The organism is Roseobacter sp. FCG-D35 (genome assembly GCF_033436665.1).
Lineage (GTDB): Bacteria > Pseudomonadota > Alphaproteobacteria > Rhodobacterales > Rhodobacteraceae > JAWQFO01.
The window spans coordinates 1-57,259 of sequence record NZ_JAWQFO010000005.1; the positions used below are offsets into that span (position 1 = coordinate 1).

The 57,259-nt window shown below is 65.8% G+C and carries 50 protein-coding genes (1 of these 50 cut by a window edge); 37 read left to right on the forward strand and 13 right to left on the reverse strand.

Annotated features, from left to right (window positions below):
• The first annotated feature begins 107 nt into the window (after window positions 1-107).
• Window positions 108-1,973, forward strand: a complete 1,866-nt coding sequence (locus tag R5H30_RS12775) for a DUF4422 domain-containing protein (RefSeq protein WP_318328794.1) — start codon at window positions 108-110, stop codon at window positions 1,971-1,973.
• A gap of 40 nt (window positions 1,974-2,013) precedes the next feature.
• Window positions 2,014-2,709 (forward strand): sulfotransferase, encoded by a 696-nt coding sequence (locus R5H30_RS12780; RefSeq protein WP_318328795.1) that lies wholly within the window; start codon window positions 2,014-2,016, stop codon window positions 2,707-2,709.
• On the opposite strand, the gene R5H30_RS12785 is transcribed toward R5H30_RS12780, so the two are convergent.
• Window positions 2,706-3,446 (reverse strand): phosphoadenylyl-sulfate reductase, encoded by a 741-nt coding sequence (locus tag R5H30_RS12785; RefSeq protein WP_318328796.1) that lies wholly within the window; start codon window positions 3,444-3,446, stop codon window positions 2,706-2,708. The two genes, R5H30_RS12780 and R5H30_RS12785, sit on opposite strands and share 4 nt — an antisense overlap.
• 339 nt (window positions 3,447-3,785) lie before the next feature.
• Between R5H30_RS12785 and R5H30_RS12790 the strand changes: the two genes are divergently transcribed.
• From R5H30_RS12790 to R5H30_RS12840, 11 genes are all read left to right on the forward strand, one after another.
• The gene (locus tag R5H30_RS12790; protein ID WP_318328797.1) at window positions 3,786-5,357 is read left to right on the forward strand and encodes an acyl CoA:acetate/3-ketoacid CoA transferase; all 1,572 of its coding nucleotides are present in this window, start codon (window positions 3,786-3,788) and stop codon (window positions 5,355-5,357) included.
• Window positions 5,354-6,121: an enoyl-CoA hydratase/isomerase family protein gene (locus R5H30_RS12795; RefSeq protein WP_318328798.1), complete on the forward strand. Its 768-nt coding sequence runs from the start codon at window positions 5,354-5,356 to the stop codon at window positions 6,119-6,121. The genes R5H30_RS12790 and R5H30_RS12795 overlap by 4 nt, the downstream gene beginning before the upstream one ends.
• Before the next feature lie 2 nt (window positions 6,122-6,123).
• Window positions 6,124-7,650 carry an aldehyde dehydrogenase family protein gene (locus R5H30_RS12800; RefSeq protein WP_318328799.1) on the forward strand — a complete coding sequence of 509 codons (1,527 nt, stop codon included), beginning with the start codon at window positions 6,124-6,126 and terminating at the stop codon, window positions 7,648-7,650.
• Between the two features lie 49 nt (window positions 7,651-7,699).
• Window positions 7,700-8,953, forward strand: coding sequence for an ABC transporter substrate-binding protein (locus tag R5H30_RS12805; RefSeq protein WP_318328800.1), 1,254 nt, complete (start codon window positions 7,700-7,702; stop codon window positions 8,951-8,953).
• Between the two features lie 60 nt (window positions 8,954-9,013).
• The gene (locus R5H30_RS12810; protein WP_318328801.1) at window positions 9,014-9,928 is read left to right on the forward strand and encodes a carbohydrate ABC transporter permease; all 915 of its coding nucleotides are present in this window, start codon (window positions 9,014-9,016) and stop codon (window positions 9,926-9,928) included.
• The gene (locus tag R5H30_RS12815; RefSeq protein ID WP_318328802.1) at window positions 9,928-10,812 is read left to right on the forward strand and encodes a carbohydrate ABC transporter permease; all 885 of its coding nucleotides are present in this window, start codon (window positions 9,928-9,930) and stop codon (window positions 10,810-10,812) included. Before R5H30_RS12810 ends, R5H30_RS12815 begins: the two co-directional genes overlap by 1 nt.
• A 5-nt stretch (window positions 10,813-10,817) precedes the next feature.
• Window positions 10,818-11,933: an ABC transporter ATP-binding protein gene (locus R5H30_RS12820; RefSeq protein ID WP_318328804.1), complete on the forward strand. Its 1,116-nt coding sequence runs from the start codon at window positions 10,818-10,820 to the stop codon at window positions 11,931-11,933.
• The gene (locus R5H30_RS12825; RefSeq protein ID WP_318328805.1) at window positions 11,930-13,423 is read left to right on the forward strand and encodes an FAD-dependent oxidoreductase; all 1,494 of its coding nucleotides are present in this window, start codon (window positions 11,930-11,932) and stop codon (window positions 13,421-13,423) included. The genes R5H30_RS12820 and R5H30_RS12825 overlap by 4 nt, the downstream gene beginning before the upstream one ends.
• Before the next feature lie 34 nt (window positions 13,424-13,457).
• Entirely contained in the window at window positions 13,458-15,047 is a 1,590-nt protein-coding gene (locus R5H30_RS12830; protein ID WP_318328806.1) for a GMC family oxidoreductase, read from the forward strand.
• A 107-nt stretch (window positions 15,048-15,154) separates the two neighbouring features.
• The gene (locus R5H30_RS12835) at window positions 15,155-16,159 is read left to right on the forward strand and encodes a LacI family DNA-binding transcriptional regulator (protein WP_318328808.1); all 1,005 of its coding nucleotides are present in this window, start codon (window positions 15,155-15,157) and stop codon (window positions 16,157-16,159) included.
• Between the two features lie 76 nt (window positions 16,160-16,235).
• Window positions 16,236-18,317: an FAD-binding protein gene (locus R5H30_RS12840; protein ID WP_318328809.1), complete on the forward strand. Its 2,082-nt coding sequence runs from the start codon at window positions 16,236-16,238 to the stop codon at window positions 18,315-18,317.
• A 51-nt stretch (window positions 18,318-18,368) separates the two neighbouring features.
• On the opposite strand, the gene R5H30_RS12845 is transcribed toward R5H30_RS12840, so the two are convergent.
• Together R5H30_RS12845 and R5H30_RS12850 are read right to left on the reverse strand one after the other, a co-directional pair.
• Window positions 18,369-19,634 (reverse strand): D-tagatose-bisphosphate aldolase, class II, non-catalytic subunit, encoded by a 1,266-nt coding sequence (locus tag R5H30_RS12845; RefSeq protein ID WP_318328810.1) that lies wholly within the window; start codon window positions 19,632-19,634, stop codon window positions 18,369-18,371.
• On the reverse strand, window positions 19,631-20,578 hold the full coding sequence (locus R5H30_RS12850; RefSeq protein WP_318328811.1) for a tagatose kinase: 948 nt from the start codon (window positions 20,576-20,578) through the stop codon (window positions 19,631-19,633). Before R5H30_RS12850 ends, R5H30_RS12845 begins: the two co-directional genes overlap by 4 nt.
• A gap of 202 nt (window positions 20,579-20,780) precedes the next feature.
• Here R5H30_RS12850 and R5H30_RS12855 point away from each other — a divergent pair, with 202 nt between their 5' ends.
• The 14 genes from R5H30_RS12855 to R5H30_RS12920 all read left to right on the forward strand — a co-directional run bounded on the left by R5H30_RS12855 (window position 20,781) and on the right by R5H30_RS12920 (window position 35,465).
• The gene (locus R5H30_RS12855) at window positions 20,781-21,806 is read left to right on the forward strand and encodes a LacI family DNA-binding transcriptional regulator (protein ID WP_318328812.1); all 1,026 of its coding nucleotides are present in this window, start codon (window positions 20,781-20,783) and stop codon (window positions 21,804-21,806) included.
• 112 nt (window positions 21,807-21,918) lie between these two features.
• Entirely contained in the window at window positions 21,919-23,238 is a 1,320-nt protein-coding gene (locus R5H30_RS12860; protein WP_318328813.1) for an ABC transporter substrate-binding protein, read from the forward strand.
• Window positions 23,239-23,382: 144 nt separating this feature from the next.
• Window positions 23,383-24,255, forward strand: a complete 873-nt coding sequence (locus R5H30_RS12865; protein WP_318328814.1) for a carbohydrate ABC transporter permease — start codon at window positions 23,383-23,385, stop codon at window positions 24,253-24,255.
• Window positions 24,256-24,267: 12 nt separating this feature from the next.
• The gene (locus tag R5H30_RS12870) at window positions 24,268-25,101 is read left to right on the forward strand and encodes a carbohydrate ABC transporter permease (RefSeq protein WP_318328815.1); all 834 of its coding nucleotides are present in this window, start codon (window positions 24,268-24,270) and stop codon (window positions 25,099-25,101) included.
• A gap of 12 nt (window positions 25,102-25,113) precedes the next feature.
• Window positions 25,114-26,115, forward strand: coding sequence for an ABC transporter ATP-binding protein (locus tag R5H30_RS12875; protein ID WP_318328816.1), 1,002 nt, complete (start codon window positions 25,114-25,116; stop codon window positions 26,113-26,115).
• Window positions 26,112-26,885 (forward strand): L-iditol 2-dehydrogenase, encoded by a 774-nt coding sequence (locus R5H30_RS12880; protein ID WP_318328817.1) that lies wholly within the window; start codon window positions 26,112-26,114, stop codon window positions 26,883-26,885. The genes R5H30_RS12875 and R5H30_RS12880 overlap by 4 nt, the downstream gene beginning before the upstream one ends.
• Before the next feature lie 56 nt (window positions 26,886-26,941).
• Window positions 26,942-28,411: a mannitol dehydrogenase family protein gene (locus tag R5H30_RS12885; RefSeq protein ID WP_318328818.1), complete on the forward strand. Its 1,470-nt coding sequence runs from the start codon at window positions 26,942-26,944 to the stop codon at window positions 28,409-28,411.
• Window positions 28,412-28,413: 2 nt separating this feature from the next.
• A complete protein-coding gene (locus R5H30_RS12890) occupies window positions 28,414-29,409 on the forward strand; it encodes an alcohol dehydrogenase catalytic domain-containing protein (protein ID WP_318328819.1) in 996 nt (331 codons plus the stop codon).
• A gap of 76 nt (window positions 29,410-29,485) precedes the next feature.
• A complete protein-coding gene (locus R5H30_RS12895; RefSeq protein WP_318328820.1) occupies window positions 29,486-29,917 on the forward strand; it encodes an acyl-CoA thioesterase in 432 nt (143 codons plus the stop codon).
• A gap of 85 nt (window positions 29,918-30,002) precedes the next feature.
• The gene (locus tag R5H30_RS12900; RefSeq protein WP_318328821.1) at window positions 30,003-32,300 is read left to right on the forward strand and encodes a bifunctional salicylyl-CoA 5-hydroxylase/oxidoreductase; all 2,298 of its coding nucleotides are present in this window, start codon (window positions 30,003-30,005) and stop codon (window positions 32,298-32,300) included.
• On the forward strand, window positions 32,300-33,046 hold the full coding sequence (locus R5H30_RS12905; protein WP_318328822.1) for an SDR family NAD(P)-dependent oxidoreductase: 747 nt from the start codon (window positions 32,300-32,302) through the stop codon (window positions 33,044-33,046). Before R5H30_RS12900 ends, R5H30_RS12905 begins: the two co-directional genes overlap by 1 nt.
• On the forward strand, window positions 33,046-33,513 hold the full coding sequence (locus tag R5H30_RS12910) for a MarR family winged helix-turn-helix transcriptional regulator (protein WP_318328823.1): 468 nt from the start codon (window positions 33,046-33,048) through the stop codon (window positions 33,511-33,513). Before R5H30_RS12905 ends, R5H30_RS12910 begins: the two co-directional genes overlap by 1 nt.
• On the forward strand, window positions 33,510-34,307 hold the full coding sequence (locus tag R5H30_RS12915; RefSeq protein ID WP_318328824.1) for an enoyl-CoA hydratase family protein: 798 nt from the start codon (window positions 33,510-33,512) through the stop codon (window positions 34,305-34,307). Before R5H30_RS12910 ends, R5H30_RS12915 begins: the two co-directional genes overlap by 4 nt.
• A 3-nt stretch (window positions 34,308-34,310) precedes the next feature.
• Window positions 34,311-35,465 (forward strand): acyl-CoA dehydrogenase family protein, encoded by a 1,155-nt coding sequence (locus R5H30_RS12920; protein WP_318328825.1) that lies wholly within the window; start codon window positions 34,311-34,313, stop codon window positions 35,463-35,465.
• Window positions 35,466-35,471: 6 nt separating this feature from the next.
• Here the strand turns inward: R5H30_RS12920 and R5H30_RS12925 are convergent, their stop codons facing one another.
• The gene (locus tag R5H30_RS12925; RefSeq protein WP_318328827.1) at window positions 35,472-36,671 is read right to left on the reverse strand and encodes a cytochrome-c peroxidase; all 1,200 of its coding nucleotides are present in this window, start codon (window positions 36,669-36,671) and stop codon (window positions 35,472-35,474) included.
• Between the two features lie 87 nt (window positions 36,672-36,758).
• Here R5H30_RS12925 and R5H30_RS12930 point away from each other — a divergent pair, with 87 nt between their 5' ends.
• The gene (locus R5H30_RS12930; protein ID WP_318328828.1) at window positions 36,759-37,232 is read left to right on the forward strand and encodes a tetratricopeptide repeat protein; all 474 of its coding nucleotides are present in this window, start codon (window positions 36,759-36,761) and stop codon (window positions 37,230-37,232) included.
• A gap of 65 nt (window positions 37,233-37,297) precedes the next feature.
• Here the strand turns inward: R5H30_RS12930 and R5H30_RS12935 are convergent, their stop codons facing one another.
• Genes R5H30_RS12935 through R5H30_RS12960 form a run of 6 tightly spaced genes read right to left on the reverse strand, consistent with a single transcriptional unit; the run spans window position 37,298 to window position 43,075 of the window.
• A complete protein-coding gene (locus tag R5H30_RS12935; protein WP_318328829.1) occupies window positions 37,298-38,362 on the reverse strand; it encodes a TRAP transporter substrate-binding protein in 1,065 nt (354 codons plus the stop codon).
• A 29-nt stretch (window positions 38,363-38,391) separates the two neighbouring features.
• Window positions 38,392-39,867: a TRAP transporter large permease gene (locus R5H30_RS12940; protein WP_318328830.1), complete on the reverse strand. Its 1,476-nt coding sequence runs from the start codon at window positions 39,865-39,867 to the stop codon at window positions 38,392-38,394.
• The gene (locus R5H30_RS12945) at window positions 39,868-40,461 is read right to left on the reverse strand and encodes a TRAP transporter small permease (RefSeq protein WP_318328831.1); all 594 of its coding nucleotides are present in this window, start codon (window positions 40,459-40,461) and stop codon (window positions 39,868-39,870) included.
• Window positions 40,462-40,515: 54 nt separating this feature from the next.
• Complete coding sequence (locus tag R5H30_RS12950; RefSeq protein WP_318328832.1) at window positions 40,516-41,031, reverse strand: flavin reductase family protein; 516 nt, start codon at window positions 41,029-41,031, stop codon at window positions 40,516-40,518.
• Window positions 41,031-41,921 carry an aldo/keto reductase gene (locus tag R5H30_RS12955; protein WP_318328833.1) on the reverse strand — a complete coding sequence of 297 codons (891 nt, stop codon included), beginning with the start codon at window positions 41,919-41,921 and terminating at the stop codon, window positions 41,031-41,033. Before R5H30_RS12955 ends, R5H30_RS12950 begins: the two co-directional genes overlap by 1 nt.
• A complete protein-coding gene (locus R5H30_RS12960; RefSeq protein ID WP_318328834.1) occupies window positions 41,921-43,075 on the reverse strand; it encodes an LLM class flavin-dependent oxidoreductase in 1,155 nt (384 codons plus the stop codon). Before R5H30_RS12960 ends, R5H30_RS12955 begins: the two co-directional genes overlap by 1 nt.
• A gap of 101 nt (window positions 43,076-43,176) precedes the next feature.
• On the opposite strand from R5H30_RS12960, the gene R5H30_RS12965 reads away from it, so the two are divergent.
• Both R5H30_RS12965 and R5H30_RS12970 read left to right on the forward strand, forming a co-directional pair.
• Window positions 43,177-43,887, forward strand: coding sequence for a GntR family transcriptional regulator (locus R5H30_RS12965; protein ID WP_318328835.1), 711 nt, complete (start codon window positions 43,177-43,179; stop codon window positions 43,885-43,887).
• 19 nt (window positions 43,888-43,906) lie between these two features.
• Window positions 43,907-45,007: a Gfo/Idh/MocA family protein gene (locus tag R5H30_RS12970; RefSeq protein ID WP_318328836.1), complete on the forward strand. Its 1,101-nt coding sequence runs from the start codon at window positions 43,907-43,909 to the stop codon at window positions 45,005-45,007.
• An 18-nt stretch (window positions 45,008-45,025) separates the two neighbouring features.
• Here R5H30_RS12970 and eda read toward each other — a convergent pair whose 3' ends face one another.
• Together eda and edd are read right to left on the reverse strand one after the other, a co-directional pair.
• Window positions 45,026-45,670, reverse strand: coding sequence for a bifunctional 4-hydroxy-2-oxoglutarate aldolase/2-dehydro-3-deoxy-phosphogluconate aldolase (eda, locus tag R5H30_RS12975; protein ID WP_318328837.1), 645 nt, complete (start codon window positions 45,668-45,670; stop codon window positions 45,026-45,028).
• Window positions 45,671-45,696: 26 nt separating this feature from the next.
• Complete coding sequence (gene edd / locus R5H30_RS12980) at window positions 45,697-47,496, reverse strand: phosphogluconate dehydratase (protein ID WP_318328839.1); 1,800 nt, start codon at window positions 47,494-47,496, stop codon at window positions 45,697-45,699.
• A 306-nt stretch (window positions 47,497-47,802) separates the two neighbouring features.
• Here edd and R5H30_RS12985 point away from each other — a divergent pair, with 306 nt between their 5' ends.
• Complete coding sequence (locus tag R5H30_RS12985; protein WP_318328840.1) at window positions 47,803-48,387, forward strand: ANTAR domain-containing response regulator; 585 nt, start codon at window positions 47,803-47,805, stop codon at window positions 48,385-48,387.
• Complete coding sequence (locus R5H30_RS12990; protein ID WP_318328842.1) at window positions 48,384-49,562, forward strand: CmpA/NrtA family ABC transporter substrate-binding protein; 1,179 nt, start codon at window positions 48,384-48,386, stop codon at window positions 49,560-49,562. Before R5H30_RS12985 ends, R5H30_RS12990 begins: the two co-directional genes overlap by 4 nt.
• 14 nt (window positions 49,563-49,576) lie before the next feature.
• Here the strand turns inward: R5H30_RS12990 and R5H30_RS12995 are convergent, their stop codons facing one another.
• Window positions 49,577-51,037, reverse strand: coding sequence for an exopolysaccharide biosynthesis polyprenyl glycosylphosphotransferase (locus R5H30_RS12995; RefSeq protein ID WP_318328844.1), 1,461 nt, complete (start codon window positions 51,035-51,037; stop codon window positions 49,577-49,579).
• A gap of 392 nt (window positions 51,038-51,429) precedes the next feature.
• Between R5H30_RS12995 and R5H30_RS13000 the strand changes: the two genes are divergently transcribed.
• From R5H30_RS13000 to nirB, 5 genes are all read left to right on the forward strand, one after another.
• Window positions 51,430-52,800, forward strand: a complete 1,371-nt coding sequence (locus R5H30_RS13000; protein WP_318328845.1) for a CmpA/NrtA family ABC transporter substrate-binding protein — start codon at window positions 51,430-51,432, stop codon at window positions 52,798-52,800.
• Window positions 52,801-52,869: 69 nt separating this feature from the next.
• Window positions 52,870-53,952 (forward strand): ABC transporter permease, encoded by a 1,083-nt coding sequence (locus R5H30_RS13005; RefSeq protein WP_318328846.1) that lies wholly within the window; start codon window positions 52,870-52,872, stop codon window positions 53,950-53,952.
• Between the two features lie 5 nt (window positions 53,953-53,957).
• A complete protein-coding gene (locus tag R5H30_RS13010; protein WP_318328847.1) occupies window positions 53,958-55,658 on the forward strand; it encodes an ABC transporter ATP-binding protein in 1,701 nt (566 codons plus the stop codon).
• The gene (locus R5H30_RS13015; RefSeq protein WP_318328848.1) at window positions 55,658-56,590 is read left to right on the forward strand and encodes a GAF domain-containing protein; all 933 of its coding nucleotides are present in this window, start codon (window positions 55,658-55,660) and stop codon (window positions 56,588-56,590) included. Before R5H30_RS13010 ends, R5H30_RS13015 begins: the two co-directional genes overlap by 1 nt.
• An 11-nt stretch (window positions 56,591-56,601) precedes the next feature.
• Window positions 56,602-57,259: the 5' end (the start) of a nitrite reductase large subunit NirB gene (gene nirB, locus R5H30_RS13020; protein WP_318328849.1), read on the forward strand. The gene runs 1,784 nt beyond the window's last position; the window shows 658 of its 2,442 coding nt (coding positions 1-658); it begins with the start codon at window positions 56,602-56,604; its stop codon lies beyond the right edge, outside the window.

Sequence of the window (57,259 nt, forward strand, 5' to 3'; positions counted from 1 at the left end):
GAAAACCTACAGCACCCGCTGCGACACCACCAAGATCCCCTGCGTCTCAACATGGCGGTAGTTCAGCCGGGTGCCGCGTTGACAACCTCCGGCACCCTGCCTAGGGCATGACAGCAGCAGACAACGGCGAAAAACGGCAACAGCCGGCGGACCAGACAGCCTTGACCCCGAGAATCTACACCGCCTACCACAAGTCGGCGCCGCTTCTGGAAAGCGATATCGTCACGCCGATCCACGTCGGGCGGGCGCTGCACGACAAGCGCCTTCCGGGCATGATCGGCGATGACACCGGCGACAACATCTCGGCGAAAAACCAGGGGTATTGCGAACTGACCGCGCTCTACTGGGCGTGGAAGAACGACCGCGACGCCACGCATATCGGTCTCATGCATTATCGCCGCGTGCTCGACTACGACAACGCGCACAGTGGTCAGGCGGAAACGTTCGTCGCGCGGTTCGACATTCCCGACTGGCTCGACCGCACCGAAACCTGGCTCGGCGCGAATGCCGATGTGGACCTGGTGCTTCCGCGCCCGCATGTCATGGGACGGACGCTGGCCGAGAACTTCCGGACCCGGCACCGGGCGCAGGACTGGGATCGCACGCGCGAGATCATCGCCGAGCGCTATCCGGAAGACCTGGCGGATTTCGACAAGGTGTCGGCCGCCTACGAGATCCGGCTTGGCAACATGTTCATCATGCGCCGCGCGTTGTTCGATGCCTATTGCGGCTGGCTCTTCGATATCCTGGAGCGGCTCGAGGCCACGCCGCTCGACCGCGAGACCTATTCGCCGGAGCAGTCGCGCTACATCGGGTTCGTGGCCGAGCGGCTGTTCACCGTCTGGGTCGAGAAGATCAAGCGCGACCAGCCGGAGTTGCGCCTGCACGAGACCGGCATTCTCAACATGAGCCGCGCGGTGATCCTGCCCTGGATGACCGGGCCGGCACTGAACGGACCCGAGCATGTCAACGTGGCCTTCGCCGCGGATCGCGATTACCTTCCGCACACGGCGGCGATGCTGGCCTCGCTGCTCGAGCATGCCGATCCGAAGCGGGTTCTGAACCTGTTTTTCCTGCACTCGGACGTTGGCGAGGCCGCGCGCGCGATGCTGCGCGAAGTCCTGATCGGATATCCGAATGCGCGCCTGCACGAGATGAACGCGGGCGCCACCTTCGATGAGGCCTACAGATCGAAGAGCCGGGCGCCGTCGAACACGACCTACAACCGCTTCCTGCTGTTCGACCTGCTGCCGGACATCGAGCGCCTGCTTTACGTCGATGTCGACATGATCTTCCGGGGCGACGTGGCGCAGATCTTCGACACCGAGATGGGCGACCACCCGCTGGGCGCCGTGACCGACCACATCATGACCCGGACCCTGACCGGGACAACCCCGACGATCGATCCGGCGGTGCCGGACCTCTACGACTACCATCGTCAGACCCTCGGGCTGAACGACGCGCAGATCGCGCGTTACTTCAACGCCGGCCTGCTGCTTTTCAACTTCAAGGCGATGGACGTGAAGGCCACCGGGGCGGCGCTGATGAAGATGGCGCTCGAGGGGCAGTACATGTTCCGCGACCAGGACGTCATGAACGCCTTCTTCAAGGACAGCGTCCTGACGCTGGACGCGCGCTACAACGTGCTCAACACGGTGATCGAGGGCTACAACCGCGTGCCGAAAGCAAACCACGCCGAGGCGATGGCGGCCCGGCGCGATCCGGTGGTGATCCACTACGCGGCGGGCGATTACAAGCCGTGGAACGAGGACGCGGTGCCGATGGCGGCGCACTATTGGCACGCGCTCATGCGCACGCCGTTTTTTGCCGAGGTGACATCGGGCATGCAGAGCCGGGCCTCACTCCGCACGCGAGGCACGATCGTGCGCGGCGGGATTGCGTTGGCCAACAGGTTCCCTGCGTTGCGGCCGTTCCTGATGCGCACCTACGCGCAGATCCGGCGCGTCAGGTGAGCGGCACAGCTCCACGTATCGGCGTCAGCGAGTCCGCGGGATGCGTGACGCGCTAGCTCAGGCGGGACGGCGTGTCGCCGCGCTCTTTGCGCCGCAACAGGAGTGGCGACCGGTCTACTTCGTGGCGTCTCCCTACAAGACCGCGACGACCACCGTCGGTCAGGCGCTGATCACGCTCGGTGCCGCGAAGTTTCAGATGCGCTACAAGCAAGGGCTTTTGACCGACCTCCGTCCGACCATCCGAGAGATGAACGCCTCGGTGCCGAAAAATGCAGATGCGCGGGACTATATCGCGGCGAACGCTGATGCGCTCCGCGATCCCTTCGCATCGGTTCTGCCGCTTCTGAGATCCTACGACGTCTTTCATGACGCGCCTCTCGGACACAGCCACATTCATCCGTTCATCCTCAAGGCGCTCGAGTCGCAGGCGCGGTTCATCTGGGTGAACCGCCCGCGCAAGGAATGGATCGCCTCGGTCCGTCGCTGGGAACAGTCACATCCGGACCTTTATCCCCGGCAATGGGAGTGGGACACCGAGCCGGGCGCGCGGCGCAAGGCGCTGCGCAAGTTCTGGGACAAGCGGTATCGCCGCTTTCAAAGGCTCGCGGCCGACTTCCCCGGGGACTGTCTTGAAATGGATGTCGCGGACCTCGCTTCTTGGGAGGTTCTGGCGAAGTTCTGCGACCGGCCGGCGCCACCGGGCAGGCCGGAGGCGCGCAACGTCAGCCGCAGCTAGCTGCCGGTCCGCACCATCTTGCCGTTCTCGAAATGGATGCCGCACTCGGTCTTTTCGCTGTCTGCCCAGCGTCCGGCGCGGGCATCCTCGCCCGGGGCCACGGCGCGCGTGCAGGGCGCGCAGCCGACAGACAGGAAGCCCTGGCCCTTCAGGGGATGTTCGGGCAGGTCGTGCGCCTGCATGTAGCCTGCCACGTCGTCGGCGCTCCAGTCGATGAGCGGGTTCACCTTGATCCAGCGGTCCTGGGTCTCAAAGAGCTGCATGTCCGAGCGCGTCGCCGCCTGGCCGCGCTTGCGTCCGGTGATCCAGCAGGCCAGCGGACGGAGGGCGGCAAGCATCGGCAGGGTCTTGCGGACGTGACAGCAAAGATCGGGGTTGCGCTGGTGCAGGGTGCCGTCGGGATCGTCGGCCTGGACCGACGCGGGACGCGGCGTGATGGTCTGGATGTTGCACAGGCCGAGACGCGCCACGAGGTCGTCGCGGTAGGCAAGCGTCTCGGGAAAGTGTTTGAGCGTGTCGAGAAAGATGACCGGCACGAAGGGGTCGATCCGGCTGATCATGTGCAACAGCACGGCCGAGTCCGTGCCGAAGGAAGAGACGAGACCGATGCGGCCCGCGAATTCGTTGCCGACGATGGAACCGAGAATGTCTTCGGCGTCGCGTCCCTTGTAGCGCTGGGTCAGACCCGTGGCGCGGTCGCGCAGTTCAAGTCGGCTGTTGGTTTCGAATGTCGTCATACCGGCCTCCGCCGGGGACCGGTCCCGGCCCGCTCGCTCGACGCGCCCGCAAGCCGGGGGCGGCGTCTCAGGAAAAGGTGCACCTCGTGTCTCGGCGCAGCCTCGGGTCAGGTCAACCCCCGTGTCGTTCAAGTACAGGCTTGGGCGGTAGAAATTCGCCCGATGGTGCAAAACTGTCCTGCGGCAGGCGTGATCCTCGCGCAATTTTGCACACAGGCCAAACTACATCGTTACGCAACCAACCTTGGACTGTTCATGGAAAAGAGTGCTATTGACAAAATATGGAACGTTCCATCAAAAGGGGTCTGTGGAACGTTCCACACGAGTGGGGGAAATCCGATGAGCAAGCTTGTCACCGCGGCGGAGGCTGTCGCCCGTATTCCCGACCGTGCGGTCGTGACGGTGTCGTCATCCTCGGCCCTGGGGTGTCCCGATCTTGTCCTGCAGGCACTCGGGGCGCGCTTCGACGATACCGGACAGCCGCGGGACCTGACGACGATCCATCCGATTGCGGCGGGGGATATGTACGGGGTCAAAGGTGTCGACCACATCGCCAAGGACGGGTTGCTGTCCCGGATCCTTGGTGGTTCCTACCCGTCGGGACCATCGTCCAAGCCGATGCCGGAGATCTGGAAGATGATCGTCGAGAACCGGGTGGCGGCCTACAACCTGCCGTCGGGCGTCCTGTTCGACATGAACCGCGAGGCCGCGGCGAACCGTCCCGGCGTTCTGACCAAGGTCGGGCTGAACACCTTCGTCGACCCGATCCGCGAAGGCTGTGCGATGAACGAGCGCGCAGCGGAGACACCGGTGGTGCGTCGGGTCGAGTTCGACGGCGACACGTGGCTGCACTTCCCGAACGTGATCCCCAACGTCGCCATCATACGGGCCACGACGGCCGACGAGACCGGCAACCTGACCTTCGAGCACGAAGGCGCCTATCTGGGCGGGCTCGAACAGGCGATCTGCGTGCGCAACCACGGTGGGCTGGTCATCGCGCAGGTGTCCCGCGTGACCATGCGCGGCTCGCTGCGCCCGCACGACGTGCGCGTGCCGGGGCATCTGGTCGACCTCGTGGTGATCGACGCGGACCAGAAGCAGACCTGCGAGACCCACTATGATCCGGCAATCTCGGGGCAGGTGATGCGGCCTTGGGATAGCTTCGCTCTTGCCGAGCATGGCGTCGAGAAGGTGATCGCGCGCCGCGCGGCAATGGAGCTGAAACCAGGCATGTCGGCCAATCTCGGGTTCGGCATTTCCGCGATGGTGCCGCGGATCCTCCTGGAAGAGGGGCACCCCGACGCCGTCACATGGGCCATCGAACAGGGCGCCGTGGGCGGCATGCCGTTGACCGGTTTCGCTTTTGGCTGCGCGTCGAACGCCGACGCCTTCGTGCCGTCCCCGCAGCAGTTCATCTACTTCCAGGGTGGCGGCTTCGACGTGTCATTTCTGTCTTTCCTCGAGGTCGACCTCGAGGGCAACGTCAATGTCTCCAAGCTTGGCAAGAAGCCCTACCTGACCGCCGGCTGCGGAGGCTTCGTCGACATCACAGCGGGTGCAAAAAAGATCGTCTTTTCCGGCTGGTTCGAGGCCGGCGCGCAGGTCGAGTTGCACGAGAATGGCATCCACATCGCGGCACCGGGCAAATTCACCAAAATGGTCGAGGCCGTCGAACACGTCACCTTCTCCGGCGCGCGGGCGCGCGAGTCGGGGCAGGAAGTGCTCTACATCACCGAGCGCTGCGTGATCCGGCTGACCGACGAAGGTCTGGTCGCAACCGAGATCATGCCCGGCATCGACCCCGACCGCGACATCGTGGCGGCCTCGGAAGGGCGCGTGAAGGTGGCGCAGAACGCCATCGCGCTGCCGCTGTCGCTTCTGCGGGACGCGCCGATGGGCTGGGGCGCATGAGCGCCGTCCATCTGTTGCGCGACGGCCAGGTTGCCGAGCTGCGGCTCGACAACCCTGCGAAGATGAACGCGTTCTCGGTCGAGATGCTGGCCCAGCTTTCCGGGCATCTCGAGGTGATCGAGCGTGATGCCTCGATCGCGGCGGTGATGCTGACGGCAGAAGGCGACCGGGCCTTCTGTACAGGGGCCGACATCAACGGCTGGGGCGATCTGAGCCCGGCCGAGTTCGCGCGGCACTGGGTGCGCGACGGACACCGGATTTTCGATCGCCTTGCGCGCCTCTCGAAACCGACCATCGCCGTATTGCAAGGTCATGCCTTCGGTGGCGGGCTCGAACTGGCCGCGGCCTGCGACCTGCGGGTGATGGCGCCAAAGGCCGCGCTCGCCCTGCCGGAGGCAGGGGTCGGGATCGTGCCGGGATGGTCGGGCACGCAGCGCCTGCTGCGGCTGCTGCCCGAACCCGTGGTCAAGGAAATGGCCCTTTTCGGTCACCGCATCAAGGCGGAGCGGGCCCTGGCATTCGGCTTCGTCGCCGCCGTGTCGGACGATCCGCACGACGCGGCCCGGGCGCTTCTGGAGCGCGCACTCACCCTGTCGCCGCGCGCGGTGGAGATCTCAAAGTCGATGATCCACGCGGCGCAGGGCGAAGACCGAGGCGCGATGGTCGAGGCTCTGGGCAGTGCCGCAATCGCCGCCACCGACGACCGCCGGGAGGGCGTCAGCGCCTTCCGCGAGAAACGCAAACCGGACTTTTCGGGACAGTGAGCATGAAAGACCTGCACGTCGTCGCCGACCAGGCGCTGGAGCTTCCCGCGACGCCCTACCAGGCGAGACACTTCATCGACGGGGCGCAGAGCTACAGCGCCGATGGGCGTACCTCCGACCGCGTCTCGCCGTCGCATGGCGTCGTGGTCAGCCGGGCCGCGCTTGGCGGGACCGCCGAGACCGAGGCGGCGATCAGGGCGGCCCGCACGGCCTTCGATGATGGCCGCTGGAGCCGGCTGTCGGGCAAGGAACGCGGCACGATACTGATGAAGGTGGCCGACCTCATCGAGAAAAACGAGGAGCGGCTGGCTCTGATCGAAACGCTGGAAAGCGGCAAGCCGATCTCGCAGGCGCGCGGCGAATGCGGCGGTGCCGCCGACCTGTGGCGCTTTGCTGCATCACTGGCGCGAACCAGTCACGGCGACAGCCACAACACGCTGGGCGCGGACATGCTGGGCGTGGTTCTGAAAGAACCGATCGGCGTGGTCTCGATCATCACACCCTGGAACTTCCCGTTCTGGATCCTCAGCCAGAAGCTGCCGTTCGCTTTGGCCGCCGGCTGCACCTGCGTGGTCAAGCCGTCCGAGCTGACCCCTTCGACCACCGCGATGCTGGCGGAATTGTTGATCGAGGCCGGTCTGCCCGCCGGGGTCTGCAACATCGTGCTGGGCCACGGCGACCCGGTCGGCACCCTGATGAGCCGGCACGAAGATGTCGACATGATCAGCTTTACCGGCTCGACCGCCGTGGGCAAGCGGATCACCAAGGCGGCCGGAGACACGCTGAAGAAGGTCGCGCTGGAACTTGGCGGCAAGAACCCGCAGGTGATCTTTCCCGACGCCGACCTTGAGGGTGCCGCCGATGCCGTGACCTTCGGCATCTACTTCAACGTCGGCCAGTGCTGCAATTCCTCGAGCCGGATCATCGTTCACGAAGACATAGCCGAGGACTTCGTGGCGCGCGTGGTCGCGCTGTCGAAAAAGGTCGCCTTCGGCAATCCGCTCAATCCCGAGACGCAGGTCGGGGCCATCGTCTCGGCGGAGCATCGAGAGAAGATCGACGGTTACGTCAAGGCGGCGCAGGCTGAGGGGGCCGAGGTCTACCTTGGTGGCGACGCGCTGACGGTGCCGGGGCTGAGTGACCAGTTCTACCAGCCGACGGTCGTGCGCGGCGTCACGCCCGACATGGCGATCGCCCGCGAAGAGGTGTTCGGCCCGGTCGTCGCGGTGCTGACCTTTCGCACGCTGGACGAGGCCATTGCACTGACCAACGACGCGCACTACGGCTTGTCGGCGGGTGTCTGGAGTGAGAACGTCCATACGTGCCTGGCCTTCGCCCGCCGCGCGCAGGCGGGAACGGTCTGGACCAACACCTGGATGGACGGTTTTCCGGAACTAGCATTCGGCGGCATGAAGCAATCCGGTCAGGGCCGTGAAATCGGGAGTTACGGCTTCGACGAATTTCTCGAGGTGAAATCGCTCGTGATGCGGGTCGGCCGCACGCGGGCACCTTGGGTCAAGTCTGCCTGAGCCGTAACCGGCTCGGGACGTCCAACGCAAAAAACAGGAGGAGATCTCAATGCGTGGATACATCGGAAAACATACGGCGCTGGTCGGCGCGCTGCTCGCCACGACGAGCATGGCATCGGCGGAGGACGTCGAGGTTCTGCACTGGTGGACCTCGGGCGGCGAGGCGGCCGCGCTCAATGTTCTCAAGGAGGATCTTCAGACACAGGATATCGGCTGGCAGGACATGCCGGTCGCCGGCGGCGGCGGCACCGAGGCGATGACCGTGCTGCGCGCCCGCGTCACCTCGGGCAACCCGCCGACCGCCGTGCAGATGCTCGGGTTCGACATCCTCGACTGGGCCGAGCAGGACGCGCTGGCGAACCTCAACGATGTCGCTGCCGAGGAAGGCTGGGACGCCGTGGTTCCCGACGCGCTCAAGGCCTTCTCGATGCATGACGGCAACTGGATCGCGGCACCGGTCAACGTGCATTCGACGAACTGGGTCTGGGCCAACAAGTCGATCCTCGACGACCTCGGCATCGCGCAGCCCACCACTTGGGACGAATTCGTCGCAGCGCTCGAGGCGGTCAAGGCGTCGGGCAAGACTGCGCTGGCCCACGGCGGGCAAGCCTGGCAGGACGCAACCATCCTTGATGGTGTGATCCTGTCCACGGGTGGTGTCGACTTCTACAAGAAGGCCCTCATCGACCTCGACGCCGAGGCGCTTGGCTCGGACACGATGAAGGAAGCGTTCGACCGCATGGCCGTTCTGCGCAGCTACGTAGACGACAATTTCTCGGGGCGTGACTGGAACCTCGCGTCGGCCATGGTCATCAACGACGAGGCCGCGTTCCAGATCATGGGCGACTGGGCCAAGGGCGAGTTCCTGAATGCCGGCAAGGTGCCGGGCGAGGACTTCCTGTGCTTCCGCGTCCCGGGCTCGGAAGACGCGGTCAGCTTCAACTCGGACCAGTTCGCCATGTTCGGCGTGTCCGGCGACGAGGCCGTGCAGGCCCAGAACGCGATGGCGGCGGCGATCATGTCGCCCGAGTTCCAGTCCGCCTTCAATGTCGTGAAGGGGTCGGTGCCGGCACGGACCGACGTGCCGAACGACGATTTCGACGACTGCGGCAAGAAGGGCATGGCCGAACTCTCTGCGGCCAACGACGCCGGCACGCTCGTCGGCTCGATGGCGCATGGGCACGCCAATCGCGCTGCCGTGAAGAACGCGATCTACGACGTCGTGACCGCGCATTTCAACGGCGAGTACGACAGCGAAACGGCGGTCCAGGAACTGGTGACCGCGGTCGAGATCAACAAGTGATCTGAACGAAAAACGGAGAGCGCGCGTTTGCGCGCGCTCTCCATCAGGAGGAAACCCGACATGACATACACCGCGTCCGCGCCCCGGGACCGCGCGAGCACCAGAAAGGTGGACTGGTTGCAGGACGCGCTGCCCAAGCTCGTCCTCAGCCCAAGCCTCGCGATCGTTCTGGTCTTCGTCTACGGGTTCATCCTCTTCACCTTCTACCTGTCCTTCACCGACAGCCGCATCCTGCCGTCCTTCGGCTGGGTCGGATGGCAGAACTACGACCGGCTGTTCTCGATCCGCGAGTGGGACATCGCGGTGGTGAACGTCCTGATCTTTGGCGGTCTCTACATCGCGATCTGTTGCATCCTCGGCCTCCTGCTCGCGATCCTGCTCGACCAGAAGATCCGCGCCGAAGGCTTCATCCGTACGGTTTATCTCTACCCGATGGCGCTGAGCTTCATCGTGACAGGCATCGCGTGGAAATGGTTCCTCGATCCCGGCATCGGGTTGCAGGCGGTGGTGCGCTCCTGGGGCTGGGAAAGCTTCACCTTCACCTGGATCAAGGACAGCGACATGGCGATCTATACCATCGTCATCGCCGCGGTCTGGCAGACCAGCGGTTTCGTGATGGCGATGTTCCTCGCCGGGCTGCGCGGTATCGACAACGAGGTGATGAAGGCCGCGCAGATCGACGGCGCCTCCACCGTGGCGCTGTATCGCCGGATCATCATCCCACAGCTCAGACCGGCCTTCATGTCGGCGTTCGTCGTGCTCGCGCACATGGCGATCAAGTCCTACGACCTGATCATCGCGCTGACCGGCGGCGGCCCCGGCTCGGCGACCGCGATGCCCGCGACCTTCATGTATTCCTACACCTTCACCCGCAACCAGATGGGGATCGGGGCGGCGTCGGCGGTGATCATGCTGATGTCGATCGCTGCGATCATGGTGCCCTATATCTACTCCGAACTCAGGGAGAAGTCGTGATGGCCGGGTCCGCCGCTTCTCAGCAGGTCGTGCGCACCGGTGCCGGCGCCCGGTTCGTGATCTACGTCATCCTGACGCTCTTCTGCCTTTACTACCTGCTGCCGCTCTACGTCATGGTGGTCAACTCGCTGAAACCGCTCAGCGAGATCACTGCCGGCGGCATGATGGCGCTGCCGAACGAGTGGACCGTTGCGCCGTGGGCCAGCGCCTGGTCGACGGCGCAGGTCGGTGTCGAGGCCACGGGACTGCGTCCCTATTTTCTCAACTCGATCCTGATGGTCGTGCCGGCCGTCGCCCTGTCGACCATCCTTGGTGCGCTCAACGGCTACGTGCTGACCAAGTGGCGGTTCCGCGGCGATACGATCATCTTCGGCCTGCTGCTCTTCGGATGCTTCATCCCGTTCCAGATGGTTCTGATCCCGATGGCGCGGATGCTGGGCCTGATGGGGCTGGCCGGATCCGTGCCGGGGCTGATCTTCGTCCACCTCGTCTACGGCATCGGCTTCTCGACGCTCTACTTCAAGAATTACTACCAGCAATTCCCGACCGAGCTGGTGCGCGCGGCGATGATCGACGGGGCGGGGTTCTTCACCATCTTCCGGCGGATCATGCTGCCGGCCTCGGGGCCGATCGCCGTGGTCTGCATCATCTGGCAGTTCACCAACATCTGGAACGACTTCCTGTTCGGGGCCTCGTTCTCGGACTTCGACAGCCAGCCGATGACCGTCGCGCTCAACAACCTCGTGCAATCCTCTACCGGGGTGAAGGAATACAACGTGCATTTCGCCGGCGCGATCCTCGCCGCGCTTCCCACGCTTCTCGTCTACATCGTCGCGGGCCGCTACTTCGTCCGCGGGCTGATGGCAGGCTCTGTGAAAGGATAACCGAGATGGGTTTTCTCGACATCAAGCAGGCGACCAAGTCCTACGGGGCGGTAAAGGTGCTGCATGAAACCGACATCTCGGTCGAAGAAGGCGAGTTCCTTGTGCTGGTCGGCCCTTCGGGCTGCGGCAAGTCCACGCTGCTCAACATGATCGCCGGGCTGGAGGAGGTCACCACCGGAGACATCGCGATCCGCGGCCAGTCGATGGCGGGTGTGAAGCCTGCGGATCGCAACATCGCGATGGTGTTCCAGTCCTACGCGCTCTACCCGACGATGAACGTCCGCGAGAACATTGCCTTCGGCCTCGAAATGCACGGCGTGCCCAAGCCCGAGCGCAAAAAGGCGGTGGCGCAGGTCGCAGACCTTCTGCAGATCGGCCACCTTCTCGACCGCAAACCGGGCCAGCTTTCGGGCGGCCAGCGCCAGCGCGTCGCCATGGGCCGGGCGCTGGTGCGCGATCCGGACGTGTTTCTCTTCGACGAGCCGTTGTCGAACCTCGACGCCAAGCTGCGCGTCGACATGCGCACCGAGATCAAGAAGCTGCACCAGAAGCTCGGCACGACCATCGTCTACGTGACCCATGACCAGATCGAGGCGCTGACGCTCTCGACGCGCATCGCGGTGATGTACGGCGGCCATGTCCAGCAACTCGGCACGCCGAAGGAGATCTACGACCGTCCCGCAAACATGTTCGTCGCTGGTTTCATGGGCTCGCCATCAATGAATCTTTTTCCGGCCACCGTGGCCGAAGAGAACGGGAAAGCGGTTGCCACGGTCTCGCTGAGCGGCGGGTCCGCGGTCAGCCTGCCGTTCCCGGGGAACAGCGGGATGTCCGGCCACGCGGGGCGCGAGATCATGTTGGGTATCCGACCCGAAGCGATCACCGATCCCGATGGTGCCGACCGCAACGGCATGGCAGTGCACCACATCGAGGCGAAAGTCGAGGTGACCGAACCCGCCGGCTCGGACACCTTCGTGGTCACGCATCTCGGCGGCAAGGAGGTCACCGGCCGCTTCCGCGCCGATGTCGACGTCAGCCCGGGCAAGGTGTTTCCCTTTGCTATCAACATGGACAAGGCCGTGGCCTTCGACCCCGAGACGGAGCAACGCATCTCGGCATGACGGAGGCGGCCGACATCATCGTCATCGGCTCCGGCATGGGCGGCGCAACCCTGGCTGCGGCCCTCGCCGGGTCCGGTCGTCGCATCCTGATCCTGGAGCGCGGCGAACACCTGCGTCCCTCGGTCCATGACCGGAGCGACAGGTCGATCTTCGTCGACGGTCATTACCGGCCCGACGAGGAATGGCTCGATGGCGAGGGAAAGCCGTTCAACCCGGGCAACTACTATTTCGTCGGCGGAAACTCCAAGTTCTACGGTGCGGTGCTGTTGCGCTACCGGGCCGAGGATTTCTCACCGATCACGCACATCGGCGGCACCACACCCGGCTGGCCGATCTCCTATGACGAGCTGGAGCCGTTCTACGGCCGGGCCGAGAAACTCTACCAGGTCCGTGGCGAGCTCGGCGCCGACCCGACCGAGCCGCCGCACGCGCACCCCTATCCGCACCCTCCGGTGCCCGAGGAACCCGAAATCGCCGACTTGCGAGCGCGGCTATCATCGGCCGGATTGCATCCGAGCGCCCTCCCGCTTGGTGTCGATCTCGGCCGGTGGCTGTCGCGGGGATCGACGCCCTGGGATGCCTTTCCGGACGTGGACGGCGGCAAGCTGGACGCGGAATCCGCCGCGCTTGCAAAGGCGCTCCGGCACAACACGGTGTCCCTGCGCACCGGGGCGAAGGTCGCGCGCATCCTGACCGGTGCGGGCAACGCCGTGACGGGCGTCGAACTGGACACCGGAGAGGTGCTGACTGCCTCGACCGTCGTGCTTGCAGCCGGGGCGGTGCAGAGCGCAGCGCTGCTGCTGGCCTCGGCGGACGCGGCAAATCCCGCCGGGATCGCAAACCGGTCCGACCAGGTCGGGCGGAACTTCATGAACCACAATTGTTCGGCCGTCCTCGCGTTGCACCCGTTCCGGCGCAACGGGTCGGTCTACCAGAAGACGTTGGCCCTGAACGACTTCTACCTGACCGGCGGGCCCGGCGGCGAACCGCTGGGCAATATCCAGCTTCTGGGCAAGATTTCGGGTCCGATCCTGCAATCGGCCTCTTCCCTGCCCGGACCGCTGGCGAACTGGATCGCGGCCCGCTCGGTCGACGTCTACGCCATGTCCGAGGACCTGCCGGACCCGGACAGCCGGGTGCGCCTGAAGGACGGCCGGATCGTGCTCGACTGGAAACGCTCGAACTGGGAGGCGCATGTCGCTCTGGTGAAAAAGATCAAGAGCGTGCTGCGCAAGGCCGGCTACCCGGTCGTGCTGTCGCGCGCCTTCGACCGGCGCACGCCCTCGCACCAGTGCGGCACGGCGCGGATGGGAAGCGATCCCGCCAGCAGCGTCGTCGATACGTACTGCCGCAGCCACGATCACCCCAACCTCTACATTGCCGACGCCTCGGTCCTGCCGACCTCGGCGGCGGTGAACCCTGCCCTTACCGTCGCGGCGCTTGCGATGCGCGCGGCGGACCATATCGCACATGAACGTCAGGCGGCCTGACACAAGACCCGCCTGCCGTTTCGAGGACTGAACGATGACCGAAGGCTACGATTTCATCATCATCGGCGGAGGCTCGGCCGGCTCGGTCCTCGCAGGTCGGCTTTCGGAGAATCCCGACGCTCGGGTGTTGCTGCTGGAAGCCGGCGGCAGCGACCGGCACCCGTTCTACCACCTGCCAGCCGGGTTCGCGAAGATGACCAAGGGCATCGGGTCTTGGGGCTGGGACACGGTCCCGCAGCGCCACATGAAGGGAAAAGTGTTCCGCTACACGCAGGCCAAGGTGATCGGCGGCGGCTCGGCGATCAATGCCCAGATCTACACGCGCGGCAATGCGCAGGATTACGATGACTGGCGGCAGATGGGCTGCGAGGGCTGGAGCTACGAGGACGTGCTGCCCTATTTCCGCAAGGCCGAGGACAACGAGACCCACGAGAACCGCTATCACGGCACGGGCGGACCCCTGGGCGTCAGCGAGCCGCGCGCGCCCCTGCCGATCTGCGAGGCCTATTTCGAAGCGGCGGCGAAGCTGGGCATCCCGCGCAACAGGGACGTCAACGGAGAGAAGCAGGACGGTGCCTGCTATTACCAGCTGACCCAGCGCAACGCGCGGCGGTCGTCTGCGGCGATGGCCTATGTCGCGCCGAACCGGAACCGCGCGAACCTCGAGGTGCGACTCGGCGCGCAGGTCCGCAGGCTCATCGTCGAGACCGGGCGCGCCACGGGAGTCGAGCTTCTGGACGGCACGCGGCTGACGGCGGACCGCGAGGTGCTGCTGTGCTCGGGCGCCATCGGTTCGCCGCGGTTGTTGCAGCTGTCGGGGATCGGCCCGGCAGATCACCTCGAGCCTCTGGGGATCGACGTGGTCCTCGACCAGCCCGGGGTCGGCGCGAACCTTCAGGACCACCTCGATCTCTACTGCATCAGTGAACTCAGCGGGCCACACAGCTATGACCGCTACACCCGTCCGCACTGGGCCGCGCTCGCGGGGTTGCGCTACCTCTTTGGGCGCAAGGGGCCGGTCGCCTCGTCGCTCTTCGAGACGGGTGGGTTCTGGTATGCCGACCCCGGTGCACGCTCGCCGGACCTGCAGCTGCATCTCGGTCTCGGGACCGGGATCGAGCATGGCGTCGCCTCGATGCCGCAGGGCGGGGTGACCTTGAATTCGTGCTACCTGCGTCCACGGTCGCGCGGGACGGTGCGCCTGCAAAGCACCGATCCGGCCAGTGCGCCGCTGATCGACCCGAACTACCTTGCCGATCCGCTCGACCGGGAAATGACGATCCGCGGGCTGAAACTGACACAGGAGATCCTCGCGCAGGAGCCGCTGCAGAAATACATCCTGGCCGAGCGTCTGCCCGGCCCGGAGGTCAGAACCGACCAGGACTATTTCGACTTCATCTGCGTGCATTCGAAGACCTCGCACCATTGCGCCGGCACTTGCCGCATGGGTGTCGACGATGCCGCGGTGGTGGACACGCGCCTGCGGTTCAACGGCATCGACGGTCTCAGGGTCGTGGACAACTCGATCATGCCGACGGTCATCTCGTCGAACACCAACGCCGCGGCCATCATGATCGGCGAGAAGGCCGCCGACATGATCAAGGCCGACAACGGGATGGGCTGAGGATGCCGCGTCGCACGTTCCCCGTCTCCAGAATGCCCATCGCCGTGCAATTGCCGCGAAGCGTCGGTGTCGCAACCGACCCGGGACGGGGGTGAGACAGGACGATCATGGCCCGCCGACCGACCATCATCGACGTTGCCCGCGAAGCCGGTGTCTCCAAATCGACCGTGAGCCTCGTTCTGCAGAACAGCCCGACCGTGCGCGAGGAAACCCGCAAGCAAGTGCGCGAGGTCATGGCGCGGATCGGGTACGTCTACAACCGCGCTGCAGCGAACATGCGGATGTCGAACGCGGGGCTAATGGGGCTCGTGATCAACGATCTGCGCAATCCGTTCTTCACGCAATTCGCCACCTCGCTGCAAATGGCGCTGTCGGCGCGCGGCTACTCGGCCGTTGTGGCCAACACCGACGAGGATCCGGCGCTGCAGGCGCAGGTGGTGGGCGCAATGATCGAGCATGGCGTGTCGGCAATGATCATGTCGCCGGTCTACGGCGGCGAGGCCAAGACCTTCGACACGCTTGCGCTGGCCGGCATTCCGTCGATGCAGGTGCTGCGCAAGGTCGAGCCCCGCACGGACCTCTTCCCCTTCGCGGCGCCCGACTATGCCGCAGGCAGCCGGCTGGCCACCGAACACCTGCTGCGCGGCGGCGCGCGGCGGATTGCCTTCGTTGGCGGCGGTGCGGGCCTTTCGGTCACGCGCGAACGCATGTCGGGCTATCTCGCGGCGCTGGAGCTGGCCGGTTTGCAGCCGCTGGTGCTGCCGGGACGCGCCACGCGGGCATTCGGGCGCGACGCGGCCCTGCGTCTTGCCGCCGACAACCCGGAGGTCGATGCGGTGATCGCCTTCAACGATCAGGTCGCCATCGGGATCCTGTCCGGCTGCGCCGAGATCGGCCGAACCGTGGGAGATGCGCTGAAAGTCGTCGGCTTCGACGATATCGAGGAAGCGGCCCAGACCTGGCCCCCGCTGAGTTCTGTGCGCTGCGATGTCGACGGGTTCGGCAGGTGGATTGCGGACACGATCCTGTCCTGGCTCGAGGACGGAAAAACCCCGCCGCCCGAGGCACGCACGCCGGTGGACCTGGTCGTGCGCGGATCGAGCGGAGGCTGACGCCGTGCTGCGAACCGCCCCGCGAAACTGAGAATGAGACTGGCTGGCACCCGATGCCGGCAACCCGGAGAGCAAGATGGACAGCACCGTACCCCAGCACATTCTCGACGCGCTGACCGATGTCGACATGCCGCGCCTGCCGCCGGAGGATCCGGCGTCCGCGCATGTCGAGGTCGCGGGTCTGCGCCTGCCGGTATACCGCTCGGGCTGCGTGGTCGTCGGCAGCGGTGCCGCTGGGCTACGCACCGCCGTCGAACTGCACCGCCGGGGCGGCGATGTCAGCGTGCTCAGCCAGAGTGCATGGGGCGGCACTTCGGCCTGTTCGGGGTCGGACAAGCAGACGCTGCATACCGCAAACACCGCCGCAACCGGCGACGACCTCATGGCAATGGCACGGGCCATCCGCTCGGGCGGCGCCATGGACGCGGACACGGCCTATATCGAGGCGGTGGGATCGCCACGCATGATGGCCTCGCTGCAATACCTCGGCCTGCCGCTGCCGCAGGACACGTTGGGCGGCACGCTGCGCTACCAGACCGACCACGACGAGACCGGGCGCGCGACAAGCTGCGGCCCGCGGACCTCGCGCCTGATGGTCAAGGTTCTGGCCGAAGAGGCGATCCGGCTGGGCGTGCCGATCCACAACCAGACGACAGCCGCCCGCCTTCTGATGGAGAACGACGGACGGTCGGACCGCGTGCGCGGGGTTCTGGCCTTCCGCAATCGAGACCGGGATGCAGCGAACCCGACGGGTCTTGCCGTCTTCCTGGCCCCTGTCGTCGTCCTGGCCGCCGGCGGCCCGGGCGAGCTTTACCGCGACAGCGTGTATCCCAACGGCTGCTTCGGCGTTCTGGGCCTCGCGCTGGAGGCCGGGCTCGAACTCGTGAACCTGACCGAAAGCCAGTTCGGAATCGGAACCCGCCGCGAGAGCTTCCCGTGGAACCTGTCGGGCACCTACGTTCAGTCGATCCCGCATATCTACTCGGTCGATGCCGACGGGAACGAGCATCATTTCCTCGCCGACTGCTACCGCACTACGCAGGAACTGGCCTCGAACGTCTTCCGCAAGGGCTATCAATGGCCGTTCCACGCCACGCGGATGCTCGATTTCGCCTCCAGCCTCGTCGATCTTGCGGTCTGGCGCGAAGGTCAGGCCGGGCGCCGGGTGTTCATGGATTTCAATCGCAATCCGCTGCCGGTGCCGGGAGACGAACCCTTCAGCCTCGACCGGCTGGACGAGGATGTGGCGCGCTATCTCGGTACGGCCGGTGCCACCCAGGCCAGCCCGATCGAACGGCTGCGCCACATGAACCCGCTCGCGATCGAACTCTACAGGCGCTACAAGGTCGACATCGCCGCCGAGCCGCTGGAGTTCGCGGTCAACAACCAGCACATGAATGGCGGGATCGCGGTCGACACCTGGGGGCGGACCATCGTTCCGGGCGTCTACGCCGCAGGCGAGGCCGCGGGCACCCACGGCGTCACACGGCCGGGGGGTGCTGCGCTGAATGCCGGGCAGGTGTTCGGCACCCGCATCGGCGAACATATCGGCGCATCGGGGGCGGCGAAGGCATCCGCTGCCGGCTTTCCGCAGTCGGCTGTCGAAAGCGCGGTGGCGGCCATCACCGCGATCCTTGGCCCGCAGAGCCCGCACGAAATATCCGACGTCCGTGCGGAAGTTCAGGCCCGGATGAGCGACAGCGCCGGGCTGATCTGCGACGGCGAAAGCGTCGCACAGGCGAGGAAGGCGGCGATGTCCCTGAACGCCTCGATCCGGACATCGGGCATCGCGACCTCGCGCGATGCCGAGGCGTCGCGTGCCGTCCAGTGGCAGCAGATGGCGCTGGCGTCCGAAGCTGTTCTGACGGCGCTCGATCACTACATCTCCGCCGGGGGCGGCAGCCGTGGGGCGCGTGCAATCCGCGATCCGAAGGGAGAATCGCTTCCGCTGGCAAGATCCGGTGCGCTGGAAGACTTCCGCTTCCGCAACGAGCGCGCGGCGGACCGGGACGAGCAGATCGTCGTTCGCAAGGATGGTGATGATTTCACGGTATCGACGCGGCGCAACCGCACATTCGACGAAGACGCCAGGTCGTTCTTCGAGCGCGACTGGCCCGCGTCTCTGACCGGTGCCATCTACGATCTGGACCGGGAATAACGCGGAACGGGATCGGGCGGGCCTATGCCATGATCTGATCCTGCCGCCGGATCAGGTCGCGTCGTCGTAGAGCCGCAACACGCGCTGGACCGACGCGATCAGGATCTCGCGACCGGTCATCGGACCTGTCTGCGAACCGATCTGCGGAACGTACTGGCTCATCACCGGCCCCGGCACCTCGCGGTCGCCGATCCGCGCAAGCAGGTCGTCCACCGCCGTGGTCGCCGATGGTGTCGGCCAGTAGTATCGAATGCGGTCCGAGTAGCTGAAATGCCGCTGTAGCCAGGCCGTGTTCTCGTCGCCCGCGTAGTATTTCTGCCAGTTGCCCGGATCCGACTGCATGCAGCTTTCCATTGCCGTCATGAGACCGCCGCGCGGTGCGTGTCCGTCCATCACGTCGGCAATCGCGTCGAGCGCGTAGAGCGCTTCGCGCAGGGCGAAGGTCAGCCAGGGTCCGACCTTGAGGATGGCAAAGCCGTCGGCGACAAGCGCGTGCAGCCCCTCGGCGGTCTGGTAGTCTGTCGAATGTGCCTCGAAAACCAGTCCCGGGAAATCGTGCAGCGCAGCCGAGAGGCTTTCCGCCTTGCGGGCGTCGAAATGGATGACGTCGGTATGCCCGAACTCCACCCCCGGCTGGACCACCAGCGCGATCACGCGCGAAAAGGCGTCGTCGACACCGTGCGCTGCAAAGGCCTCTGCATGGACATCGCGGGTACGCCGGACGGCGTCGGGCGTCGTCAGTTCGAGCTCGTCGAGTCCGTGGGTGGCGCCCCCCGGCACCGGGACCTCGGTGCCGATGACATACACCGGTTTCTGCCCGGTGCCCGCGTCGGCAAAGGCGGCCTCGGCGACCGAGGCGAGGCGCGCGGCCCGCGCGGCGGTCTCGGCGTCGGCCAGCGCCGCCGGCTCACCGGCGCAGCCCATCGAGGTGTCGAGATGCAGCTTGGTGAACCCGGCCCGCACATAGGCGTCGATCATCGCCGCGGCCTTTTCCATCGCGTCCTCCGCCGGCAGGTGCTTCCACGGATTCGGGCCAAGGTGGTCGCCGCCGAGCACGATGCGGTCCATGCCGATCCCGACCTTGTCGGCGATCCCGGCCACGAAATCGCGGAAGCGTTCGGGTGTCATGCCGGTGTACCCGCCGTCCTGGTTGACCTGGTTGCAGGTCGCCTCGATCAGCACCGTCTTGCCCGTCTCGAGACCAAGCGAAAGTGCAGCCTCGATCACCAGCGGGTGCGCTGAGCACACCGAGGTGATCCCGAGATGCCGGCCTTCGTGGAACGCCTTGTGGATCGCGAGTAAGGGGTGCGTTGTCATCGGTCCGCCTCCTGTGCGCGGATGAAGTCTTCGAGCGTCGCGAGGTCGGCTGTGCCCTCCATCGGGCCGCGTCGCGTGACCGCGTGCGCGCCGCTCGCCGCGGCCGTCTGCAGGGCGGACTTCGGCGGCACTCCGCGTAGCCACAGCGCCGTGAAGGTGGCGCCGAAACAGTCGCCGGCGCCGGTCGGATCGACTTCCGTCACTTCGAAGGCCGGGATCGACAGGTCATGATGCGCGTCGTGGTAACCCGCGCCGTCGGCGCCGCGCTTGTGCACGATCGCGCGCACGCCCCGGTCGAGAAGTTCGCCAATTGCCGTGACGTCCGTCTGCGCCTCGGTCAGCAGGGTCAATTCGTCGCCGCTGGGCAGGTAGAGATCCGTCATCGACACGATGCGCGACATTGCCTCGGCCATGCCAGGCGCGGCGAGGATTTCCTTGCGCAGGTTCGGATCGAACGAGATCGTGCCGCCGTGGTCGCGCACCGCCTCGGCCGCCGCCATGTTGCGCGCGACGAATTCCGGGCTGGCCAGCGACGAACCCATTACGTGCAAGTGGTCCGCCGACGCCAGTACGGATCGGACGGCCGGGGTGTCGTGCAAGTGCCCGCAGGCGCTGTGCCGGATGTTGAACACGAAATCGCGCCCGCCGTCGCCGCGGTAGCGCACGAAGGCGCTGCCGGTGGGTCGGTGCGGATCCACGTGAACCCCCGAGACGTCCACGCCGTCGCGCGCAAGCCGATCGAGGTTGAGCCGGCCGAAATCGTCGTCGCCCACTGCGGACACGATCGCCACCGGCTGGCCGATCCGGGCCGCCTGCGCGGCGAAGATGGCCGGAGCGCCGGAGGGAAATGGGCCGGTGAGTGCCTGCGCCTCACGGAATCCGTGTCCCGGGGTATCGGCCATGATCTCGACCAGGATTTCGCCGATGACGACAATTTTCTTCATGTTCTTCGACCTGTGCGGGACTGCCTCTTGGGCGGTCAGGGTCGCGCCACGGCACCCATTATCCTGACTCATGGCGGCGACACGGCTTGACCGTCGCCCGGCAACACCTCTAATGTCAACATTAAAGTATCGCGCGTAAAGTTTCCGGTTCGAAGGCGAAAAAATCCGAGGGACGGCGCCGCGCGTCGCAGGGAAGGTTCGCATGGCGACAAGACGCATCAAGAACATGGAGGAGTTCGCAGAGGTCAGCGGGATCTCGCGGCCGACCTTGTCGAAGTTCTTCCATGACCCGGAGAGCGTGCGGAAAACTACGCGCGCCCGGATCGAAAGTGCGCTCGAAGACTACGACTACCGGCCCAATATCTTCGCCATCAACCAGAACCGGAAGCTGACCAAGACGATCGGCATCCTGGTTCCCTACCTTGCCGATCCCTTCTTTGCCGAGATCGTGCGCCTGATCGAGCGGCAGTGCATCGACGCGGGCTACTGGCCGATCGTGTTCAGTGCGCATGGTCAGACGGACCTCGAGAACAACGCGCTGGCGACATTGCAAAGTCTGCGCCCGGCCGGCGCCCTGATCGCGCCGCTTGGCCGCAGTTCGGACATCGAGAGCGTCCGGCGCTTCACCGATGAGGTGCCGACCGTCGTTTTCGACAGCAACGTCAAGGTTGGCAAGGCTTTCGTGGGCTCGAATAACTTCCAGAGTATCCCGATGATCGTCGACTACCTCTGCCGCAGCGGCGAGCCGCCCTGCTTTATCGAGATGCCCCCGGTGAACCCCAACGCAAACAAGCGCCGGGATGCCTACGTGCAGGCGATGGAGCAACTCGGCCACGACCCGATGGTCATCCAGGCCGCAGGCGGCGGCTGGGAGTTTGAGCGAATCGGTCTTGAAGGCGGCAAGCGCCTGATCGAGGAGCGTGCGCTGCCCTCGTCCACGCTGCTGTGCAGCAACGATCGCCTTGCGATCGGCGTGCTGGCCGCGGCCTACCAGAAGGGGCTGCGGGTCGGACACGGGCCGGGCTGCGCGCTGCGTGTCGCCGGCCACGACGATCACCCCTGGTCCCGGTTCACCTGCCCGCCGCTGACAACGGTTTCGCAGGATTTTACCTCGATCACGGAAAAAAGCGTGCGGATGCTCTTCGACATCATCGACGGCGGCGCCGATCCTGAGGGCCGGCCCGAGCATCTTTTTGACGGCAAGCTGATCCTCCGGGACTCCGCGTAACTTTTCTGCGGTGCAGAATAAAGTTTACGGGAGTAAAGTTTCTTGTTGACTTGTGGCGGCGGATGACGCTAGGTGAGGCTACATCCACAATGCCATAAGGGAGGAACCTTGGATGAGACTTAGAAGCGCATGCCTTGGCGTGACGGCACTCGTTTCGGTTGCAGCTACCGCTGCGGTCGCCGAGGAGATCACCATCGCGACGGTCAACAACGCCGACATGATCGTGATGCAGGAACTGGCCCCGCAATGGGAAGAAGAGACCGGCAACACCATCAACTGGGTCGTTCTCGAGGAAAACGTGCTGCGCCAGCGCACGACGCAGGACATCTCGACCAACGGCGGATCGTTCGACATCATGTTCATCGGCGCATACGAGACGCCGATCTGGGGCGCAAACGGGTGGCTGGAGCCGCTCAATGACTTCGCCGATGACGCCGACTACGACCTCGAAGACATCTTCCAGCTGGTGCGCAACGGCCTGTCGGCGGAAGGCAACCTCTACGCCGTGCCGCTCTATTCCGAAACGTCCTTCACCTATTACCGGACCGACGTGTTCGAGGAGAAGGGTATCGCGGTGCCGGACGGGCAGCCGACCTATGACGAGTTCAAGGAGATGGCGGCCGCGGCGCATGACCCGGACAACGGCATCTTTGGCACCTGCCAGCGCGGCAAGGCCGGCTGGGGCGAGAACATGGCTTTCGTTGGCACGATGGCGAACGCCTTCGGCGCGCGCTGGTTCGACATGGACTGGAACCCGCAGCTCGACTCGGAAGAGTGGAACAACGCGATCACCTACTACGTCGACCTGATGAACAACTACGGTCCTCCGGGTGCGTCGTCGAACGGCCACAACGAGAACCGGGCGCTGTTCAAGGACGGCAAGTGCGCGACCTGGGTCGACGCGACGTCGGCGGCCACCGACGTCAAGAACCCCGAGACCTCGAACGTCGCGGACGTGACCGACTTCTTCAAGGCACCGCAGCAGGCCACCGACAAGGGAACCGGCTGGTTCTGGTCCTGGGCGCTCGCCATCCCGGCAAGCTCGCAGAAGAAGGACGTCGCCAAGGACTTCCTGAAGTGGGCGACTTCGAAGGAGTACTTCGAATTGGTCGGCGAGACCAAGGGCTGGGTCGCGGTGCCGAGCGGCACGCGCCAGTCGGTCGAAGAAGATCAGCGCCGGCTCGAGGCGGCTCCGTTCGCGGAGACCATCGTGGACGCGATCCTGTCGGTCGACCCGGCCGACCCGACGGCAGAGCCCGTGCCCTACACCGGCGTCCAGTTCGTCGCGATCCCTGAGTTCCAGGGCATCGGCAACTACGTCGGCCAGCAGGTGGCGGCAGCTCTTGCCGGTCAGCAGACCGTCGAAGAAGCCCTGGCCAACAGCCAGCAGTTCGCTGTCCGCGAAATGACGAAAGCGGGTTACATCCAGTAACCTCCTCCCGGGGCCGGCCGGGGTGCGAACCCCGGCCCGCTTCGACAAGATCCGATCCGAAGAGCCGTCAGCGTTTCAGCAAGTGCCCGGTCCCGGGCGTTTCCTAAAAGGCTACTGCACGACACGTTTGGGAGGGCGAAGCGCATGTCGACCAAAGCTTCCAGATCAGCGGCACGTCTGATGATCTCGCCGGCCGTTGTCCTGCTTTTGATGTGGATGATCGTCCCGCTGGTGATGACGGTCTATTTCTCATTCCTGCGCTACAACCTGCTGTCGCCCGGCGCGACGCCCTGGGCCGGCTGGGAAAACTACTACTGGTTCGTCACCGACCCCAGCTTCCAGGATGCGATCTGGAACACGCTGCTGCTGGTCGGCGGGATCTTGTTGATCACGGTGATCGGCGGCATCGGTTTCGCGCTTCTGCTCGACAAGCCGATGTTCGGCACCGGTATCATCCGGATCATGGTGATCGCGCCCTTTTTCGTCATGCCGACGGTGTCGGCGCTGGTCTGGAAGAACATGTTCTTCAACCCGGTCAACGGCATCTTCGGCAACCTCGCCACCAGCCTCGGGTTCCAGCCGATCGACTTCTTCGCCGAGATACCGCTGCTCTCGATCATCTTCATCGTGTCTTGGATGTGGCTCCCGTTCGCGACGCTGATCCTGCTGACAGCGCTGCAGTCGCTTGATCAGGAACAGCTCGAGGCGGCCGAGATGGACGGCGCGAGCTGGGGCAGCCGGTTCATCTACATCATGCTGCCGCATCTGGCGCGCGCGATCACGGTCGTGATCCTGATCCAGACGATCTTCCTGCTGTCGGTCTTCGCCGAGATCCTCGTCACCACCAACGGCGGACCGGGTACGGCGACCACGAACCTGACCTACCTGATCTACGTCTCGTCGCTGCTGCAGTTCGACGTCGGGATGGGCAGCGCCGGTGGCGTCATCGCCATCATCCTCGCCAACATCGTTGCGATCTTCCTGATGCGGATGATCGGCAAGAACCTCGACGCATAGGGAGGCGAGATCATGGCACGTGCAGTCTCCAACCGGCAAAAGGGCATCAATACGGCGGTCGCCGGAACGCTCGGCTTCCTGATGTTCTTCCCGATCCTGTGGATCCTGATCCTGTCGTTCAAGACCGAGGAGGACGCGATCCGCGCCCCTCTGCAGGTGCTCTTCGACAGCGGCTGGACGATGGACAGCTTCGCCGCGGTGCAGGCCCGGTCCGACTACTTCAAGCACTTCATGAACTCGGTCATCATATCGGTCGGTTCGACCTTCCTGGGACTTCTGATCGCGGTTCCGGCGGCCTGGTCGATGGCCTTCGTCCCGTCCAAGAATACCAAGAACGTGCTGATGTGGATGCTGTCGACCAAGATGCTGCCGCCCGTCGGTGTGCTGGTGCCGATCTACCTGATCTTCCGCGACGCCGGACTTCTCGACAGCCGCTTCGGCCTGACCATCGTGCTGACGCTGATGAACCTGCCGATCATCGTCTGGATGCTCTACACCTATTTCAAGGAAATCCCCGGCGAGATCCTCGAGGCCGCGCGGATGGACGGTGCGTCGCTGCGTGAAGAGGTGATCCACGTGCTGACGCCGATGGCGATCCCCGGCATGGCCTCGACGGTGCTGCTCAACATCATCCTGGCCTGGAACGAGGCATTCTGGACGCTGAACCTGACCGCGGCCAACGCCGCCCCGCTGACGGCGTTCATTGCGAGCTATTCCAGCCCCGAGGGCCTGTTCTACGCCAAATTGTCGGCCGCCTCCATCATGGCAATCGCGCCGATCCTGATCATGGGCTGGTTCAGCCAGAAACAACTCGTCCGCGGCCTGACCTTCGGCGCGGTGAAATAAGGGGGATGTCGCATGGGTAGCATCACGCTCAACCAGGTCACCAAGAGCTTCGGCGAGGTCAACGTTATCCCGCCGCTCGACCTCGAGATCAACGATGGCGAGTTCGTCGTCTTCGTTGGCCCCTCGGGTTGCGGCAAGTCCACGCTGCTGCGACTCATCGCCGGGCTCGAGGATGTGACCTCGGGTGACATCAGGATCGACGGGGCCGACGCCACCGACCTGCCGCCGGCCAAGCGCGGCCTCGCCATGGTGTTCCAGTCCTACGCGCTTTACCCGCACATGTCGGTGCGCAAGAACATCGCCTTTCCGATGAAGATGGCCGGTGTCGACAAGGCCGAGCAGGAACGGCGCATCAACGACGCGGCCCGTGTCCTGAACTTGACCGACTATCTCGAGCGGAGACCCGGACAACTCTCGGGCGGTCAGCGCCAGCGTGTCGCCATTGGCCGCGCCATCGTCCGCGAACCGGCGGCCTTCCTCTTTGACGAACCGCTGTCCAACCTCGATGCCGCGCTGCGTGTCGGCATGCGACTCGAGATTTCGGAGCTGCACAAGCGGCTCGAGACGACGATGATCTACGTCACCCACGATCAGGTCGAGGCGATGACCATGGCCGACAAGATCGTCGTTCTCCGCGCCGGCAACATCGAGCAGGTGGGCAGCCCGCTCGAGCTTTACCGCGCTCCGCGCAACCTCTTCGTGGCGGGTTTCATCGGTTCGCCGAAGATGAATTTCATCGAAGGCGAAGAGGCCAAGAAGCACGGCGCGCATACCATCGGGATCCGGCCCGAACATATCGACGTCGGCACCGAAGGCCCGTGGAAGGGCGTCGTCGGCGTGGCCGAGCATCTCGGCTCGGACACCTTCTTCCATATCCACCAGACTGGCCTGGCCGATCCGCTGACCGTGCGCGCCAGCGGCGAGGTCAGCTTCAACCACGGCGACGAGATTCACCTTACGCCGCGGGCCGACATGATCCACAAGTTCGACGCGCAGGGACTTCGCATCGCATGAAAAGACTGGACGGAAAATCCGCGCTGATCACGGGCGCGGCACGCGGCATCGGCAAGGGATTCGCCGAAGCCTACGTGCGCGAAGGGGCGACCGTCGCCATCGGCGACATCAACCTGGACGCCGCCAAGGCCGCCGCGTCCGAGATCGGCAAGGGGGCCTACGCCGTACATCTCGACGTGACGCGGCAGGACAGCATCGACGCCGCCATCGGCGCGGTCGTCGAACAGGCCGGAAAGCTCGACATCCTGATCAACAATGCCGCGCTTTTCGATGCTGCCGAGACCGTCGACATCACCCGCGAAAGCTATGACAGGCTCTACTCGGTCAACGTGGCGGGCACGCTTTTTACCATGCAGGCGGCCGCGCGGCAGATGATCGCGCAAGGCCACGGCGGCAAGATCATCAACATGGCGAGCCAGGCCGGACGGCGCGGCGAAAGCCTCGTGCTGGTCTACTGCTCGACCAAGGCCGCGGTGATCTCGATGACGCAATCGGCCGGGCTGAACCTGATCCGGCACGGCATCAACGTGAACGCCATCGCGCCCGGCGTCGTGGACGGTGATCACTGGGCGCATGTCGATTCGATGTTCGCGAAGCTCGAAGGCAAGGCGCCGGGCCAGAAGAAGCGCGAGGTCGAGGCGGGGGTGCCGGCGGGGCGCTTTGCGACCCCGGACGACCTGACCGGCATGGCCATTTTCCTCGCATCGTCCGAGTCCGACTACATCCTGAGCCAGACCTACAATGTCGACGGCGGTCAGTGGATGAGCTGACCAAAGCGGGTGTCGCTGATCGGCAGGCGCCAGAAACAGCCAGGTGAGGTGAGACCATGACACCGCTATCAAACGCGACGCTCTCGAAGCTGCCGGGCGATGTGACGGTCCCGAACTACGATCGGTCCGCTCTCACACCGGGGATCGTGCATATCGGCCTGGGCAATTTTCACCGAGCCCACCAGGCCTGGTACCTGCACCGGCTGATGCAGCAGGGCGATGCGCTGGACTGGGCGATCATCGGGGCCGGCGTTCGCCCGTACGACGCCGCGCAACGCGAACGGCTGGCGGGTCAGGACTTTCTCACCACGCTGATCGAGCTCGACCCCGCAGGCACGTCGGCCGAGGTGGTGGGTTCGATGATCGGCTACGTTCCCATCGAGGAGGGCCACGGCGCGCTGATTGCGCAGATGCGCGATCCGGCGATCCGCATCGTGTCGATGACCGTGACCGAGGGCGGTTACTACCTCGACCCGGCGACCAAGCGGTTCGACGCGCGCCACCCCGACATTGAGTACGATGTCGCCAACCCGGATTATCCGCGCAGCGCCTTCGGCGCCATCGTCGCGGCCCTTCGCGCAAGGCGCGCGGATGGGACGCCGCCCTTCACCTGCCAAAGCTGCGACAACCTTCCCGGCAACGGACGGATCATGCGCGAGGTGGTGGTGTCGCTGGCGCGCCTCATTGATGAGGGTCTGGCCGACTGGATCGACAGCGAAGGGGCCTTTCCGAATGCGATGGTGGACTGCATCGTGCCGGCCACCGGACCGAAAGAGCTCGAACTGGTGCGCAGCTTCGGCATCGACGACGCGGCTCCGGTCACGCACGAGAATTTCCGGCAATGGGTGATCGAGGACGGTTTCTGCGCCGGGCGTCCGCCGTGGGAAAAGGTGGGGGCCACGATCTCGGAGCATGTTCACGAATACGAGGCGATGAAGCTGCGGATTCTGAACGGCGGTCACCAGGTCATCGCGGCGCCGGCCGACATTCTCGGGCTGAAAACCATTCATGCGACGATGGACCATCCGCTGATCAAGGGACTTTTCCGCAAGGTCGCGCTGGACGAGATGGCGCCGCACGTGGATCCGGTGCCGGGCATGACACCGCAGGCCTATGTCGACCTGATCGACCGGCGCTTTTCCAATCCGAAAATCGCCGACACCGTGCGGCGCGTGGCCTTCGACGGATCGTCGCGTCACACCGGGGCGGTGCTGCCGGCGGTCCGGGACGCGGTGGCGAGCGGGACGCCGCTCAATGGTCTGGCACTGTCACAAGCGCTCTGGGCGCGCATGTGCGAAGGCACGCGCGAGGACGGCTCGACCATCGAACCGAACGATCCCGACTGGGACGCTCTGCAAGCCGCCGCGCGGGCGGCGCGCGACAATCCGCAAGCCTGGCTCGAACAACGCCACTTTTACGGTGCGCTTGCCGACGACGACCGCTTTGCCGCGGCTTTCGCGCGCTGGCTCGGCAGGATCTGGTCGGGCGGCACCGAGGCTGCCTTGCGGGACTACGTCGAGGGCTGAGCATGCGTGGCGTCGTCTTTTCCGCCCGCGAGACGGTTGCGTTGAAAGATCTTCCCGATCCCGAACCCGGTCCCGGCGAGGTGCTGATCGAGGTGCGTGCCAGCGGCATCTGCCACACCGATTTCGAGGTTCTGCGCGGCAACTACGGCGCGTCGGATTTTCCGCTCGTGCCGGGCCATGAATACGCGGGTCTTGTGCGCGCCGTCGGTGACGGGGTAGCGGACGTGACACCCGGAATGCGCGTGGTCGTCGATCCCAACGTCGAATGCGGCACCTGCCCGGCCTGCGCGCGCGGCTGGGCGCATCTGTGCGACACGCTGGGCGCCTACGGGGTCGACCGCGACGGCGGTTTCGCGCACCTGAGTGTCGTCCGGGCCTCCGCCCTGCACCCCATCGGCGACATGGCTTTCGACGTCGCTGCACTGGCCGAACCGATGGGCTGCGTGCTGAACGGGTTGGGCGCGGTCCGCGCCGAACACAGACAATCGGCCTTGATTTTCGGAGCCGGGCCGATCGGCCTGCTGCTGGCCGTCGGGCTGAGGGGTAAAGGCGTTGAGAACGTGACGCTTGTCGATATCGACGAAGCCCGTCTCACTTTTGCCGCGGGCTTCGGATTTAGGCCCGTAGTGCCCGGCAGCGCCGAACTGACCGCGTTGGAGCGTGGCGTCGACCTTGTTGTCGACGCGACCGGGGTTCCCGCCGTTGCGCAGGGTTTGACCGCCTACATCGCCAACGGCGGGGCGGGGCTGTTTTTCGGGGTCTGTCCCTCCGATGCGCGTATCGAGGTCTCGCCCTTCGAACTCTTCCGCCGCCAGATCACGCTGGCCGGATCGCACTCCCTGAACCACAACATCCCCGAGGCGCTGGACGTGCTGCGCGCATTCGGACCGGGGCTGGAGAAACTGGTATCGCACCGGCTTGCGCTCGACGAGGTGGCGGCGATCCTTGCCGACAAACCGCCGCACGGCAGCCTGAAGGTGCAGGCCGTCTTCGATTGATCCTGCGGCATCGGCGCCTTTGACGTCAGACCTCATTGCACCGATATTGCCCGCAAGCGCGATCTCGGGGGCATGAATGGCAGAGATTTTCCGACACGACCTGAAGGTGCTGTTCCAGCATTGCGATCCGGCGGGCATCGTCTTTTACCCGCGCTATTTCGAGATGGTGAACCAGACCGTCGAGGAATGGCACGCGCAGAGTCTCGGCTATTCCTTCGCGCAGATGCACGAGGCGGGCGAGTTCCGGGGCGTCCCGACTGTCACGATCACCGCCGACTTCCCGGCCCCGAGCCGGATCGGCGACATGCTGACATGGTCGCTTTATCTCACCAAGCTGGGCCGCACGTCGGCGCATCTGAACGTCACGGCACGGCACGGCGACGAACCGCGCGTGGTCGCGCGCCCGGTGCTGGTCTGCATCGACACCCGGACCGGTCGCCCGAATGCTTGGGACGAAACGGTGCGGGATCGCATGGCGCGCTTCGTGCACGACGTGCCGCCCGCCTAATTTCATACATAAACATTTTATGCTTGAAACAAGTGCCTTGTCCGGTAGGCTGGCCGCACCCTGAATCGGTGCGAGGGCGCAGACGATGAAGATAGCCTGTCTCGGCGGCGGTCCCGCCGGCCTCTACTTTGCCATCTCGATGAAGCTGCGCGATCCGGCGCACGAGGTTACGGTGTTCGAGCGCAACAGGGCCGACGACACTTTCGGCTGGGGTGTCGTTCTGTCCGACGAGACGCTGGAAAACCTCGCCGCCAACGACGCCGAGAGTGCAGCGATGATCCGCGAGCATTTTGCCTACTGGGACGATATCGCCGTCATCCATGACGGACACCGCACGGTGTCGACCGGGCATGGCTTCTGCGGGATCGGGCGGAAAAAGCTGCTGCTGCTGCTGCAAGACCGCGCGCGTGCGCTGGGCGTCGACCTGCGTTTCGAGGCCGAGGTCGCCAAGGCGTCCGAGCTTGCCGCAGAATATGATCTGGTCGTCGCCTCGGACGGGCTGAACTCGCGCACCCGTAACGAGTTTTCCGAGGCCTTCAAGCCCGATGTTGATATCCGCAAGTGCCCGTTCACCTGGCTCGGCACCCGGCAGAAGTTCGATGACGCGTTCACCTTCATCTTCGAACGCACCGAGCATGGCTGGGTCTGGGCGCATGCCTACCAGTTCGACCCCGATACGGCGACTTTCATCGTCGAGTGCAGCCAGGAGACCTTCGACCGCTGGGGCTTTGATGCGATGTCGAAGGAAGAGAGCATCGCGACCTGCGAGAAGATCTTCGAGAAACATCTCGACGGTCATGCGCTGATGTCGAACGCCAACCACGTGCGCGGCTCGGCCTGGATCCGGTTCCCGCGCGTGCTCTGCGAGCACTGGCACCACGAGAACATCGTGCTGATGGGCGATGCGGCGGCAACGGCGCATTTCTCGATCGGATCGGGCACCAAGCTGGCGCTGGAATCCGCGATCGCGCTGGCCGACTACCTGACCGCCGAGGACAGCATGGAGGCGGCGTTCCGCAAGTACGAGGACGAGCGCCGCGTCGAAGTGCTCAAGCTGCAGTCGGCGGCGCGGAACTCGCTGGAATGGTTCGAGGAGGTCGAACGCTATCTCGATCTCGACCCCGTGCAGTTCAACTATTCGCTGCTGACCCGGTCGCAGCGGATCAGCCACGAGAACCTGCGCACCCGGGATCCCGACTGGCTGCGCTCGGCCGAGGCCTGGTTCCGCGCGCAGGCCGGCGCCGGCGACAACGAGGCGGTGCGCGCGCCGATGTTCACGCCCTACCGTCTGCGCGACATGGAACTGAAGAACCGCGTCGTGGTGTCGCCGATGGCGCAGTACAAGGCCGAGGACGGAAACCCGACCGACTGGCACCTGGTGCATTACGGTGAGCGCGCCAAGGGCGGGGCCGGGCTGGTCTACACCGAGATGACCTGCGTCAGCCCCGAGGGACGGATCACGCCGGGCTGTCCGGGGATCTACACCGATGTGCAGGAAGCCGCCTGGAAACGCATCGTCGATTTCGTGCATGCCGAGACCGACGCGAAGATCTGCCTGCAGCTGGGCCATTCCGGCGCCAAGGGGTCGACCCAGCTCGGCTGGGAGGAAATGGACGCGCCGCTCGACGCGGACAACTGGCCGCTGATGGCCGCCTCGGCGGTGCCATGGTCCAAGCGCAACGCCGCACCGAAAGAGATGACGCGCGCCGACATGGACGCGGTGAAGGCGCAGTTCGTCGCGGCGACCGAACGTGGCGCACGCGCGGGTTTCGACATGCTCGAGCTTCACGCGGCGCATGGTTACCTGATCTCGTCCTTCATCACACCGATGCAGAACCGGCGCGCGGACGATTATGGCGGGTCGCTGGAGAACCGTCTGCGCTATCCGCTCGAGGTCTTCGACGCGATGCGCGCGGTCTGGCCAGAGGACCGGCCGATGTCGGTGCGCATCTCGGCCAACGACTGGGTCGGCGATCTTGGCGTGACCCCGCAGGAGGCGGTCGAGATCGCGCGCGCCTTCCACGCGCATGGCGTCGACATCTGTGACGTCTCGGCGGGCCAGACCTCGACCGAGGCGAAACCGGTCTACGGCCGCATGTTCCAGACGCCGTTTTCCGACCGCATCCGCAACGAGGCGCGGATGCCGACGATGGCGGTGGGCAACATCTTCGAAGCCGATCACGTCAACTCGATCCTGATGGCGGGGCGCGCGGACCTCGTCTGCCTCGCGCGGCCGCACCTGGCCGATCCCTACTGGATGCTGCATGCCGCCACGGCGCTGGGCGACCGCGCCGAGGACTGGCCGCTGCCCTACCAGCCCGGCCGTGACCAGGCGTGGCGTCTTGCGGATCGCGACGCGCAGGCCGAGGCAGAGAAGGTCTGATGTCGCTCGACGGGCAGCGCGCGCTGGTCACCGGCGGCGGCACCGGCGTCGGGGCCGAGATCGCACGGACACTGGCCGGCGCGGGCGCAGAGGTCTGGATTGCCGGCCGCCGCGCCGGGCCGCTCGAAGAGGTGGCGGCGGAGACTGACGGCATCCGCCCGCTGACCGGCGACGTGACCGATCCGGCGTCCTGCGCTGCGATGATCGCCGAGGCCCGCCCGCAGCTTGTCATCGCCAACGCCGGGAACTCGGTCTCGAAACCGTTTCACCGCATGGACGCCGGCGACCTTCAGGACATGCTGGCGGTCAATCTTTTCGGAGTGTTCAACGTGTTCTCCGCGGCCCTGGGCCCGATGCGCGCCGCCGGGACCGGCCGCCTGATCTCCATCGCCTCGACGGCGGGGCTGAAGGGGTACGCCTATGTCTCGGGTTACGCGGCTGCCAAGCATGCGGTCATCGGCCTGACCCGTTCGCTGGCGCTGGAACTGGCGGGAACGGGGATCACGGTGAACGCGGTCTGTCCCGGGTTTACCGAGACCCCGATGCTGGAGGACTCGCTGCGCAACATCATGGACAAGACCGGGCGCAGCCGCGAAGAGGCGAAAAAGGCTCTGACCGCGACCAACCCGCAGGACCGTTTCGTGCAACCGTGCGAGGTGGCCGATGCGGTGCTCTGGCTGGCCGGGGTGAATGCCGGCGCGGTCACCGGGCAGGCGATCAGCGTCTCGGGCGGAGAGGTGATGTGATGGATCAGGACGTCGCCGTTTCCGACCTCAGCAAGGACCGTCTGCGCGCCTGGCTGCGCATCCTGAAGGTCACGCGCATGATCGAGGCCGAGCTGCGCGAGCGGATGCGCACGAGCTGGGACATGACCCTGCCGCGCTTCGACGTGATGGCTGCCCTCAGCCGCGTCTCCGAAGGCATGAAGATGAGCGACCTGTCCGGCGTGCTGCGGGTGTCGAACGGAAATGTGACCGGGATCGTCGACCGGCTGGTCACCGACGGGCTGGTCGAACGCCGCGCGGTCGAGGGAGACCGCCGCGCCAACCGCGTCGTGCTGACCCCAGAGGGCCGGGTCCTTTTCGACGAGATGGCGGCGGTGCACGAACGCTGGGTGGACGAATTGCTGTCGCCCATCGGCGCACAGGGGCTCGAAACCCTGCGCACGCGGCTCGGCCGCATCATTGACAGGCTCGAGGAGACGAACGGATGAGCGATCCCAAGCATTTCAGGCTGACGCCCGAGGGCAGCGTCGCGGTTGTCAGCCTCGACCGGCCGGACCGCAAGAACCCGTTGACCTTCGACAGCTACGCCGAGCTGCGCGACTGGTTCCGGGGCCTCGTCTACGACGACGAGATCACCGCGGTCGTCTTCGCCTCGAACGGCGGCAACTTCTCTTCCGGCGGCGACGTGCACGACATCATCGGACCGCTGGTCGCGATGGAGATGAAGGACCTGCTGCGCTTCACACGGATGACCGGAGATCTGGTCAAGGCGATGATCGGCTGCGGCAAGCCGGTGATCGCCGCCGTCGACGGCATCTGCGTCGGCGCGGGTGCCATCATCGCGATGGCCTCGGACCTGCGGATCGGCACGCCGGAGGCCAGGACCGCATTCCTTTTCACCCGCGTCGGGCTGGCTGGATGCGACATGGGCGCTTGCGCCATGCTGCCACGTATCATCGGGCAGGGTCGCGCGGCGGAGCTGCTCTATACCGGCCGGTCGATGAGCGCCGAGGAGGGCGAGAAATGGGGGTTCTTCAACCGGCTCGTCGCGCCAGAAGTGCTGCGCTCCGAGGCGGTGGCGCTGGCGCAGAAGATCTCCGAAGGTCCGAACTTCGCGCATATGATGACCAAAACCATGCTGAATCAGGAATGGTCGATGTCGCTCGAACAGGCGATCGAATCCGAGGCCCAGGCGCAGGCGATCTGCATGCAGACCGGTGACTTCCGCCGCGCCTACGAGGCTTTCGTGGCGAAGGAAAAGCCGGTCTTCGAGGGCAACTGAGCGATGCCGGACCGCAGCTTTCTCGACTGGCCGTTCTTCGAGCCGCGACACCGCGAACTGGGCGCGGCGCTGGACGACTGGTGCGCGACCGAGCTTGGCGCGATCGACCACGGCGACACCGATGCCGCCTGCCGGTCGCTGGTCGCGCGACTGGGCGAGGACGGCTGGCTCACGCACTCCGCCGTCGACCCGGACGCGCCGGGCAGCCTCGACGTGCGCAGCCTGTGCCTGATCCGCGAAACGCTGGCGCGGCACGACGGGCTTGCCGATTTCGCTTTTGCGATGCAGGGGCTGGGGACCGGCGCTTTGACCCTGTTCGGCACGCCCGAGCAACGCGACTGGTTGCGCAGAACCCGCGCGGGCCAGGCGATTTCCGCCTTCGCTCTGACCGAACCGCAGTCCGGGTCGGACGTCGCAAACAGCGCGATGACGGCGGACCGCGACGGCAACGGATACGTCCTGAACGGCGAGAAGACCTGGATTTCGAACGGCGGCATCGCGGATGTCTACACCGTCTTCGCGCGCACCGGCGAGGCGCCCGGGGCCAAGGGGCTGTCGGCCTTCGTGGTGCCGGCGGACACGCCGGGTCTTGAAGTGGCCGAACGGCTCGAGGTCGTGGCGCCGCATCCCTTGGCGCGGCTGCGTTTCGACGACGTGCGACTGGATGCCGATGCGATGATCGGCCAGCCCGGCGACGGGTTCCGCATCGCCATGTCGGTGCTCGACGTGTTCCGTTCGACCGTGGCCGCAGCGGCGCTGGGCTTCGCCCGGCGCGCGCTTGACGTGTCGCTGGACCGGGTGGCCGAGCGTCAGTTGTTCGGTGCGCCGCTGTCGGACCTGCAGATGGTGCAGGGGCATCTTGCCGACATGGCGCTCGATGTCGATGCCAGCGCTTTGCTGATCTATCGTGCGGCCTGGACCAAGGATTCCGGCGCGCCCCGGGTCAGCCGAGAGGCGGCGATGGCCAAGCTTTTCTCGACCGACCAGGCGCAGCGGGTGATCGACAAGGCGGTGCAGTTGCACGGCGGAGACGGGGTCCGGGTCGGCGGCGTGCCCGAGCAGCTGTACCGCGATATCCGGGCTTTGCGCATCTACGAGGGTGCGTCGGACGTGCAGAAGATCGTCATCGCCCGCGCCACGATGGCCGCGCACGGCTGAGACGGGTCAGGGGCGGAACCACTCGGGAATGCCGAAGGTCGTCCGCGTCGCCATCTCGCCGGTGAGCGCGTGCATGAAATCCACGAGATGCGCGATCTCTTCCTCGCTGAGCGCTTGCGGTGCGAGGTCCCGCGCCAGGGACTGCCGGTCCATCTCGAGCCGGTCCTGCAGGATCACGAAGTCGCCCCCCGCAAGCCACGCAACCGGGGTCAGTTTCGCCATGTCTGGGGTCCAGCTTGCGAGGCTAGCCTCCGCGTCGAGGTGGTGCCGGATGATACCGTCGAGTGTCGCGAACGCGCCGTTATGGCCATAAGGCGCGGTGAGTGCCACGTTGCGCAGCATCGGCGTGCGGAAGCGGTAGGCATCCTCGATCCGGTCGGTTTCGGCCATGCGGCCGACGTCGCGGGCATAGGGATCGAACCGCCGCGTGCGACCCGGCCCGAACGGCGGCAGGCCGAGCGCGTGAAACTTCTGGTCCGACAGCAGCGGACCGGAATGGCATGTGGCGCAGGCGGCCTTTCCGTAGAAGAGGTCCATCCCGGCGCGCTGACCGGGCGAAAGCGCGCCCCCATCCCCTGCGAGAAATCGGTCGAACGGGCTGTCCGTGCTGCGCCATTCCAGCGCCATGAAGGCCGCGAGCGCATTGCCGATCTCGACGATGCTGACATCGATGGGCGCATCGACCGTGTCGAACGCCTCGACGAAGGCCGGACCATAGCGCGGATCGGTGCGCACGCGCTTGGCGAGGATCGGCCAGCCCCGGTCGATCCGATCCTGCACTGCGCCGATGATCTCGTTCTCGCCGGTGTTCCCGGCCATCTCGAATTGCGCGGTCAGCGGAAACAGCGCCTGTGCCGCCAGCACCGAGTTCAGTCCCTGCGGCAGGTATTCCTCGGCCGGAGAGTTGAACCCGTTGCCGTAGAGGTCCGAACGGCTCAGCCGCCCGTCGTGGAACATCACGTCGATCTCGCGCGCGCCGAGGTTCCACAGACCGGGCGAGTTGCGCGGCACGCGCTTGCGGATGCGGCTGTCTCCGTCGCCGGGAGTCCGGTCGGGGCCGAGGCCAACGCCGCCTTCGCCGATCCCCAGCGACAGGCCGTCGGAGGTGCCGAAATCTGGGTGGTGGCAGTGCGCACAGGCGGTGTTGCGGTTCCCCGACAGGATCGTGTCGTAAAACAGTTGATGCCCGATGGCCGCCTGTTTCATATCGAAGGGAAGGAAATCGGCGTCGGTCAGCGGAGGTGGCAAGTCCTGCGCGCTCGCCGCCGCGCCGGACAACAGGAAGGCTGCCAGATGCGCCAGCTTGCGTATTGTCTTTGTCTTTGCTTCGCCACTTCGGCCTGGGCCGAGATCGAGGCCGCGCGCGACCTGATGGAGGCCGGCGACTTCGAACAGGCGCGCGAAGAGCTTCTGCCGGCGGTGCGGTCGGGCAACGCCGACGCCGAAGAGCTGATCGGTGTCATGTACGCGATGGGGCTTGGGGTCGAGCAGGATCACGAGCGGGCCTTCGAGTGGTACCTGCGATCCTCGATGAAGGGTCATCCGGGCGCGCAATCCGGTGTCGGCTGGTACTACGAACTGGGCCTCGGGATGCCGGAACCGGACCTTGTCCGCGCCTACCTGTGGTACGCGCTCAGCACGATCGGCGGGGATCCCGACGCCGCGATCAGCCTCGAAGACGTTGTCCGGAAGATGAGTGCGGACGAGATCGACCGGGCCAAGGTGCTGGTCGACGACTACCGCCCCTGGATGTACCCGTTCCGCTGAGCCGGGCCCCGGGTAGGACGCGCGCGGCGCATGCCGCGCGCGCTGGTGTTGCAAGTCAGACAAGCCTATTGCGTGTCCGCCGCGCGGGCCGCGTCGATGGCGGCTTCGGCCTCGGACACCGAGGCGGTCAGCGCGTCGAACGCTTCCTGTCCGCCGTCCACGTTCGACTTGAACCATTCATAGACCGGGTCCGCGGCTTCCTTGAACGCCGCCTTTTCCTCGGGGCTCGGCACGTATATGTCACCGCCGCCGGCGACGAAGTCCTCGTAGGCCTGGATCGACTTGCGCTTGGGCGAGGCGAAGGTGGCCTGCTGAAGCTGGTAGAACCCGTCCGAGACCACGGTGCGCAGTTCCGGCGACATCGCCATGAATTTCTCGTTGTTCATGAACCACATCGCGCCCATGTAGCTGTGCCCGTCGAGCGTCAGGTACTTCAGACCGGCATCCGGGAACTTCATGTTCATGATGTCGGTGATGCCGTTGGCCGTGCCCTCGACGACCTTGGTCTGCAGCGAAGTGAAAAGCTCGGGCCACGGGATCGGCGTTGGCGAGGCGCCCAGAGCCTTGACCAGCTCTTGTGGCAGGTCGGCGACGACTGTCCGCAGTTTGAGCCCTTCGAGATCCGAAGGTTGCTTCACCTGGCGCTCGGTATTGGCGAAGTTGCGCCAGCCGCCGGTGTTGCCCACCGTCATCAGCCGCATCGCGCCACCCGAATCCTCCATGACCTTCTGTTGCAGCAGGTCGACGAACGCACTGTCGTTGGCCAGCACCGCCTCGGCCACTCGGTCGTCCGACATCAGGTAGGGCAGGTCGAGAACCTGCACGTAAGGGAAGATGTTGGCCGCACCGGACGAGGTCGCGATGTAGATGTCGATGGTGCCGTCGGCCACGCCCTGCATGCATTCCTCGGGCTGCGAGCAGAGTTGCGTGCCAATGAAGAGTTCCACGGCGATGGCGCCGTTCGAGGCGTTCTCGACGTAGTTCTTGAAGACGATAAGGCCGTCGTAATCCTCGTCGTCCTCGTTCGAATTCGCCGTCGCACGCAGCGTGTATTCCTGCGCCACCGCCGCAAGCGGTGTGACCGCAAGCAGGGCCGCGACGGCGGACGATTTCAGGACAGTCTTCAGCATGGTGGGTTTCCTCCCGTTTTAAGTCGTTGTCAGTTGGCGAAGCCCGCAAGGCGCGGGATGGTCATGGAAATGGCCGGAACGTAGGTGATCAGGAAGATCACGGCTACTTCCACGGCGAGAAACGGCAGGATCGCACGGGCAATGGTCTCGATCCGCTCATGCGCGACCGCCGAGGCCACGAACAGCACCAGCCCCATAGGCGGCGTGGCAAGGCCCACGGTCAGGTTCACGCTCATGATGATCGCGAAGTGGATCGGGTCGACCCCGAGATCGGTGAAGATCGGGCCGAGGATCGGGGCCAGGATGATGATCGCGGGGCCCGCGTCGAGGAACATGCCGACGACGAAGAGCAGCAGATTGATCAGGAACAGCAGGATCAGCGGGTTTTCCGACAGCGTGAGAATTAGCCCCGCCAGTGTTTCGGGCGCGTGCGAAAGGCTGACGACGGTCTTGAAGGCCATCGCCGCGCCGACAAGCAGCAGCACGACCGCCGAGGTAATCCCCGCTCCGGTGAAGATCCGCGGCAGGTCGCGCAGCTTCAGGCTGCGCAGGATCGCGAAGCTGACGAGCAGCGCGTAAGCCACCGCCATCGCGGCGGCCTCGGTCGGGGTGAAGACACCGCCGAGGATGCCGCCCAGGATCAGCACCGGGGTCTGCAGCGGCACCATCGCGCGCTTGCAGACGACGCGAAACTCCGGGCTGACCTTGCGGCGCAGGCCGAGAAAGAAGAGATGCGCCGCAACCAGGCAGGCCAGCAGCGCGCCCCAGAATGCCGCCGCACCCGCGTCCTCGCCCAGCGGCAGGAAAGCGTAGATCAGCAGCGCGAGGTTGAGCCGGACCAGTGCGAAGGACACCCACCATTCCACGCGGCCCATCTCGGTTCCGCGCAGAACGACGCGGTGCGCGGCCGGCAGGTCGTAATGATTGGCGGTCACGCGCACCATCAGCATCAGGCCGGTGCCGACCAGCACACCCGGCACGATCCCCGCGAGAAACAGAGCGGCGACGCTCTCGCCCATGACGTAGGCGTAGATGATCATGATGCCCGACGGGGGGATGATCGGCCCGATCACGGAACTCGCTGCCGTGATCGCGGCGGCGTAGCGGCGCGTGTAGCCCTCGCGCTCCATCGCAGGGACCAGCATCGAGCCGAGCGCGGAGGTATCCGCGACGGCGGACCCCGAGAGCCCCGCGAACAGGATCGAGCTGAGGATGTTGACCTGCGCCAGCCCGCCGCGCAGATGGCCCATCAGCGCCTGGCTGAACTCGACGAGGCGTTCGGTGATGCCGCCCCGGTTCATCAGCTCGCCCGCGAGCATGAAGAACGGGATCGCCATCAGCGGAAAGCTGTCCATGCCGTTGTAGACGTTGCGGTAGAGCAGGGTCAGGTCCTTTTCCTGCCCGTTCAGCCACAAAAGCGCGCCGGGTGCGGCGAGCAGCGCGAAGAACACCGGCAGGCCGATCAGCAGGAAGACGAGGAAGACGGGCAGGAACCAGACCAGCATCTATTCCACCCCCGGCTGGGCTGCCGCCTCGGGGATTTCGGGCAGCCGGTCGCCGCCGCCGAGAAGCGTGATCAGGCTGCGCAGGATCAGCTCGATATTGACCATCAGCAGCAGCAGCACGCCCACAAAAAGCGAGGCCATCATCCAGCTGCGCGGCACCCGCAACCAGCTTTCGAAATCCAGCGACATCGGCAGGTAGAGCGAGGCGGTGGCGAAGCGGCCGCCGAAGCCAGTGATCTCTTCCCAGCCCAGCTGTACCCCGACGATCAGCACGATCAGGCTGAGGCTCAGGAGCATCAGGTTGAGGATCTGCCCCGCCGCGCGTGGCAGGAAGCGGCCGAGCATCTCGATCGCCACGAACCCGCCACGCCGGAAGGCGGTCGGGGCCATCAGGCCGGTCATCCAGAGCATGCAGAACCGCGCCGCCTCGTCCGGCCAGGGCAGGGCGTTGTTGAGCACGTAGCGAAAGAAGATCTGGATCAGGATCGCGAGGACCATCAGCGCCACGGCAAGCGCGCCCACCGCGCGTCCGATGCGCAGCAGGGTCTCGTTGACGAACCCGATCGGTGCGAGCACCGACAACAATCCGCCCATGCGGATCCTCCCAGTTCCCGCGGCCTCTCCGGAACGCCCGCGGTCTTTCCGCGCCTAAGGCTGCGCGACCTGCCCGAACTTCCCGGCAAAAAACGTCAGCGCGTCTCCCTGGCCCATGCCGACCCGCAGCACCTTGCCGACGACAATGACATGATCGCCCGCTTCATGCACCGAATAGCGTTCGCACTCGAACCGCGCGAGACAGTCGGCCAGCAGCGGCGCCCCGCCAAACCCGTTTCCGTGTTCGATCCTGCGCAGCGCCTGCGCGTCCCGCGCGCAGGCCTGGCAAAGATCGCCCTGCTCGGCCGACAGCACGTGGACGGCGAAATGGCCAGCACGGTCGAAATGCGGAAAGCGGCGCGACCCCCGGTCGACCGCCCACATCACCAGCGGCGGGTCGAGCGAGAGCGACGAGAAACTGTTCGCTGTGATGCAGACGGGACCATCGGCGCCGTCGCAGGTCACGATCGTGACGCCGGTGGCGAAACGACCGTAGGCGTCGCGCAGCAGTCGGGTGTCGGCCTCGCCGGGCGCGAACATCCGCGCCATGTCCGTGGAATGGGCGTTCATCATGGCACCTCTTGTCCAAGCGCCGCCTCGTAAAGCTGATACCACTCTTCACGGTCCAGCTTGACCTCTGCAGCCTTCGAAATCTGTGCGATCCGGTCGAGATTGTTGGTCCCCATCACCGGCAGGATGCCTGCGGGATGGGCCAGCAGGAAGGCGACGGCCACGGCGGCGCGATCGACACCGCGTTCTTCTGCGATCCGGTCGGCAACCTCCCCGAGGGGGGTCTTTTCTGTCATCAGGCGACCGCCGCCCAGAGGCGACCAGGCCATGATGCGATGGCCGTGGCGCTGGTGAAAGGCGAGATCGCCATTCGTGAAGGGCGCGATCTCGCCCAGCGAAATCTCGATCTGGTTGGTCACCAGCGGCGTCTTCATCGCCGATTGCAGAAGCTCCCAGTCCCAGGGGCGGAAGTTCGACACGCCGATGGCGCCTACCTTGCCGGCGGACACGACCTCGTCCAGGGCCGCGCCCGTCTCGTGATGGTCCAACAGCGGGTCGGGTCGGTGGATCAGCAGCAGGTCGATATGCTCGATCCCCATGTCAGAAAGCGAAGCGTCGACGGACGCAAGGATATGGGCGCGCGACGTGTCGTAGTGCTTGACCCGTGCGCTGGCGTGGCGGCCGGCCGGCGCGACGATGTCGCACTTGGTCACGATCTCCATTTGGCCGCGCAGGGACGGGTTGGCGCGCAGCGCGCCACCCAGCACCGCCTCGGCGGTGTAGCCGCCGTAGATGTCGGCCTGATCGAAGGTGGTGATGCCCTGATCGAGACAGCTCTGGATCTTGGCCTCGACATGGGCCGGCGATGTGTCCGCATCGTCGGCGATGCGCCACATGCCGTAAACGATCCGGCTCATCTGCAGCGTGTCGGAAATCTTCACCCGTTCCATCAGCGGCGCTCCCCGGTTCCAAGCGGTGTCGCCGGCGTTCCGTCCGGCACCCGTCCGTAGGCGTGCGGCAGCGAGCAGGTGTCGAGATGTGGCATGACGCGCTGGCCAAAGTGCTTCGCCTCGTCGATATGCGGATAGCCCGAGAATATGAAGGCGCGCATGCCCATCTTGCGGTACTCCTCGATCTTCGACATGACCTGGTCGGTCGAGCCCACAAGCGCCGCGCCGCAGCCCGAACGCGCCCGTCCGACCCCGGTCCAGAGACCGGGTTCGACATAGCCGAACTGGTCCGCCAGTTCCCGCGCCCGGGCCTGGTGCGACACGCCGAGCGAGGTCGAATCGAGCGCCCGGTCCCGGATCAGCCGGCCCAGCTCGTCATCGAGCTTCGAGGCGATGTGATCGGCGTATTCGCGCGCCTCGGCCTCGGTGTCGCGCACGATCATGTGGACCCGCAGCCCGTAGTCCAGCGTACGCCCCTTGGCCTCGGCCACTGCGTTGACCGCCTTCATCCGCTCGGCCAGCTGGTCCTTGGTCTCGGGCCACATCAGGTAGACGTCGCAATGTTCGCCGCAAAGCTCCAGCGCCGCGGGGGAATAGCCGCCGAAGTAAAGCAGCGGACCGCCGGTCTGGTAAGGTTTCGCCGGGTCCGTCGAGACATTCTCGAACTGGTAGACCTCGCCCTCGTAGTTGATCTCGTCCTGGGTCCAGGCCTGCTTCAGGATCTCGACCACCTCGCGCGACCGTTGGTATCGGAAGGTGCTGTCGGCCTTCTCTCCGGGAAAGTCCGACGAGATGATGTTGACCGTCAGCCGGCCTTCCAGCATGTGATCGAGCGTCGCGATAGTGCGCGCCAGCATGATCGGCTGCATCTCGCCGCAGCGCACGGCGGCCAGTATATTGATCTTTTCCGTGATCGGCGCGCAGCCCGCGACGAAGCTGAGCGTGTCCTGCCCGACCTGGTAGGAGGAGGGGCACAGGATGTTGCGAAAGCCCTGCCGCTCGGCCTCCTTCACGATCTCCGAGCAATGCGCCCAGCTTGACCGCAGATCGCCTTCCGGCACGCCGAGAAACCGGTAATCGTCCGAGCAGAGCGCGGAGAACCAAGACACCTCCACCGCGTCGAGGTCCTTGGAGGTGATCGGCACGACACTCATTCAGAAAAGGCTCCGGTGCGAGGTTGCTTTTGTCCTTGCGTAGCAACCGCCTTGATGTAGATCAATAGTGTATCAATTTTTTTGGCCGAGAAGCGTGGCCCGTGCGTCAGCCGACCCGAAATCCCAATGCCCTGCCGGTTTACGTGCAGCTCGCGGAGCTGCTGATCCGCGACGTGGCCGCGGGCCGCATCCTCGACGGCGAACGCCTGCCGCCCGAGCGCGAGATGGCCGCCGATCTCGACGTGTCGGTGGGCACGCTGCGCAAGGCGCTGGCCGAGCTGGAAAAGAAGGGCATGCTCGAGCGTGTGCAGGGCTCGGGCAACTACGTCCGGGACGCGGGCAACGACGGCAGCGTCTACGCGATGTTCCGGCTCGAACTGCCCGAGGGGGGCGGGCTGCCGCGGGCCGACGTGCTCGAGGTCGACCTGTTGCCGAAACCGGTGGACCTGCCGCGCTTCGGCTCTGCCCAGCGGGGCTCACGCGTGAGGCGTCTGCGCTATCTCAATGACACGATGATTGCCGTCGAGGAAATCTGGCTCGACGAATCGGCGGGCCGTATCGAGGCCGCAACGCTGTCGGATTCGCTCTATCGCTATTACCAGAAGCAGCTCGGATTCTGGATCACCCGCGCCGAGGACAGGGTGTGTGTCGGCGCGCTGCCGGCGTGGACGCCGGCGCATTTCCCGAAGCCGGGCGGCGCGACCGTCGGCTATATCGAACGGTTCAGCTGGTCGGACCGGCCGGAACCGGTGGAATTCTCGCGCACGTGGTTCGACCCGGACCGGGCGATCTACGTGCAGCGCCTCAAGTAAGACTGGAAAGGACGGCTGGATGACCCGGCAGATCAACTACGGGCTGATCGGATGCGGCATGATGGGGCAGGAGCATCTGCGCAACATCGCGCTCTTGGAGAACGCCCGCGTCGCCGCGATCTTCGAGCCCGATGCCGCGATGGCGCGGATCGCCGGAAAGCTGGCGCCCGGGGCACGGATGGCGGGATCGGTCGACGACCTGCTGACGGATGAAAGCCTCGACTGCCTCGTCATCGTCAGCCCCAACCATCTTCACGTCGGGCAGATCGAAGAGATCGCCGCGCGCCGTCCGCTGCCGCTGCTGGTCGAAAAGCCGCTTTACACCAACCCCTCCGACCGGACTCGGATCGAGGCGCTGAAGGCCGGCTACCCGGCGCCGATCTGGGTTGCGATGGAGTATCGCTACATGCCGCCCGTTGCTGTGCTGGTCGCCGAGGCCGAGGCGGTGACGGGCGGGGTGCGCATGCTCAGCATCCGCGAACACCGCTTTCCGTTCCTGCGGAAGGTGGGCGACTGGAACCGGTTCAACCGAAACACCGGCGGCACGTTCGTCGAGAAATGCTGCCATTTCTTCGACCTGATGCGGCTGATCCTGAAATCCGACCCGGTGCGCGTGATGGCCACGGGCGGGCAGGCGGTCAATCATCTCGACGAAAGCTACGGCGGAGAGGTGCCGGACATCCTCGATCATGGCTACGTCATCGTCGATTTCGCCTCCGGAGCGCGGGCAATGCTGGAGCTGTGCATGTTCGCCGAGGGCGCGCGGTTCCAGGAGGAGATTTCGGCGGTGGGCTCGCAGGGCAAGATCGAGGCCCGCGTGCCGGGGCCGTCCCGGTTCTGGCCGGTCGAGCTTGGCGCCCCGCCGGTTCCGGAGCTCGAAGTGAGCCCGCGCGCGCCCAAAGGTCCGGCGCTGCGGGAAATCCCGGTGGACCCCACGCTGCTGGAGGCCGGCGACCACAACGGATCGACCTTCTACCAGCACCGGCGGTTTCTCGACCTCGTGCGCTCCGGCGGGCGTCCCGAGGTCACCGTGGACGATGGCGCCTGGGCGGTGCGCATGGGGCAGGCGGCTCAGGTGTCGGCCGAGACCGGGACGGCGGTGACTTTCGACAGCCTGTAGAAGTCGACCGCGCGCGGATCAGCCTTGGCCGAGAGTACTTGCGGAGCGGGCGAGTTCCGTGATCCCGGCCCAGTCTTCGCCCGAGACCTTGTCTTCGGGTGCGACCCAGCTCCCGCCCGCGCAGACCACGTTCGGCAAGGACAGGTAGCTTTCGGCGTTCTTCGGGCTGACCCCGCCCGTCGGGCAGAACCGGACCTGCGGCAGCGGGCCCGCAAGCGCCTTGAGCGCGGGCGCTCCGCCCGATGTCTCGGCTGGAAAGAACTTGAGCATGTCATAGCCGCGGGCCAGCAGCCGCATGGCCTCGCTGGCCGTTGCGGCTCCCGGCAGCATCGGCAGGCCGGCGGCCTCGGCGGCATCCAGCAGCTCGTCGGTCGCACCGGGCGAGACGCCGAACCGGGCGCCCGCATCGACTGCGCGCTTCACGTCGTCGGGCGTCAGAAGCGTTCCGGCGCCGGCGATGCCGCCTTCGACCTGCGCCATCTGCGAGATCGCCTCGAGGGCTGCGGGCGTGCGCAGCGTGACCTCGAGCACCGGGAGGCCGCCCGCGACCAGAGCCTCGGCCAAGGGTTTCGCGGTCTTCGTGTCGCGAACGACGAGCACGGGGATGATCGGCGCCTTGCGGCAGATGTCATGGGTAAAGGCGCTGGCCTCGGTCGGTGTCATCAAGAGTTCCCTCGTGGGTGATAAAGTCAGAGCACGCTGGCGCCGGTGTCGGCCGAACCGACCAGCCGCCGGAAGTTGGCGAAGAGATCCCGGCCCTGCCCGTGTTCGTTTGCGCTCAGGTCTGCCTCGGCCAAGTGCCGGTCGAGCACGCCCTCGGTCACGATGTCAAGAGTGCCATGCTCGGCATCGACACGCAGGATGTCGCCGTCGCGCACCCGCGCGATGTTGCCGCCATCGACCGCTTCGGGGCAGACGTGGATCGCCGACAGGACCTTGCCCGAGGCTCCGGACATGCGCCCGTCGGTGACCAGCGCCACCTTCAGCCCGCGTGCCAGCAGGTTGGCGAGGATCGGTGTCAGGCTGTGCAGTTCCGGCATGCCGTTGGCCTTGGGTCCCTGAAAGCGCACCACGACCACGACGTCTCCGTCGAATTCGCCGTTCCGGTAGGCCGCCTTGACCGCTTCCTGGTCGTGAAAGACGCGGGCGGGCGCTTCGACGATGCGGTGCTCGGGCGCCACGGCGGACACCTTGCAGACGGCGGTGCCGAGCGCGCCGGCCATGCGCTTGAGCCCGCCGGTCGGCTGGAACGGATCGTTCGCCGGGCGCACGATCTTGTCGTTGAGGCTGGTCTTCGGTCCCGCGACCCAGTCCAGCACCCCATCGGTGATCTTGGGCTCTTGCGTATACCGCTCCAGCCCCTTCCCGGCGATCGTCGTCACGTCCTCGTGCAGCAGGCCCGCGCCCAGAAGTTCGCCGATCATGAAGCCGAGCCCACCGGCAGCGTGGAAGTGGTTCACGTCCGCAAGGCCGTTGGGGTAGACCCGCGCCAAAAGCGGGGTCACGTCGGCGAGATCCGAGAAATCCTGCCAGTCGAGCACGATGCCGCCTGCACGCGCCATCGCGACAAGATGGATCAGGAGATTGGTCGACCCGCCCGTGGCATGAAGGCCGACGATGCCGTTGGCATAGGCGCGTTCGTCGAGCACGTCGCAGACCGGCGTATATTCGTTCCCGAGATGGCTGATCGCCAATGCGCGTTGCGCCCCGGCTTCGGTCAGCGCGTCGCGCAGCGGCGTGTTCGGGTTGACGAAGCTCGAACCGGGCAGGTGCAACCCCATGAACTCCATCAGCATCTGGTTGGTGTTCGCGGTGCCGTAGAAGGTGCAGGTACCGGGACCGTGATAAGCCGCCATCTCGGCCTTCATCAGCGTGTCGCGCCCGACCTCACCGGCGGCGAACTGCTGGCGCACCTTCGCCTTCTCGTCATTGGAGATGCCGGAAGTCATCGGCCCGGCCGGCAGGAACACCGTCGGAATGTGACCGAAGGTTTGTGCGGCAATCACCAGCCCCGGGACGATCTTGTCGCAGACCCCGAGGTAGACCGCCGCGTCATAGGTGTTGTGGCTCATCGCGACGCCGGTCGCCATGGCGATGACATCGCGCGAAAACAGGCTCAGCTCCATCCCCGGTGTGCCTTGCGTGACACCGTCGCACATCGCCGGAACGCCGCCTGCGACCTGCGCCGTGCCGCCCACGCGCCGCGCCGCCTCGCGGATCAGCTCGGGAAAGCGCTCGAATGGCTGATGCGCCGAGAGCATGTCGTTGTAGGTGGTCACGATCGCAAGGTTGCCGGCAGTCGTCGTGGCCAGCGCCTCCTGGTCCGGACCCGCGCCGGCATAGGCATGGGCCTGTCCGCTGCAGCCCAGGTGCGCCCGCGCGGGTCCGTCCTGAGCGGCCTGTCCCATCCGGTCCATATATGCGCGGCGCGTCAGTTCGCTGCGCGCTATTATGCGGTCTGTGACCCTGGCGAGCGTGTCGTTGAGCATGGGCTTGATCCTCGTTCGGCGCGTCGAATCGCTTCGGGTGTTACACCTGTCGCTGTCGCAACTCCTGTTAGCGCTAACCTATCATGTCGCGCCGGCAGCTTCAATTGCAGTCGAGCGGTGCCTGAGCCGGCGATCGCGAATTGCCGCGCATCTGGCGACATTGGCGGAGTTGCATGCATATCGCGCAACCCGATTGCACAAAGAGCAGGCAGTTCGGACGTCTTCTGACCGCGCTTTGACCGGTTCGCGGGGGCCTGTTGCCGGGGCGGGCTTGAAAAGCGCCGGGCACTGGTTCTGCAATGCAGCATGCCCGACCGACTGTCCATCGTCATAATCGAGCGCGACCGCGACCGGGCGCTGATGATCGCCGACGCCTTGACGCAGGTTGAGGACCATGAACTCCACATCATCTCGGACGTGACCGGTCTGCGCCGTAGTATCGCAGAACGCAATCCCGACGTGGTCCTTGTCGACCTCACCAGCCCGAGCCGCGATACGCTGGAGGAACTCGCGCTTGCGTCCGGGCCGCTGGAACGCCCGGTGGCGATGTTCGTCGACCGCACCGACAGCACGCTGACGCGCCAGGCGGTCGAGGCCGGCGTGTCGGCCTATGTCGTGGGCGGGCTGCATCCCGATCGCATCCGCCCGGTGCTTGACGCCGCCGTGGCGCGGTTCCGGATGTTTCAGCGCATGCGCACGGAACTTGCCGCCACCAAGCAGGCCCTGCAGGAGCGCAAGGTGATCGAGCGGGCGAAAGGCATCCTGATGCGCAGTCGCGGGATGACCGAGGACGAGGCCTATGCGCTGTTGCGCAGCACCGCGATGGAAAAGGGCCGCCGTCTGCCGGACGTGGCCGAGGCGCTGGTCACCGCGGCGGGCCTGCTGCAATGAGCGGCCTGGAACTGACGGCGGGTTTCATTCCGCTGGTGGACGCGGCGCCGCTGATCGTCGCGCGCGAGATGGGGTTCGCCGACGAAGAGGGGCTGCGCCTCAGCCTGCGCCGCGCCCCGAGCTGGTCGATGCTGCGCGACATGTTGGCGGTCGGGCAGATCGAGGCGGCGCACATGCTCGGCCCGGTGCCGGTCGCGATGGCGCTGGGGCTGGGCGGTCTGTCGGACCGGATCGACGTACTGTCGGTTCTGTCGGTCAACGGCAACGTGGTCGGCGTGTCCAACGAAATCGCGGCCCAACTGCGGGAGGCCGGCCATCCGCCCGGCGCCCTGCGCGACGCGGCGACCGTTGGGCGGGCGCTGATCGGGCTCGGTCGACCGTTGCGGATCGGGGTGCCGTTCCCGTTTTCGATGCATGCCGAACTGCTCTATTACTGGCTGGGATCGCTGGGGTTGGCCGCGCCGCAGGCGCTCGACGTGCATACGCTGCCGCCGCAGATGATGGCCGACGCCATCGCGGCGGACGAGATCGACGCCTTTTGCGTCGGAGAACCCTGGGGTTCGATCGCCGTGGAGGGCGGTGTCGGAGAGCTGATCCTGCCGACGGCGGCGATCCGGTCCTTTGCGCCGGAAAAGGTGCTGGTCGTCCGGCACCAATGGGCCGAGACCGAGCCGGACCTGACCGGGCGGCTGATGCGCGCGGTCTGGAAGGCCGGCCGCTGGCTGGGCCGGGTGGAGAACCGTATCACCGCTGCCGAGCTTCTGCATCGTCCCGGATATCTCGGGGTTTCTCCGGAGGTGATCGACCGTGCACTCAGCGGGCGCCTTGTGACGGCCCGCGACGGATATGAACAGCATGTTCCGGGGTTTCTGGAGTTTCATGCCGGTGCCGCGACCTTTCCCTGGAAATCGCAGGCGGCCTGGATCGCGGCGCGACTCGCCGCGAGGCTCGGGCTGGAGCGCGGCGCCGCGGTCTCGGCCGCGCGGGCCGTGTTTCGAACCGATCTCTATCGTCGTCACCTGGCCGGGACCGGTGCCGAAATGCCGGGCGCGTCCGACAAGCTCGAAGGGGCGCTCGAGGTGCCGACGGCGGTGGCCTCGGAATCGGGACGTCTGCAGCTGATGCCGGACCGGTTCTTCGACGGGGCGATCTTCGACCCGAAGGCGCCGGTCTGAACCCGGCGCAGGTGTCAGTAGGCCTTGCGCGTGTCCAGAAGGGCCAGCGGCGTGCGCAGCAGGATCTTGATGTCGAGCCAGAGCGACCAGTTCTCGATGTAGCGCATGTCGTCGTCGACGCGGGCGCGCAGCTGTTCGGGGTCCTCGATCTCGCCCCGGAACCCGTTGACCTGGGCCAGTCCGGTGATGCCCGGCGGAAGCCGGTGACGGGCCGAGTAGTTGCGCACCAGTTCGCTGAATTTTTCCTGCTGCGAGGACAGAGCGGTGAGCGCGTGCGGCCGCGGCCCCACCAAAGACAGAGATCCGTCGAGCACGTTGAGAAGTTGCGGAAGCTCGTCGATCGAGGTCTTGCGCAGGATGCGCCCGACCGGCGTGACCCTGTTATCGTCGCGTGTGACGATGCGTTCGGCGGCGCTGTCGCAGCGGTCGTGGTACATGCTGCGGAACTTCCAGACCTTGACGATGCGGTTGTTGAAGCCGTGCCGTTCCTGCCGGAAGAAGATCGGACCCGGGCTGGTGAGCCGGACCGCAAGCGCCGCGGCAAGCAGGACCGGTGACAACAGCGCCAGGGCGGTTCCGCCGACGGCGATGTCGAACAGACGCTTCGCCATGCGTCGCTCGGCGCCGAAGGTGCCGCTCAGGACGCCGGCGCCGGGCGCGTTCGGAAATCGCAGGTCCTCGCTGACCTCGGAAATGTGAATCGCGACCGGCAGGACGCTCATCTTGTCGAGCAGGTGCGCCATCCGCGCCTCGGCAGACAACGGCAGGGTCATGATGATCAGATCGATCTCGGCAATGCGGCAGAAATCGACGAGCGCGTCGAACCGTCCGATCTTGGGCACGTCCAGCAGCAGATCCGGCACGCGGTCGATCCCGCGGTCGTCGAAGAAGGCGCAAACCTTCACGTCGCAGTCGGGCTGAGCTTCGAGACCGCGCAGGACGCGCATCGCCTCGGTGTCGCTGCCGCCGGCCATGACCGCGCGCCGTGCGGTGAGCCCGGTCGCCACCAGCCACTGCACCGCGACGGCCACGAAAATCCGCACCGGCAGCGTGCCGAAAACGAACGCCACCGCCGCGGCGACGAACAACTCGCCCGAGGGCGTCGCGGGGGTGGTGAAGGTCAGGAGGGGCAGGAGCGGCATGAAGGCCAGAAGCGCGGCACTCGGGACCACCGACCGCCGGTTCTGCAACACTGTCAGCCGGTATCCCGGCCAGGCCGCGACGGCGCAGACCCCGCTGGCCGCCAGACCCAGCGCGGTCAGGACCGCGGCCAGAGGGGAGAACCACGCGGTCGTGGCATAAAGGACGAACCACATCGCAACGCCCAAAGTCACAACGTCGAGACAGGCCACCACGATCGCCACCCTGACGCCGACGAAGGCGGGGCGCGAGAAGCCGAGGGCCATTCGCACCGCTGCCTCGCCCAGCGTTCCTTCGTGATCTATTCCGCTGATCTGGTCGGGGATTTGGACCATGTCACGCACCTGCCTGAGTCTCACCTGAGCGCTCGGCCTAGCACGCTGCAAGTTAAGCATCCGTAGCCGGGCACACTGCGGGGTTGAACGATCCCTGCATGATTTTCGATCAATTGGCGAAATTCACAGCGAGATGGTGCCGAAGAAACAGGCAGACCCGGATTCCGGCCCGGAATGCCAAGGCGATCTGCAAGTTTTCGTTTTTTCTGCGGTGCAGAAGCGCTAGACACAAACCGAAGTCGAGCAAGGGCGCTCGACCGTCACCCCCGAAGCAGGGACTTATCCCGAGCAAAGCCGCTCTGTCCGCCGGATTTCCGTCCGGTTGGAACAGCAGGCTTTCGACTGTCGGGGGGTGATCCTCCCGGCGCAGATCCGATGCGAGGACCGAAACAATGAACAACAGGACCATTCTCGGCGCATTCGCCGCAACCGCACTCTTCGCCGCACCCGCTTTGGCCGAACTCGACCTCGAGAAGGACGAGCTGACCTTCGGGTTCATCAAGCTCACCGACATGGCACCGCTCGCCGTCGCTTACGAACAGGGATATTTCCTGGACGAGGGACTTTTCGTCACGCTCGAGGCGCAGGCCAACTGGAAGGTGCTGCTGGACGGGGTGATCGACGGCCAGCTCGACGGGGCGCATATGCTGGCGGGCCAACCGCTGGCCGCCACGATCGGCTACGGAACCGAGGCGCATATCGTCACGCCCTTCTCGATGGACCTCAACGGCAACGGCATCACCGTTTCGAACGAGGTCTGGGAGATGATGAAGCCGAACATCCCCACGATGGACGACGGCCGCCCGCAGCACCCGATCTCGGCCGAGGCGCTGAAACCGGTGGTCGAGAGCTTCTGGGCCGAGGGAAAGCCCTTCAACATGGGCATGGTCTTCCCCGTTTCGACCCATAATTACGAGCTGCGCTACTGGCTTGCCGCCGGGGGGATCAACCCGGGCTACTATTCGCCCGACAACGTCACCGGCCAGATCGGGGCAGAGGTGTTCCTGTCGGTGACCCCGCCGCCGCAGATGCCAGCGACCCTCGAGGCCGGCACCATCTCGGGCTATTGCGTCGGCGAGCCGTGGAACCAGCAGGCGGTGTTCAAGGGCATCGGTGTGCCGGTGATCACCGATTACGAGCTGTGGAAGAACAACCCCGAGAAGGTCTTCGGGATCACCGCCGAATTCGCCGAGCAGTACCCGAACACCACGCGCGCCGTGACCAAGGCGCTGATCCGCGCGGCGATCTGGCTTGACGAGAACGACAACGCCAACCGCGAGGAGGCGGTCGAGATCCTGTCACGGCCCGAATACGTCGGCGCGGATGCCGAGGTGATCGCCAACTCGATGACCGGCACGTTCGAGTATGAAAAGGGCGACGTGCGCGAGGTTCCCGACTTCAACGTCTTCTTCCGCTACAACGCGACCTATCCCTTCTACTCGGACGCCGTCTGGTACCTCACGCAGATGCGCCGCTGGGGCCAGATCGCCGAACCGCAGACCGACGCCTGGTACGACGAGACCGCGAAATCGGTCTATCGCCCGGACATTTACCTCGAGGCCGCGCGCATGCTGGTCGACGAGGGGCTCGCGGACGAGGCGGACTTCCCATGGGACAGCGACGGCTACAAGGCGCCGACGCCCGCCGCCGACATCATCGACGGCATTCCCTACGACGGGCGCGCGCCGAACGCCTACCTCGACAGCCTGCCTATCGGTCTCAAGGGCGACCAGACGGTCGTCGGCGACCAGATCCAGGGCTGAGCCCGTCGCGCCGGGCAGCCCACGCCGCTGCCCGGCCTATTCTCCAGACATTCCGCCAGGAGCCATGACATGACCGCCATCGATCCGGCCATCTCCGACGCCCAGCTCAAGGACGCGCGCCGCGCGCGGCTATTCACCCGCATCAACAAGGCCGATGCCTGGTTCCAGGTGCTGGGCCTCGCCTGGATCACGCCGATCCTCAAGGCCGCCGCCGGGGACAATCCGGCCGCGCAGATGCGCAGCCTCTGGCAGCTCCTGGGCGTGCCTTTGCTGGCAATCGCGGGCTTCCTTCTGCTCTGGGGCACGCTGGCCCCGACCGTTCAGACCTCGCTCGGCGCCATTCCCGGCCCGGCGCAGGTCTGGCACGAAGCGGTGAACCTTCACCAGGACGCCGTGTCGAAGTCCGAGCGCAAGGCGAAGTTCCAGGCCCAGGTCGACAAGCGCAACCAGCGCCTGATCGACGCCGGGCGCGCGGACGAGGTCAAGGAGGTCGCCTACACCGGCGCACCCAGCTACTACGACCAGATCTGGACCTCGATCCGAACGGTCTTCTTCGGCTTTCTGATCGCCACCGTCGTCGCCGTGCCGCTGGGCATCCTGGCCGGCCTTTCGGCCACGGCCAACGCGGCCCTCAATCCGCTGATCCAGATCTTCAAGCCGGTCTCGCCGCTTGCCTGGCTGCCCATCGTCACGATGGTCGTCTCGGCGGTCTACGTCACCAACGACGGGCTATTCGCCAAGTCGTTCCTCGTCTCGGCGATCACGGTCACGCTCTGCTCGCTCTGGCCGACGCTGATCAACACCGCGCTGGGCGTGGCTTCGATCGACCGCGATCTCGTGAATGTCTCGAAGGTGCTCAAGATGAACACCTGGTCGAAGATCACCAAGCTGGTACTGCCCTCGGCCCTGCCCTTGATCTTCACCGGCCTGCGCCTGTCGCTCGGCGTCGGCTGGATGGTCCTGATCGCGGCAGAGATGCTCGCTCAGAACCCCGGCCTCGGCAAGTTCGTCTGGGACGAGTTCCAGAACGGATCGTCCTCGTCGCTGGCGCGGATCATGGTCGCGGTGCTGACGATCGGGATCATCGGCTTTCTGCTCGACCGGGTGATGTACGCGCTGCAATCGCTCTTCACCTTCTCGGCCAACCGGTGAGCACCATGGGTATTCTCGAACTCAGCAATGTCTCGAAGGGCTACGGCGAAGGCCTTGCCTGTACCGAAGTGCTCAAGGGGATCGACCTCGACGTGCGCGAAGGCGAGTTTCTCGCCATCCTCGGCTTCTCCGGCTCGGGCAAGACCACGATCATGAATCTGATCGCCGGTCTCGATCAGCCAGACAGCGGCACCGTCTCCTTCAAGGGCGCGCCGGTGACCGAACCGGGGCCCGAGCGCGGGCTGGTCTTCCAGTCCTACTCGCTGATGCCCTGGCTCACCGTGCGCGGCAACGTGATGCTGGCGGTCGAGGCGGTGTTTCCGAAACTGGCCAAGGCCGAGAAGCAGGCCAAGGCGGATCACTACATCGACATGGTCGGGCTGTCGCACGCGGCGGGTCGCCGCCCGGCGGAACTCTCGGGCGGGATGCGCCAGCGCGTCGCCGTGGCGCGTGCGCTTGCGATGTCGCCGGAACTACTGCTGCTCGACGAGCCGCTGTCGGCGCTCGACGCGCTCACAAGGGCCAAGCTTGCCGACGAGATCCTCGAGATCTGGGAGACCGACAAGAAGACCGTGATCCTGATCACCAACGATGTCGACGAGGCCATCATCATGGCCGACCGGATCATCCCGCTGAACCCGGACGGCACGCTGGGCACGGCGTTTTCCGTCGACCTGCCACGACCGCGCGACCGGATGGAGATGAACCACGACGAAGGGTTCAAGAAACTGCGCGCCGCGGTGACGACATACCTGATGGACGTGGGGATCGAGGCGAAGATCGAAGAGACCCGCAAGCTGCCCGACGTGACCCCGATCCACGGCGTGCCGAAGGCCGTCGCGGCGGCGCAGGAAGGGATGATCGAGAACCGTTTTCTCGACTTCAGCCAGATCCACAAGGTCTACCCGACACCGAAAGGACCACTCACCGTGGTCGAGGATTTCGACCTCAAGGTGGACCGGGGCGAGTTCATCTCGCTGATCGGTCATTCCGGCTGCGGAAAGTCCACGGTGCTGACCATGGCGGCGGGGCTCAACGAGATCTCGAAAGGCGTCATCAAGCTCGACGGGTACGAGGTCGAGGGTGCGGACCCGGAGCGTGCCGTCGTCTTCCAGTCGCCCAACCTCTTTCCCTGGCTCACCGCCAAAGAGAACGTCGCTATCGGCGTCGACAAGGTCTATCCGCGCGCCTCGCAGGGCGAGCGGCAGGAGGTCGTCGAATACTACCTCGAACGTGTCGGACTTGCCGACAGCATGGACAAAGCGGCGTCGTCGCTGTCGAACGGGATGAAGCAGCGCGTCGGCATCGCGCGGGCCTTTGCCCTCTCGCCCAAGCTGCTGCTGCTCGACGAGCCTTTCGGCATGCTCGACAGCCTGACGCGCTGGGAGTTGCAGGAGGTGCTGATGGAGGTCTGGTCCCGCACCAAGGTGACGGCGATCTGCGTCACGCACGACGTCGACGAGGCGATCCTGCTGGCCGACCGGGTGGTGATGATGACCAACGGGCCGCAGGCCACGATCGGGCGCATCGTCAACGTCGACCTGCCGCGCCCGCGCACCCGCAAGGCGCTGCTCGAGCATCCCGATTACTACGCCTACCGCGAACAGGTGCTCGATTTCCTCGAGGAATACGAACACGGCGCCAAGCCGAAATCCGACACGCCCGACCGTCCAGAAGACGGCACGAAAACGCAGGAGGCCGCATGATGGATACCGTTCTCGATCTGCCTGTCCGCACCTTCATCGAAGTGACCGAGGTCTGGGTGCCGGACGGCGACCGGCTGGTGCTGGGGGCTGGCAGCTACGGCGCGCTCGAAGACTTCGCCGCCGTGTCGGGGCAGGAGAGCTTTGCGAGGGGCGAGGGCCTGCCCGGCAAGGCCTGGGCCGAGGCGCGGCCGGTGGTCCTGAAGGGCTTCGAAGGCTCCTACTTCAAGCGGACCGAGGCGGCGCATGCCGCGGGCCTGACCAGCGCCGTCGCGGTGCCGGTCTTCGACGGAGCGACGCTGAAGGCCGTTCTCGTCACGCTCTGCGGCGACGACGAGACCCGCACCGGGGCAATCGAGGTCTGGTCCGAAGCGGACGGTCTGCTGACGCTGGACGACGGCTACTACGGCGCCGCGAAACACTTCGAATGGGTCAGCCAGCACACCCAGTTTCCGCGTGGGCAAGGTCTGCCGGGCGGCGTCTGGGCCGCCGAGACCCCGGTGATGATGCGCGATCTCGGATCGGGCTACCGCTTCATCCGTGCCGAAAGCGCAGGGAAGGCAGGCCTGACCAACGGTCTCGGCGTTCCGGTGCCGGTGCCGGGCGGCAAGACTTTCGTGCTGACGCTGCTTTCGGCGCGCGGCACGCCGCTGGCGCGGCGCTTCGAGATCTGGGACGCGCGCGCGGCGAAGGTCGGCAGCAAGAACGACGCGGTTCTCGTCGACGGCATCTGCGCCCGCGACGGGGCGCTCTGGGACGCCGAAACGGAACGCCGGGTCTCCGCATGGCAGGGGTCCATTGGCAAGGTCCTCGGCACCGGGCTGCCGGTGCTCGAGACCGGCGCACCGGGCCTCTGCGCTGGGTACGACGCTATGACCGCCCTGCCGATCTACCAGAGGGGCGAACTGGCGCATGTCGTCGCCTGGTACTGCTGAGGAGCCCCGACATGCAGAAACTCATCGTCATCGGCGCAGGCATGGCCACTGGACGGGCGCTGGAACATCTCTTCGAGACCGCGCCCGGCACCTACGAGGTTACACTTTTCAACGCCGAGCCGCGCGGAAACTACAACCGCATCATGCTGTCACCGGTGCTTTCGGGCGAGAAGTCCTACGAGGAAATCGTCATTCACGACGCCGACTGGTACGCCGCGCAAGGCGTCACCTGTCGCTTCGGCGAGAAGGTCGTTGCCATCGACCGGGCTGCGAAAACCGTGACCGCCGAGAACGGCGATACGCTGTCCTACGACAAGCTTCTGTTCGGCACCGGGTCGAACCCGTTCATTATCCCGATGCCGGGACACGACCTCGACGGCGTTATCGCCTACCGCGACCTCGAGGATACGCAGGCGATGATCGACGCCTCCGGCACCCCCGGCGCGCGCGCGGTCGTCATCGGCGGCGGGCTTCTGGGGCTCGAGGCGGCGGCGGGGCTCAGGATGCGCGGCATGGAGGTGACGGTGGTGCACCTCGCCGGGCACCTGATGGAACGCCAGCTCGACGAAGCGGCGGGCTATCTTTTGCGCAAGGCGCTCATGCATCGCGGGATCGAGATCCGCTGCCAGACGAACTCGAAACAGATCCTCGGGGAAAACGGCCGCGTCC

Coding starts and splice junctions, on each gene's coding strand:
- R5H30_RS12775 (WP_318328794.1), top strand. CDS start 108: ATGACAGCAGCAGACAACGGCGAAAAACGGCAACAGCCGGCGGACCAG.
- R5H30_RS12780 (WP_318328795.1), top strand. CDS start 2,014: ATGCGTGACGCGCTAGCTCAGGCGGGACGGCGTGTCGCCGCGCTCTTT.
- R5H30_RS12785 (WP_318328796.1), bottom strand. CDS start 3,446: ATGACGACATTCGAAACCAACAGCCGACTTGAACTGCGCGACCGCGCC.
- R5H30_RS12790 (WP_318328797.1), top strand. CDS start 3,786: ATGAGCAAGCTTGTCACCGCGGCGGAGGCTGTCGCCCGTATTCCCGAC.
- R5H30_RS12795 (WP_318328798.1), top strand. CDS start 5,354: ATGAGCGCCGTCCATCTGTTGCGCGACGGCCAGGTTGCCGAGCTGCGG.
- R5H30_RS12800 (WP_318328799.1), top strand. CDS start 6,124: ATGAAAGACCTGCACGTCGTCGCCGACCAGGCGCTGGAGCTTCCCGCG.
- R5H30_RS12805 (WP_318328800.1), top strand. CDS start 7,700: ATGCGTGGATACATCGGAAAACATACGGCGCTGGTCGGCGCGCTGCTC.
- R5H30_RS12810 (WP_318328801.1), top strand. CDS start 9,014: ATGACATACACCGCGTCCGCGCCCCGGGACCGCGCGAGCACCAGAAAG.
- R5H30_RS12815 (WP_318328802.1), top strand. CDS start 9,928: ATGGCCGGGTCCGCCGCTTCTCAGCAGGTCGTGCGCACCGGTGCCGGC.
- R5H30_RS12820 (WP_318328804.1), top strand. CDS start 10,818: ATGGGTTTTCTCGACATCAAGCAGGCGACCAAGTCCTACGGGGCGGTA.
- R5H30_RS12825 (WP_318328805.1), top strand. CDS start 11,930: ATGACGGAGGCGGCCGACATCATCGTCATCGGCTCCGGCATGGGCGGC.
- R5H30_RS12830 (WP_318328806.1), top strand. CDS start 13,458: ATGACCGAAGGCTACGATTTCATCATCATCGGCGGAGGCTCGGCCGGC.
- R5H30_RS12835 (WP_318328808.1), top strand. CDS start 15,155: ATGGCCCGCCGACCGACCATCATCGACGTTGCCCGCGAAGCCGGTGTC.
- R5H30_RS12840 (WP_318328809.1), top strand. CDS start 16,236: ATGGACAGCACCGTACCCCAGCACATTCTCGACGCGCTGACCGATGTC.
- R5H30_RS12845 (WP_318328810.1), bottom strand. CDS start 19,634: ATGACAACGCACCCCTTACTCGCGATCCACAAGGCGTTCCACGAAGGC.
- R5H30_RS12850 (WP_318328811.1), bottom strand. CDS start 20,578: ATGAAGAAAATTGTCGTCATCGGCGAAATCCTGGTCGAGATCATGGCC.
- R5H30_RS12855 (WP_318328812.1), top strand. CDS start 20,781: ATGGCGACAAGACGCATCAAGAACATGGAGGAGTTCGCAGAGGTCAGC.
- R5H30_RS12860 (WP_318328813.1), top strand. CDS start 21,919: ATGAGACTTAGAAGCGCATGCCTTGGCGTGACGGCACTCGTTTCGGTT.
- R5H30_RS12865 (WP_318328814.1), top strand. CDS start 23,383: ATGTCGACCAAAGCTTCCAGATCAGCGGCACGTCTGATGATCTCGCCG.
- R5H30_RS12870 (WP_318328815.1), top strand. CDS start 24,268: ATGGCACGTGCAGTCTCCAACCGGCAAAAGGGCATCAATACGGCGGTC.
- R5H30_RS12875 (WP_318328816.1), top strand. CDS start 25,114: ATGGGTAGCATCACGCTCAACCAGGTCACCAAGAGCTTCGGCGAGGTC.
- R5H30_RS12880 (WP_318328817.1), top strand. CDS start 26,112: ATGAAAAGACTGGACGGAAAATCCGCGCTGATCACGGGCGCGGCACGC.
- R5H30_RS12885 (WP_318328818.1), top strand. CDS start 26,942: ATGACACCGCTATCAAACGCGACGCTCTCGAAGCTGCCGGGCGATGTG.
- R5H30_RS12890 (WP_318328819.1), top strand. CDS start 28,414: ATGCGTGGCGTCGTCTTTTCCGCCCGCGAGACGGTTGCGTTGAAAGAT.
- R5H30_RS12895 (WP_318328820.1), top strand. CDS start 29,486: ATGGCAGAGATTTTCCGACACGACCTGAAGGTGCTGTTCCAGCATTGC.
- R5H30_RS12900 (WP_318328821.1), top strand. CDS start 30,003: ATGAAGATAGCCTGTCTCGGCGGCGGTCCCGCCGGCCTCTACTTTGCC.
- R5H30_RS12905 (WP_318328822.1), top strand. CDS start 32,300: ATGTCGCTCGACGGGCAGCGCGCGCTGGTCACCGGCGGCGGCACCGGC.
- R5H30_RS12910 (WP_318328823.1), top strand. CDS start 33,046: ATGGATCAGGACGTCGCCGTTTCCGACCTCAGCAAGGACCGTCTGCGC.
- R5H30_RS12915 (WP_318328824.1), top strand. CDS start 33,510: ATGAGCGATCCCAAGCATTTCAGGCTGACGCCCGAGGGCAGCGTCGCG.
- R5H30_RS12920 (WP_318328825.1), top strand. CDS start 34,311: ATGCCGGACCGCAGCTTTCTCGACTGGCCGTTCTTCGAGCCGCGACAC.
- R5H30_RS12925 (WP_318328827.1), bottom strand. CDS start 36,671: ATGAAACAGGCGGCCATCGGGCATCAACTGTTTTACGACACGATCCTG.
- R5H30_RS12930 (WP_318328828.1), top strand. CDS start 36,759: ATGCGCCAGCTTGCGTATTGTCTTTGTCTTTGCTTCGCCACTTCGGCC.
- R5H30_RS12935 (WP_318328829.1), bottom strand. CDS start 38,362: ATGCTGAAGACTGTCCTGAAATCGTCCGCCGTCGCGGCCCTGCTTGCG.
- R5H30_RS12940 (WP_318328830.1), bottom strand. CDS start 39,867: ATGCTGGTCTGGTTCCTGCCCGTCTTCCTCGTCTTCCTGCTGATCGGC.
- R5H30_RS12945 (WP_318328831.1), bottom strand. CDS start 40,461: ATGGGCGGATTGTTGTCGGTGCTCGCACCGATCGGGTTCGTCAACGAG.
- R5H30_RS12950 (WP_318328832.1), bottom strand. CDS start 41,031: ATGAACGCCCATTCCACGGACATGGCGCGGATGTTCGCGCCCGGCGAG.
- R5H30_RS12955 (WP_318328833.1), bottom strand. CDS start 41,921: ATGGAACGGGTGAAGATTTCCGACACGCTGCAGATGAGCCGGATCGTT.
- R5H30_RS12960 (WP_318328834.1), bottom strand. CDS start 43,075: ATGAGTGTCGTGCCGATCACCTCCAAGGACCTCGACGCGGTGGAGGTG.
- R5H30_RS12970 (WP_318328836.1), top strand. CDS start 43,907: ATGACCCGGCAGATCAACTACGGGCTGATCGGATGCGGCATGATGGGG.
- eda (WP_318328837.1), bottom strand. CDS start 45,670: ATGACACCGACCGAGGCCAGCGCCTTTACCCATGACATCTGCCGCAAG.
- edd (WP_318328839.1), bottom strand. CDS start 47,496: ATGCTCAACGACACGCTCGCCAGGGTCACAGACCGCATAATAGCGCGC.
- R5H30_RS12985 (WP_318328840.1), top strand. CDS start 47,803: ATGCCCGACCGACTGTCCATCGTCATAATCGAGCGCGACCGCGACCGG.
- R5H30_RS12990 (WP_318328842.1), top strand. CDS start 48,384: ATGAGCGGCCTGGAACTGACGGCGGGTTTCATTCCGCTGGTGGACGCG.
- R5H30_RS12995 (WP_318328844.1), bottom strand. CDS start 51,037: ATGGTCCAAATCCCCGACCAGATCAGCGGAATAGATCACGAAGGAACG.
- R5H30_RS13000 (WP_318328845.1), top strand. CDS start 51,430: ATGAACAACAGGACCATTCTCGGCGCATTCGCCGCAACCGCACTCTTC.
- R5H30_RS13005 (WP_318328846.1), top strand. CDS start 52,870: ATGACCGCCATCGATCCGGCCATCTCCGACGCCCAGCTCAAGGACGCG.
- R5H30_RS13010 (WP_318328847.1), top strand. CDS start 53,958: ATGGGTATTCTCGAACTCAGCAATGTCTCGAAGGGCTACGGCGAAGGC.
- R5H30_RS13015 (WP_318328848.1), top strand. CDS start 55,658: ATGGATACCGTTCTCGATCTGCCTGTCCGCACCTTCATCGAAGTGACC.